The organism is Humibacillus sp. DSM 29435 (assembly GCF_001758225.1).
GTDB lineage: Bacteria > Actinomycetota > Actinomycetes > Actinomycetales > Dermatophilaceae > DSM-29435.
This window is the reverse complement of sequence record NZ_MAST01000011.1, coordinates 57672-108578: the sequence shown is the minus strand read 5'-3', so window position 1 is coordinate 108578 and position 50907 is coordinate 57672. Positions and strand designations below refer to the sequence as shown.

Below are 50907 nucleotides of genomic sequence, written 5' to 3'. Positions count from 1 at the left end.
GGTTGGCGAGGGCGACGAGGTGCCACTTGTCGACCGCGACCCGGGCGGTCGGTAGGGCGGTGCGGATCCCGGCCGCGTACGGCGCGGACGGGTCGATCACGACCAGCTCGATCCCGGCCCTGAACGCTGGTGTTTGTAGCGCGAGCCATGAGCTCACGCACGCACCGGAGCGTCCCGGCGTGAGCCCGAGCAGCCGGCCCGGCACGGCAGGGTCGGCGTTGACGAAGGAGGTCATCCACGGGTCGGAGCGTTTCCACCCGGCTTCTTCCAGGACCCACCGCACTGACCGGGCGCGGGTCTCATCGATGCCGAGCACGCGGGTGGGTTCCGGCTCGGGCAGCCACCGGGCAGCCAGCACGATCAGCGCCCGATGCGCCGTTGCCCATGCGATGCCGTACTCGCCCGCGACCTCGCTGACTGCGCGGTTGCCGGACGCGATCGCGGTGCCGATCTTCTCCCGCAGCCGGGTCGTGAGCCGCGACCGGGCGGGGACCGCGGTGGACTGCTGCGTGAACGTGCCCGTCGCGCAGGCCGGCTCGCGGCACACCAAGCGTCGCTTGAGCCACCACAGCTCAGTGCGTTGATCTGAGGCGGGTAAGTCCTTGAGCCGGACCAGCGGCCGCTCCTTGACCCTCGAGGTGAGTACCCCACAGGCCGGGCAAGCGCACTCCCGGTCGATCACCTCGATGACGATCTTCACCGTGTCCGGGTCGATTCGTTCGAGCTGTAAGACGGCGAACTCGCCCTCCAGCCCGAGCAGCACTGACGTACCCTCGTTCATGCTCGTGGCCTCGCTGTTGTCGCGTTGTGAGAGACCAACAGCATGTCGGGGCCACGAGCCCCATCAACTACCGGGCGCCCCGCTCAAGTACGAAGAGCCCAGTAAGGCTCCGGCGGACCTGGCCTCGCACTTCCGGTGGCACGGTGACGCGTTCACCGATGGGCAGTTCATCGACACGATCACACCGAGGGTGTCCACGGCCGCCGCGCGGGGCGTCAACGACGCGGCTAAGAAGGCTGAACCGGTGTGGGACCCGGGCGCGCACACCACCTGTTGGCGGGCGGTGTGGGCCTACTCGCGCAAACGCGCCGTCCGAGACGCCCGAACGTTGACGTTGCAAGAGAACCGCGCCAAGGCTGTCGTCGCCGGGGAGAAGGCCGCCCGCACACCACGATTCGTCAAGACCAGCAACGGGGCCGCATCCCTGGACGAGGCGTCGTTGGCGCGGGCGAGGCGTCTGGTCGGGCTCAAGGGCTATGTCACGAACATCCCCGCGGCGGTGATGCCCGCCAGTGAGGTCATCGGCGACTATCACGACCTGTGGCACGTCGAGGCCTCGTTCCGGATGAGTAAGACCGACCTACGAGCCCGGCCGATCTTCCACCACACCCGCGACGCGATCGAAGCTCACCTCACCATCGTGTTCGCGGCCCTGGCCGTAGCCCGTCACCTGCAGAACGAGACCGGGATGAGCATCAGAAAGATCGTCGCGACGCTACGCCCGTTGCAGCAAGTCGCCCTCACCATCGCCGGCCATCAACACACCGCAGCCGACCGCCTCACCGACACCGCCCGCGACATCCTCGCCGCGACCAACACCGAATGGCCGACACACTCAATTGGCGTGACTCGGGCCGAACGGGAGATCCACTTCCCGGTGGCCTCGTCACGGATCGCGTCGGTGTACTCGATCGTGGTCCACGCGCCCTCCTCGATGCTCGCGATCGCGGCCTTGTGCCGTGACTGCCCGCTGGCCGCCCGGTGCACCACGTCCAAGACCGGGCGGCACGAGCATGACGGCCCGCTACGCAGGCCCGCCGAGACTGGGCTGATGACCCTGACTTGCGGGAGAGGTACCGAAAGTTCCGGCCGAACGTGGAACGGGTCATCTCTCAAGTCGCCGGCCGCGGTAGCCGTCACCCGAAACTGCGTTACTTCGGCACCACCAAGAACCACGCCTGGCTGTCGAGACGCACCGCCGGACTCAACCTGCGCAATCTGGTCGGCCGGAGACCCACCTACAGGACAGGAATGTGGGCGCTGGCCCCCGAAACGGCCTGACAGGCAGGGTAATCGGGTGGAACTGGGCGGGTCCATACCCGCCAGAGACCCTCCGAGCGCCACCGACCAATCTGGTGAACGCCCAGTCCCGATATCCGCGCCCGACCCGACCACGACTCACGGCCGACCGGCGACGACTCAGGCCATGGCCCGTGTAGTGGCCAGCCCGAGAACAGCCTTGTTCAGCGCCCTCCTAGCCGACTGCGTCGGCGTGTGGGGCCAGAAACACAGTGCGCGGGACAGTTCCGTGGCACGCTTCAGTACGGCTGGAGTGGGCACGGTGCACCCGGCGCAACAGAACCCGGTCCCGAAGAAGAGGTGTGCGACGTGTTCGGTGAACCATGGCTGTAAGCCATTCGCGCCGAGCGTCTGTGCGTCATTCGTGACCAAGTTTTGGGCGCCGCGGCGTTTGCGCTGGTGAGCGTCTCGGGTGAACCGGACTGTAAATCCGTCGCGAGAGCTACGAAGGTTCGAATCCTTCACCTGCCACCACCTGCACAGAAGGGCCTCTGGCCAGCGGAAACGCCGGTCAGGGGCCCTTCGGCACGTCGTGGGCTCTCGACCGAACAGTCGGCTGCTCCGCGCGAGGATGCCGTGGAGCAGGCCGGCGCTCGCGGGCGCTGACCGTAGGTGGCGCGCCGACGACTGGTGGGTAAGCCGATGTGCGTCGTCGACCGGTCGCTAGGCGAACGCCCGTTCAGGGCCTGGGTTCGGGTGGCCCGGTGGCGAAGGTGGTGTGCCAGTGTTGCCAGGTGACGCCGGTGTCGGTGATGGTCGCGGTGAGGTGCTTCTCGTGGACGTACCCATGGTGTCGTCGGCACAACAGGGCCAGGTTGCCGAGACAGGTGGTTCCGCCGTCGATCCAATGCCGCACGTGGTGTGCGTCGGTCCATTGAGCGGGGGTGGAGCAGCCCGGGAAGGAGCAGCCGCCGTCTCTGAGCCAGAGGGCGGTGCGCATGGCTCGGGTGACGAGGCGTTCTTCCCGACAGAGGTCCAATGGTTGGGAGTCGGAGCCGAGCACGACGGGGATGATGGCGGCGTCGCACGCCAGCCGGCGCACGATGGCCGCGCTGAGCACGTCACCGCTCAGGCACGACCCGCTCCCGCCCTTGCCCGCCACGCCGTTCTTGCCCGCCGCGCCGTTCTTCCCGGCCGTGCCCTTGCCGCCGCCGCGGGTGGCCCAGTCGGGTGGGCAGCCTCGGGCCGCCCAGTCGCGTAAGGTCTCGAAGCCCATCGTGACGACGATCTTGGCCTTGTCCGTCGAGGGGACTGCCCCGGGGGCGGTGACACCGCGGGCGACGAGGTCGAGCAGGGCGTCCATCCGGCGCTGGTGCGGTGGTCGGGGGTCGTCCTCGATCTTGACCCCCTCTCCATCGGTGAGGGGGCGTGGCGCGGCGAGGGGGTCGATGGCGGCTTTGAGGGTCGCGGCGCCTTCGGGGTCGAGGGTGCCGGTCATTCCGACCATCCCGGCTGCGTTCGGGCCGGTGAACCACAGGCCGCGGCCGCCGCGTCGTTTCTGGTCGTGCTCGTCCGCGTCCTTCGGGGGCCTGACCTGGTCGGACAGCTCACGGGCGAGTTTCGCGAGCTGTTCCCACCGCAGGCCGGAAGCCTGTTCGGTCAGGTGGGTGACGGCCTGCTCGAGGTCGTCGGGGTCAGCCACGGGCTTGAGGTGGTGGAAGAAGTCGATGACCTGTGCGGCCTTACCGACGGTGACCCGCTCGGCCTGTCTGGCCCTAGCCGCGGTGCCGGTGTTGCCGGAGGTTCCGCCGGTGACGGCCTCGCGCAACTGGGCCCAGCGAGGTTCGTTGAACGCGTCCCCACACGTGACGACCGCTTTGGCAGCGCTGGCGGTCAGGGTGGGGTCGACCGTGCGCAACCAGTCGACCCGGCACAACCCGCCCGGGGAAGCCACCCCACGGGCCTCGAGCTGAGTGACCAGGCGCACGAGGTTGACCTCGCGGTGGTGTTCCACGGCGCCGAGCTGGGTCACCGACTCGAGCAGATCGCCCTCGCTCATCCGGGCCGGTTCCATCTGAGGCCGGTCCAGGCTCGCGGCCGCGAACGCGAACCCCGACGCGTACGCGCCACTCACGTTTGACCAGTTCGCCCAGTGGATCGTCAACGGCGCCGGGAACTCCCGTACCGGCTGCTCCTGGCCGGCCGAACCCGACGAGGCAGCCTCCAACGACATTGGGTCAGCGGCACAGGGGGCGGGCTCTGCGGCCCCAGGTGCGGGCTCCGCGGCATCCGACGGAGCCGGCTCTGCGGCATCCGGGATGGGGGTCGACCAGAACCCGGCTGTCGCCGTTCCGCCGTTTCGGCGCTGGCTCGACTGGTCGTCCAGCTGTTGCCGGAGCCTCTCGAGAAGCGAACCCTCGTTGTTCATGACTCAAACCCTAGAGGCCACCACTGACACTGCCCCAACCACGAAACCGACTCGTCCACAACCGAACTGGCCACTCAGCTGGGTACCGCTGGCGCGACGCTACGCGGTCGGCACCTGCCTAGTGCCAGAGGTGCCAACCGCACGCTGGGCTGTGCGTCTGGCACCTCTGAGCCCTCGAAGGTGCCAACCGCGCGGTACGAAAGTGGCCACTCGACTGTACGAAAGTGGCCACTCGACCTGGGGGTGGGGGAGCGGCGCGTGAACCCGTGCGGCTGGACCCGTACCGCTGGGCGCCATCGCGAGGCAGGGCCCGCAGGGTGGCCTCGTGACGATCTCGGTGTCGCGAGCTGATCGCCGCCAGATGGTTCGTGAGCGGCCGGTCGGGGTACTGACAGGTCACTCGTCGCCGCGGTGAGTGAGACGCGGACCCGTGCGTCGGCCGCCGGCGACACCGAGGAGAGACACCCATGACCGAAACGCAGGCCCAGGCGGGCCACCAGCCCGAGCCGTCCACCGGGCAGCTCGTGACGCAGCTGTCGAGCGAGCTGTCCGACCTCGTGCGCGGTGAGCTCGCGCTGGCCAAGGCCGAGGTCACCCAGAGTGCCAAGCACGCCGGCATCGGCGTCGGGCTGTTCGGTGGCGCCGGCGTCGTGGCCCTCTACGGGGTCGGTGCCCTCGTCGCTGCGGCGATTCTGGCGCTGACCCTCGTGGTCGAGGCATGGCTCGCGGCCCTGATCGTGGCCGTGGCGCTGTTCGTGGTGGCCGGCATCTTCGCCCTCGTCGGCAAGAAGCAGGTATCTGGCGCTACGCCCCCTGTCGAGAAGACCACCGCGAGCCTCAAGGCCGACGTAGAAACCCTGAAGGAGGGAACCCACCGTGACTCCCACTGAGCGCACTGAGCACCCCGCTGGCACTGCGGGCAAGAGCGTCGAGGAGATCCAGGCCGATCTGCAGCAGACGCGCGAGCAGATGGCCGAGACCGTCGACGCCCTGACCGCCAAGCTCGACGTCAAGGCACGAGCAGGCGACCAGCTGGCCGAGACCAAGGAGCGTGCGACGCAGGCCCTGCACGACTCGGCCGACAAGGCGAAGCTCGCCCTTGCGCAGGGCAAGGATGCCGCCACCGACGACGCCGGCAAGCCCACCGTCGAGGCCAGCGCGGTTGCCGCAGCGGTGGTGGCCGTGGCCCTGGTGGTGGCCGTGCTGCTCTGGCGCCGGCGCCGATGACCACGAAAACTGAGGCCTCCGCAGAGACGACGGCGGCCGAGGCCGACTCGAACTCCGCCAAGGCCCGAACCGAGGCCCCCGACCCCGACAGCAACGCCAAGCCGCAGTCGGTGGCCGACGTGAAACCGGCGTCGTGGAAGTTTGTGGCGCGCAAGACGGTTCGCGAGTTCAGCAAAGACGAGTGCACCGACCTGGCCGCCGCGCTGACCTACTACGGCGTGCTGGCGATCTTCCCGGCAGCGATCGCGTTGCTCTCCCTGGTCGGCCTGGTCGGCAAGAGTGACGAGACGGTCACGACCCTGACCGGCATCCTGCGTGAGCTCGGGGCTGGTTCGGCGGTCGACACGCTCGAACCCGTGCTGAAGTCGCTCAGCACGTCGTCCGGCGCAGGTTTCGCGCTCGTGATCGGAATCGCGACCGCGCTCTGGTCGGCCTCCGGGTACGTCGGCTCCTTCGGCAGGGCGCTCAACCGCATCTACGAGACCGGAGAGGGGCGCCCGTTCTGGAAGCTGCGCCCGGTGATGCTGCTGGTGACCCTCATCGTCGTGCTCCTGGTGGCGCTGGTCGCTCTGGCCCTGGTGGTGAGTGGGCCGGTCGCCCAGTCGGTCGGTGACGCGATCGGGCTCGGTTCAACCGTGGTGACGGTCTGGAACATCGCCAAGTGGCCGGTCATTCTCGTGGTGGTCGTCGTGATCGTCGCGCTGCTCTACTACGCCACTCCCAACGTGCAGCAGCCGAAGTTCCGGTGGGTCAGCCTCGGAGCGGTCGTCGCCATTCTCATCTGGGTGGTCGCCTCGGCCGGCTTCGGCTTCTACGTGACGAACTTCTCCAGCTACAACAAGACCTACGGCTCTCTCGCGGGCGTCATCGTCTTCCTGCTGTGGCTCTGGATCACCAACCTCGCTCTGCTGTTCGGCGCCGAGCTCGACGCCGAGCTCGAACGGGGCCGCGAGCTTCAGGCCGGGATTGTGGCTGAGGAGAGTGTGCAGCTGCCTCCGCGGGACACCACCAAGATCGACAAGGCCCGCGAGCAGCATCAGGACGACGTCGAGCGTGGCCGCAGGCTGCGCGAGTCCAACGGTGAAGACCAAGAAACGGAGGCAGATTCACGTGCCAAGTGAAACGAAGGCCAGCACCTCGGCGAAGATCCTCTACCGCCCTGTGGGGCTGGTCGGGAGCATCGCAGCCGGCGCCCTCTCGGGCGTGCTCGTCAAGGCGATCTACAAGCGGGCCACCCCGGGCGACCGAGCCGACCCCCCCGACCCGCTGGAGTCGGAGTACCGGCTGCGGGAGGTTCTCGTCGCCGCCGCCCTGCAGGGTCTCGTCTTCGCCACCGTGAAGGCCCTGGCCGACCGTGGCGGCGCGCGTCTCTTCCAGCGCTGGACGGGGGAGTGGCCCGGCAACTGACCGGAGACCAGGGGTTACCGGCCAGTAGCGGTTGCTCTTGACGCAGTCGGCAGGCGCACCGAGAGTTGAGTCAGCAACCTCCCCCGATGAGCCGCCCGGCCTTCAGCAGCGCCGCCGATGACCTCTGATCTCCCGCCCCAGGGAGTCGGCGGGAACCCCCACTCTTCAGGAGCATCCGCATGGAACTCGATCGTCGTCACTTTCTGACCGCAGCCGGGGCACTCACCCTCCCTGTCGTCCTGGCCGGATGCGGCTTCGCGCCGTCCTCCAGCGGACCGGCCGAGTCGGGCACCGATACCCTCACCTTCACCACGTGGGGCACCGACGCCGAGCTGGCCGGCTTCCGCACGGCCATCGCTGCCTTCGAGAAGGCCAACGCCGGCTCGAAGGTGGCTCTCAACTCGGTGCCCTACGCGCAGATGTTCACCAACATCGACGCCCAGCTGCAGGCGGGCAACCCGCCCGACATCTTTCGGGTGCCGTACTACACCTTCGGCAGCTACGCAGGGCGCGGGCAGCTGCTCGACCTCAGCGCGAGCATGCCGAGCGGCTTCAGCGACCGGTTCACGCCACAGGCGTGGGCAGCGGTGCAGAACAAGAACAAGCCGTTCGGGGTGCCGCACCACACCGACACCACCGTCATCCTCTACAACAAGGCCCTGCTCACCAAGGCCGGCGTCACCGACATTCCGACCTCCCTCGAGCAGGCTTGGACGTGGGAGCAGTTCGAGAAGGTGGCCCAGCAGCTGCGGAAGAGCCTGCCCGCTGACCGCTACCCCTTCGCCTACAACTGGCAGGGCAACGGTGTGACGCGCTGGCTCAGCTGGCTCTTCGAGGTCGACGGGCGATTCCTCGCCGACGACCTCGTCACGCCGGCGATCGACTCCGATGCGGGGCGCAAGGCCGTCGACTTCACCAAGAGCTTCTTCGCCAACAAGCTGGTTCCCCAGAACAGCTCGGTCAAGTCGACGAAGCTCGCTGCCGACCTCTGGTACGCCCAGACGACGGCGATGAACTTCGGTGGGGCGTTCCTGATCCCCGATGCCGCTACGAGCCTCGACTTCGAATGGGGAGCGACGTACTCACCACGCAACATTCGCTCGGCCGGTGACTTCGGCGGTAACGCGCTCGTCGCCACGGCGAAGACGAAGAACCCTGAGCTGGCAGCGAAGTTCCTGGCCTTCATGACCGACGCCGAGCAGATGAAGGGCTTCTGTGAGGGGGCGTCGCTGCTGCCCACCCGCCGCGACCTCAGCAAGGACGGCATCATGTTCAAGGTGCGCCCCGAGCTGTCACCCGTCTTCCTCGGCCAGGCGAGCACCGTGCTGCCCCGAGACTCGGGACAGGTGGCTTCCCCCTCCATGTCGAAGATCATCACCGTGCTCAAGGACCAGCTCGAGCAGGCGTTCGTCGGCGGTCAGGACACCGCTACCACGATCAAGAACATCTCCGACGGCATCGGCAAGGCCACCGCGTCGTGACCTCGCGTCGCTCGCGGCTGAACCGTGGGGAGTCACTGACGGGCTACGCCTTCATCGCGCCGAACATGGTGCTGCTGACGGTCTTCGTCCTGGTTCCCCTCGGCTGGGCCGTGGTCATCAGCTTCCAGCAGACCAACGGGTTCGGCGCCGGGCGGTTCGTCGGCTTCGACAACTACACCCGGCTGGCCACCGACCCGGTGTTCTGGCGTTCGACCGTGAACACGGTGCTGTTCACGGTGATCGTCACCCCGGTGTCGATGGCCATCGGGCTGGGGATCGCCGTGCTGCTCAACTCGGTGCTGCCGGCCCGAGGAGTGTTCCGCTCGATCATGATCGTGCCGATGGCGATCTCCGGCGTCGCGACCGCCCTCATCGGGGTGCTCGTCTTCGACCAGGACACCGGGATCCTCGACAAGCTGATCCGCTCGGTCGGGCTGCCGGCGGTCAACTGGCAGTCGGGGGGCACGGCAGCGTTCGCGTCGGTGCTGATCGTGACCCTGTGGTGGCGGGTCGGCTTCAACATGCTGATCTACCTGGCCGGTCTTCAGGGCATCAACCTCGAGCTCTACGAGGCGGCTCGGCTCGACGGCGCCTCGTGGTGGCAGCGTTTCCGTTATCTCACCGTGCCGCTCGTCGGCCCGTCGTCGTTCTTCCTGCTCATCCTCAACGTCGTCTACTCCTTCCAGGTCTTCGACCTGGTCTTCGTGATGACGGGGGGTGGCCCCGAGAACGCCACGTCGGTGCTGGTCACCTACGCCTACGACAACGGCTTCGTCACCGGTGACCAGGGCTACGCCGCCGCCATCGGCATGTTCCTGCTCGCCCTGAGCCTGCTCTTCACGCTCGTGCGCTGGCGTACGAGCCGCACCCGGGATCTGGTCGAATGAGCGCGTCTGCCAGCACCGCCGTCAAGCAGGATGCCGGTCCGCGCTCGACTCGTCGGCGCGGGCGGGCGGGCTACCTGGCCAGGCTCGCACTCGCGATCGTCATCGCGGCCGTCATCATCTTCCCGCTCTACTGGATGGTCGTCGTCGCCCTGTCGAGCCGGGCCGACCTGTTGAGTGGCGACCTGCGGTTGTGGCCTCGTGCGTTCACGACGGAGAACTTCGACCGGGTGCTTTCGTCGTTCCCGGTCGCCACCTGGTTCGGCAACTCGGTAGCGATCTCGCTGGTCGTCGCCCTCATCAGCGTCACGGTCAGCCTGCTCGCCGGGTACGCCTTCGCCCAGCTGCGCTTCCGGGGCTCGAACTGGCTGTTTCTGCTCGCCCTGTCGACCCTCATGCTGCCGGTGCAGGTGATCATGGTTCCGCTCTTCCGGCTCGTCTCCAACGCCCACCTGTACGGCACCTACTGGGCGGTGATCCTCCCTACGGCCGCCTCGGCGTTCGGGGTGTTCCTCTCGCGGCAGTTCATCCTCGCCATCCCGCGCGACCTCATCGACGCGGCTCGCATCGACGGGGCCGGTCAGCTGCAGGTGTTCACCAAGATCGTCCTGCCGCTGTCGAAGCCGCTGATCGCCGTGCTCTTCTTCATGAGCCTGCTGCAGACCTGGAACGACTTCGCCTGGCCGCTCATCGCGCTCAAGCAGAACGAGCTGTTCACGCTGCCCATCGGCCTGCTCTACCTGCAGGGCCAGTTCGGCTCCGACTACGGCGCCACCATGGCTTTCGCTCTGCTCAACGTCGGACCGATGGTGCTGCTCTTCCTGGTCTTCCAGCGCTACTTCGTGCAAGGCTTCGCGCGCAGCGGCATCCGGTGACACGGCGGGTCGCCTTCGGGCTCAGGGCTGCTCAGCCAGTGTGAGGGTGCTCGTCGCCTGCTGCTCACTGCGCTGGTACTCGACCCTCACCGTGGACCCGACCTTGGAGGTGAGTACCAGCCGAGCGGCGCCGGCGGTGACCGCCTGAACGAACATCCCGGTACGGTTCGAACCCTGCTGGGGAAGGTCGGCGGTGGCCATGCCGAACCACGGGTGGTCCGCGCGGCCGGAGGCGAGAATCTGGGATGGCGGCATCGGTCTGGACGGAGCCGATCAGCACCGTGGTGCGGCCGGCTCCGGTGGGCGCAGTGACCTCTCGACCCAGGGCGCTGACGATCCCGGCGGTGACCGTATTGGACAGTCCGAGCAGGCCCCCACCAGACCCGCCGCGAGCCGCGGCCCCGAGCGCCGGGGTCAGCCACGTCAGGGCGCCGCCTGGCCCATGACGTGGGCCGGTTGGGTGATGGAGTGGGTGGGGGTTCTGCCGACCCGCCGCCGGACGCGCTCATGTTCGAACGGTAGCCGCGCGCGTCACCGGGTCGGACGTCCAACCGTCACCCGTCCCGGGTGCGCTCGCTCTGTTCAGCACGGGTGCGGGAGGGCTACCTTGAGAAGAACGCGCGGGCACCACGTCGTGGCCGGTTCGGTTGGAAGTGACCCGAGCGAGTTCTCTGGGAGCTGCACATGGATACCGGAATGGTCGTTCTCGTCATCATGGTCATCCTGTTGGTCGGAGGTGGGGCCGTGTTCCTGTTGCCCAGCCGCCACTCGCGAGATGGCAACACCGGGCACGAGACGTTCAACGCGAACGCCGAGTCCCCCGAAGCCCTCACGGCGGTGACGGCCACTGCTGACCACCCGGTCTCCGAGCCGTCGTTCGACACCCTCGCCGCCGACGGGTCCAGCTCGGCGATCGCGGGTGCGGGTGCCGGGGGTTACACCGCCGACGGTCGGCGGCCGCTCATCGGCGGCGGCGGCGAGGCCGAGCCTCTGGCCGGGCACGCCTGAAGGGTCAGGTTCACCGGTCACGTCAACCGCCACCAGCGGCTGCCTCAAGGCCGCTGCCCGGGTGGTGGGCCTTGGTGTGTAGTGGTGGTGTCGCGCGGTGTGCGGGGACATGACCCTGGGTCGGCGCGAGGGCCTGCGCCGCCGGGAAAGGCAGGAACGGGGCGGCTGGGTATGTGCCCGACGAACCCTTCTTGCTAGGAGCTGTGATGAAACCCGGAGTCGTTGTCTTCGTGATCATGTTGGTCGTGCTGGTGGGGGGTGCCGCTTTGTTCCTCATGCAGGGCCGACGCTCCAAGGATGGCCAGCCCGGTCACGAGACGCTCAACGCCGATGCTGACGCACCCACTGCCACGTCATCGGTCGCGGCGACACCTGACCACCCGGTCACAGAACCGCCGTTCGACACCCTTTCGGCGGACGGGTCGGGCACGGCGGTCGCCGGCGCAGGCGCAGGTGGGTACACCCCCGACGCACGCCGACCGCTCACCGGCGCCGGGGGCGACGCTGAGAACTCACCCGACCAGGGTTGATCCCCTCGCCCCGACGGGCGCGCATTCGCTCCGACTGCACCCGGCCGGGCCCGACCGCGCCCGACCGCGCCCGGCCGAGCAGGACTGCGCCAGACCGCGCCCGGCCGAGCCGGACTGCGCCCGGCCGGGCCCGACTGACCGCCCGACCGACCCAGGTCGTCGTCAGTCGGTGCGCACCACCCGGCGCACGAGGTCGGTCCAGCCGGCCAGGATCTGGGCGGGGTCGACGCCCTGGTCGCTGACCTGGATGCTCACCACCGAGGCTTCCAACGGGGCCAGCAGCGCACTGGTCAGCAGGTTGGTGTCGCCCCCGATCTCCAGAGCGAGCAACAGCTGACGAACGTGGGCGGCGACGAACCTGAGCGCTCCGAGCGGTCGCCGCTGGTCGCTTCCCGCCGCGACGATGAGGTCGGCGCTGGCCAGGTTGCGTTCGAGCCGGGAGGCTCCGAAGGCCAGCAACCGGTCGAGTGGTGGGGCGCCAGGGCCCAGCGGTGGTGGCCCTGAGATGACGGCGGCCTGCCACCTCGCCTCCGAATGGTCGAGCAGGGCGGCCATCAGGCCCTCTCGGCTGCCGAACCGCCGGTAGACGGTGCCCTTGCCGACGCCGCCCTCGTCGGCCACCTGCGCCATGGTCAGGGCATCGGCCCCGCGCTGGGCCACCAGCCGGTGTGCGGCCTCGAGCAGTACTTCGCGGTTGCGTACGGCATCGGCGCGCGGGGGTCGAGCACCGAGAGAGATGTCACCTACAGAGCTGTCACCAACAGAGGTGCCACCAAGAGTGATGGCACCGAGAGAGATGAGGTCGCCGCCGGTGGACACGCGGCGATCCTAGCGCCAGGGAATACAAGCGGACCAGGGTCCGTTTGCGAATCTGTGACTATTTCTGAGCAGGCCTCGCAGACCACCGTTGCTGTTCTCGTCGGAAGCCTTCGGGCCGACTCGGTGAACCGGCAGATCGCCGAGCGGTTGCGCGACAGCGCGCCGGCCGACGTCAAGGTCGAGATCGTCGAGGGTCTGGGCGAGCTGCCTTTCTACAACGAGGAGATCGACGGCGACTCGGCTCCTGCCTCCGTGCGGGCCCTGCGTGACCGGGTGGCCGCGGCCGACCGGGTGCTCGCGGTGACGCCCGAGCACAACGGCACGATGCCCCCCGTGCTGGGCAACGCGATCGACTGGCTGTCTCGGCCCTACGGTGCGGGAGCCATCGTCGGCAAGCCGTTCGCCGTCGTGGGCGCCACCCCGACCCCGTACGGCGGCAAGTGGGCCCATGAGGCCGCCCGCCGCTCAGCCGGCATCGCCGGAGCCGTGGTCGTGTCTGACATCGCGGTATCGCAGTCGACGATCGAGGCCGACGTGACCGGAGACCCCGAGGTCTTCGTTCGGCTCAGCGACGCCCTTCGCGCCCTCGCCGACCACGAGACGGCCGTCGTCGCAGCCTGAGCCGCCCCGCCCCGCCCCGCCCCGCCCCGCCGCGTCCGCCCGTCAGGGGGAAGGGGTGAGCGCCGTGACGACGCCCGCCGCCGCCAAGGCGCCGAGCACGGCGTTGGCCAGGATGGCGTGACCCTTGGCGTCGAGGTGGTCGCCGTCGTCGAGCAGAGCCGAAGTGGGGTCGAGTGATCCGGTTCCCTTGAGGGGCGAGTAGGCGTCGACGTAGACCGAGTGGCTGCTGGTGGCGACCGCCGAGATGGTCGCGTTGACGGCTCGGGTGAGGGCATCGCTGCCGGCGACGAACGCCCCACCGCGTGCGGCGCCGACGTCACCGTCGAGCGTGACGTTCCAGTAGCCGATGAGAGCGATCCGTACGTCAGGGTTGGCGTCGAGGTCCCGGATCCCGGAGACGATGTCGGTCAGTCCGGTGCGCAGGCCGGTCAGCGTGTCGGCCCAGCACGGTGAGGTGACGACCGGCAGGCAGGCCGGGTCGTCGACCTGGTCGAGATCGAAGTCGTTGGCGCCGATCTCCACCGTCACGAGGTCGGCGTGCGAGAGGTCGGCCACGATCTGAGCGTCACGCAGGTTCTGCTCGACGTCCGAGGTGGTTGCGCCGCCCGCCGAGTCGTTGTGCACGACCACGGGGCGCCGCGTTGCACGATGGAGCGACTGCCCCAGCAGCTCGACGTAGCCTGTGCACCCGCAGGTCGAGGCGGCCGGCACGGAGTCACCGAGGCCGACCAGCGTCAGCGGTTCAGCGGCCCGTGGTCGGGTACCGGCATCCGTCGTGCTCGTTGTAGCCGTCGTGCTCGTTGGAGCTGTCCTGCTCGGTGTGCCCGTTGGGCTCGACACCGACGTCGTGGCGCCTCCTGAAGGGGCGGTCAGCAAGGATGCCGGGCCGCCCGGGCTGGCACCGACGGCCCAGAGTCCGCCCACCACGGCAACCACGACGAGGGCGAGCGCCGCCACGGTGCGTCGCCCCAGCGCCGGCCGGGGCACGCTCCCGCCCGCGTCAGGCATGAAAGCCGGGCAGCGTCTGGGCGAGCCAGATGGTCGCCTCCGGCACGAACGGCTCGAAGACCTGGTCTCGGTGCCCCCCGTGCTTGAGTACGACGGCGGTGACGTCGAGCGGGGCCCGGGCCACACTGAGGAACCTTGAGGTCGTGGGGTACGACAGGGGGTCCTCTCTCGAGCTGAGCACCCACATGGCGAGCGGGGGAGGGGAGGAGTGCGCGATCGCCACGAGGTCGTAGCGCTCCAGCGTGCTGGTCGAGAGGGGGTCGTACGTCGAGCTGAAGTCAGGGCGGAAGTAGCCCTCCATCACGACGGCCGCGCCGAAGACGTCGGGATGGCGCATTGCGAGCGTCGCCGCGCACCAGCCGCCGTAGGACGCGCCGACCACCGCCCAGCTCGTGCGTCGACTCTGCACCCGGAAGTGGTGGGCGACCCAGAGCGGGAGGTCGTGCGCGAGCCAGGTCTCGGTCTGCGGTTGCCCGGCCGGTCCGTTGATGCACTCGGTGTCGAGCGTCGACGGCGTGTCGATGCGGGGGACCACCACGATGGTTGGGGCCATCTTGTGCTCGGCGGTCAGCTTGTCGATGGTCGAGATGAAGGGCAGCCGCACGAAGCGCGCCGGCGAGCTCGGAAAGCCATGCAGCCCGATGACGACCGGGTAGGTCCGGGCAGCATGGGCGTCGTAGCCGGCCGGGAGGTGCACCAGCACCTGCCCGTTGTAGCCGACCCGGCGATCGACGACGGTGTAGGTCTGCAACGGGGACCCTGGTTCGGGCAGCTTCGGCAGGGCCGCGGGGGAGCTGATCCCCGCGAACCCGGGCCCGCGAACCGTGGCGGTCACGACGTCCTGGGCCGAGCCGCCGTGGTGCAGGTGCACCGAGCTGGAGCGAGAGCCGAAGAGGTCGCTCCAGCTCGAGTAGAAGAGGTACTGGTCGTTGAGGGCGGCACCACACAGGGCGACCACGAGCAGGTTCAGCATCACGACCTGGGCGCCCCGGGTCACCCCTCGGGCGACACCACCTCCCCAGCGGGGCCAGCCGATCACCACGAGGGCGAAAAATGCGAGGGCCAGCAGCGCCAGCGCCACCATCAGCGAGGTGTCGGTCAGTTCCATGGAGCGGCCTTCGGAAGGTCGCGGTCGGTGCTTTCCGGGCGGACGAACGGAAAGGTGAGAACCGAGCGGATCGAGGTGCCGGTGAGCAGCATCACGAGGCGGTCGACCCCGATACCCAGGCCGCCACTGGGCGGCATCCCCAGCTCGAGCGCCAGCAGGAAGTCCTCGTCGAGCTCCATGGCCTCACTGTCGCCGGCCGCTGCCCTGAGCGACTGCTCGGTGAGCCGTCGTCGCTGCAGCACGGGGTCGGTCAGCTCGCTGTAGGCCGTACCGACCTCCATCCCGGCGATCACGAGGTCCCAGCGTTCGGCGAGTCCGGGCTCGCACCGGTGCGGGTGGGTCAGGGGGGAGGTCTCGGCCGGGAAGTCGGTGTAGAACGTCGGGTAGAACGTGGTCGGCTCGACGAGTGCGGCGTAGAGAGCCTCGATGACGCCCCCGGCTCCCATGTCGGGGAGCACGGTCACGTGGTGCAGCCCGGCCAGCCCGACCAGCTCGTCCATGTCGGTGTCGATCGTGACGGTACGCCCGAGAGCCCGCGACACCGCGGTGAGCACCTTGACCACCGGCCACTCACCGCTGATGTCGACCAGCTCGGGGGCGGTTGGCTCGCTGCCGGTCGAACGGGTCTGAAGGGGAATCACTGGCGACCCGTGGATGCTGCGGGAAGCTTCTTTGACCAGATGCTCCGTGAGCCGGCGCATCGTGGTGTAGTCGCCGTGCGGCTGGTAGACCTCGAGCGAGGTGAACTCCGGGTTGTGCGTCGCGTCGGCGCCCTCGTTGCGAAAGCTGCGGCCCAGCTCGAAGATCGGGCCCATGCCGGCGACGAGCAGCCGCTTGAGGTAGAGCTCGGGTGCGATCCGCAACGACAGGTCGACACCGTAGGCGTTGATGTAGGTGCGGAAGGGGCGGGCGGTGGCGCCGCCGTGAACGCTCTGGAGTATTGGGGTCTCGACCTCCAGGTAGCCCTCGTCATTCAGGAGGCGGCGCAGGTCGGCCACCACCTGCGAACGAGTGCGGAGCAGCGCGAGCTCGCCCGGGTGCACGAGCAGATCGGTCGACCGCTGACGCGCTCGGGCCTTCGGGTCGCTGAAGGTGCCGAAGGGGATGGGATGCAGTGACTTCGCCTCCATGCGCCAGGTGCGCAGCAGCAGGCTCGGCGTGCCACGACGTGACGTGCCGGTGACGGCTTCGATGCGGATCAGGTCGCCGGAGTCGACGGTCGTGGTGAACTCATCGACCTGGCATTGAGTCAGCGTGGTGGCGTCGAGCACCACCTGCACGCTGTCGGCACCGTCGACGAGCGTCGCGAAGACCACGCCGCCGTGGTCGCGCACGGTGCGGACACGGCCGACGACGTCGAGAGCGGTCGGTGTGCTCCAGGCCTGCGCCGAGATCGACCCGATGTGCGCCGAGGGTGGCCCGGCCCCGGGTGGGTAGGCCTCCCGTCCCGAGCGACGCAACCGCTCCAGGGCTCCCAGGCGGTGCCGGAACCGTTCCGAGCGCTGCGGGCCGGTGTCCAGGGGGTCGCCGGCCGGTTGGTCGATCGTTCGGAGCTCCTGCAGGTGCTTGGCGTCGAGAGCTCCGCCGGTCGACCGACGAAAGGGCCACGGCAGAAAACCCTCTGCGGCACCAGCCGCCACCAGCACCTGGGGCAGCGCCACGGCGTCGTCGTGGCAGAGGAACCGGGGAGACCAGGTGGGTTCGTACTTCTGCGTGGCACGGTAGAGCCGCTCGATCTGCCAGAAGCGGTCGAAGAGGCCCAGCACGGAGGCGTTGAGCCGCGTGAGGGGCCGCGCCCCGAGACGGCTCGCATCGTCGAACACTCCACGGAACAGGCAGAAGTTGAGCGAGACCCGACGCACGCCGACCGAGGCTGCCCCCGTGAGAAGCGCGCTCACCATGAGCTCGGTGGTGCCGCCGGGGGCATCGGGCGACCGGCGCATGAGGTCGAGGGAGAGTCCGTGCCGGCCCCAGGGTGCGAAGGTGAGCAGCCCGACGAGCTCTTCGGCAGCGTTGCGGGCGGTGACGTGCACGACGAGGCCGTCAGCCGGATCGGCGGTTCGACCCAGTGCCATCGAGAACCCACGCTCGGTGTCGCCCGTGCGCCAGTCGTCGGCGTCCCGGCTGAGCTCGGCGAGCTCGTCGAGGCCGATGTCCTCCTGACGTCGAATCTGCACGACGACGCCCGCCCGAACCGCCCGTTTGACCGCGTGGCGAACGGGAGCCATCGACGCCCGACGAAGGTCGTGGCGTTCCGGGTCGAGGATGGCCTCGTCGCCCATCAGGAGCAGCTGCATGCCGGCTGCCGCATAGGCCCGCGCTCCGCCCTCACTGGCGCCGAGCACGGCGGGCACCCACCCGAGCTCGCGGGACTCGGCTCGCCAGGCGGCGATCGCGGCGACCCATGAGTCAGGGTCTCCGACCGGGTCACCGGAGGCGAGCGACACCCCACCGATGACGCGATAGGCGACCACCGCTCGGCCGTCGCCCGAGAAGGTCGTCGACTTGTCTCGACGGGTTGCGAAGTAGCCGAGGGAGTCGGCCCCACCGTGTGAGGCCAGCAGGCGTCGAAGCGCCAGCTCACGGTCGGGTGACCACCGGCTGCGGGGTCTGGCGGAGGCCACGAAGAGCAGCAGGGCCCCGAGGATCGTGATGGTGGCGAGTACCGCGACGAGGTCGATCACCCACGGCGGGATGGCCGGCAGGTCGTGGCGGCTGAGGCCGCCCAGCGCGGCGAGCACCGTGGCGACGACGGTGCGCACCTGCGACCGGGGCGCTCCGACAGCGCCGATGAGGAGCCAGGCGACACCGACCGTGAACAGGCTTCCCGCGACGAGCGCCGCGACGGCCAGCCACCACGATCCGGGCTGCAGCCGTCCGGTGAACTGGGCTCGGGTGCGCCACAGCCACCAGAGCACGACGAGGGCCACGCCCATCGCGGCGATGTCGAGACCGCGGCCGAGCGAGCCCCGGGTCTCCCACAGCTCATCGAGCGGGAGCTGGGACTTCAGCAGCTCGATGGCGCCGAGCGCCAGGCCCATCAGCTGGAAGACTGCGACCAGCCAGAGACCGATACGTTTGCGTCCCAGCAGGGCCCGGGTGGTCAGGCCCAGCATGGCGACCGAGAAGACGGTGGGCGCCACCGGCACGTTGAGCAGGCCGAAGAAGGCCTCCGCACCGCTGGGTCGGAAGCTACGGCGCACGCCGAGCGTCAGCACCAGGGCAACGAGCGTGGCCGCAGCGTAGGTTGCGGTGAGAAGCCGGGTGGAGCGGTGAGTCGCGGGTTCGGCCCGGCGAAAAGCTCCCATGGCCACGACGATGGACTCGTTGTCTGGGAGGCGGCTGCACGTCGGCTCCGAGCCTGCTGGGGGATCGACTGCTTCCGTTCAGGAGCGCACGGTCGGCCACGCTTTCCTCGGCAAGAGGCTGCGGCTGGTCGATCGCCCCGGCTCGACGTGCGACGTGCGCCGACAAGCCGCGAGCCGTCAGAAGTCGCCGGCCGTGCTTCGCAGCCGCGAGAGCACCTCGAACAGGTCTCGCAGGTCTGCATCGGTCAGGTCGGGACGTTCGAAGACCTCGGCGTTGAGCGCGGCGGTGGCTCGCTCGGCCAGCTCGCGACCGCCGCGGGTCAACGCCACGATGACTGCCCTGCGGTCGTCGGGATGTGTCGACCTCGTCACGAGACCGGCATCCTCCAGGCGGTCGACGGCATTGGTCACGCTCGTCGGATGCACCTGCAGGCGGGAGGCGATCACCTTCATCGGCAACGTGCCCCGGCTGCTGAACCAGAGCAGCATCAGCACCTCGTAGCGCGCGAACGTCACCCCGAGCGGGCGCAGGGTCGCCTCGACGCGGGCGAGCACGATCTGGTGGGCCCGCATGAGCGAGGTGATCACGGCCATGCCGTCAGCGGCCTCGGCCCAGCCGTTGTGGGCCCACTGCGCCCGGGCTGCGTCGATGGGGTCGAAGGCGAGCCGCTTCGCGTCCTCGCGTGGCTCAGCCGTCATGAGCACAGCGTAGAGGAGCGTCACGTTGACGTCCATTAATAGGAAGTCCTAGTATTTTGGGGTCGACATCAACTTCGGAGGCCTTGCGTGAGCCCACAGCCGTCAGCACCCCACCGCCCGCAGCAACCGCACGAGCCGAAGCACCACGTGCGACTGGTGACCGCATCGGCCCTCTTCGACGGGCACGACGCCTCGATCAACATCATGCGACGCATCATGCAGAGCCAAGGGGCCGAGGTCGTGCACCTCGGCCACAACCGTTCGGTGCAGGAGGTCGTCGACGCGGCCATCGAGGAAGACGTGCAGGGGGTGGCCGTCAGCTCCTACCAGGGCGGCCACGTCGAGTACTTCGAGTACCTGACCACCCTGCTGCGTGAGAACGGGGCCGGTCACATCAAGGTGGTCGGCGGCGGCGGTGGCGTCATCGTGCCCGACGAGATCGCGCGCCTGCGCGAGTCGGGTGTCACGATCTTCAGCCCCGAGGACGGCCAGCGTCTGGGCCTGGCGGGCATGATCAACGCGATCATCGCCGACTGCGACTTCGACCCCTGGGACATCAGCGCACCGACGATCGAGTCCATCCTGGCCGGCGAGCGAGCCGCCCTCGCGCGAGCCATCACCGGCGCCCAGGAAGGTGACATCGACGATGCCACCCTGAGCGGCATCCGCGAGGCCGCCGCCCGGCGAACGGTGCCGGTGCTCGGCATCACCGGCACGGGTGGCTCGGGCAAGAGCTCGCTCACCGATGAGCTGGTGCGACGGATGCGCCTCGACCAGCAGGACAAGCTGCGCATCGCAGTGCTGGCCGTCGACCCGACTCGCAGCCGCGGCGGTGGCGCCCTGCTCGGCGACCGCATCCGCATGAGCTCGCTCGACGGCGACCGGGTGTTCTTCCGCAGCCTGGCGACGCGCGGAGGCAACCAGGTGCCGACGAACCTGCCCGACGTGATCGACAGCGTCAAGGCGGCCGGCTATGACCTCATCGTGCTCGAGACGCCGGGAATCGGGCAGGGAGACGCTGCGATCGTCGACTTCGCCGACATCTCGCTCTACGTCATGACCCCCGAGTTCGGGGCCAGCAGCCAGCTGGAGAAGATCGACATGCTCGACCTGGCCGACGTCGTGGCCATCAACAAGTTCGAGCGCCGCGGGGCCGAAGACGCGCTGCGCGATGTCGGTCGCCAGATGGTGCGCAACCGCGAGGCCTTCGGTCAGGGCCCCGGCGACATGCCCGTCTACGGCACCTCGGCGGCGACCTTCAACGACGACGGGGTGACCGCTCTCTACCAAGAGCTGCGAAAGCTGCTGGCCGACAAGGGGATGCCGGTCGACGAGGGCGCCTTGCCGGTGGTCACCACGAAACAGTCGACGCGCTTCGCCACCGTGGTGCCGGGGTCTCGCGTTCGCTACCTGGCCGAGATCAGCGACACGGTGCGCGACTACCACGTGAAGACCGGTCAGTACGCCGTCGCGGCGACCCGGGTGCAGCGGCTCGAGGCGGTGCTCACCGAGCTCGACGACGCGGGCTCTGAGACCTCGGGCGTCGAGGGCCTGCTGGAAGCGGCCCGCACTGCGCTGCCGACCGAGGTCTCGGAGGCGCTCGCCGGTTGGCCCGCGGTCGTGGCGTCGTACTCCGGCGACGAGCACGTGACGCACGTTCGCGGCAAGGAGCTGCGCACCAAGCTGACCCGGATGTCACTGTCGGGCAACCCGATTCCTCGCGTCGTGCTCCCGCACTACTCCGACCACGGTGAGCTGGTGAAGTTCTGGCGACGCGAGAACCTGCCCGGCGTCTTCCCCTTCACGGCCGGCGTCTTTCCGTTCAAGCGTGAAGGTGAGGACCCCGCCCGGATGTTCGCGGGGGAGGGCGACCCCTTCCGCACCAACCGCCGGTTCAAGCTGCTCTCCGAGGGTCAGCCGGCCACCCGGCTCTCGACCGCGTTCGACTCGGTCACCCTGTACGGGCGCGACCCCGACCCGCGCCCCGACGTCTACGGCAAGGTCGGCACCTCAGGCGTGTCCATCGCGACCCTCGACGACATGAAGGTGCTCTACGACGGGTTCGACCTCGTCAGCCCGACAACGTCGGTGTCGATGACGATCAACGGACCGGCCCCGACCATCCTGGCCTTCTTCCTCAACACCGCCATCGACCAGCAGCTGGAGCGCTTCCAGCAGAAGGAGGGGCGCGAGCCGACCGCGGAGGAGGCGGACGGCATCCGGGCGACGACCCTGGCGAACGTGCGGGGCACGGTGCAGGCCGACATCCTCAAGGAGGACCAGGGCCAGAACACCTGCATCTTCAGCACCGAGTTCTCGCTGCGGATGATGGCCGACGTGCAGGAGTGGTTCATCTCCCACCAGGTGCGTAACTTCTACTCCGTCTCGATCTCGGGCTACCACATCGCCGAGGCCGGGGCCAACCCCATCAGCCAGCTCGCGTTCACCCTGTCCAACGGGTTCACCTACGTCGAGAGCTACCTCGCTCGAGGCATGGCCATCGACGACTTCGCCCCCAACCTCAGCTTCTTCTTCAGCAACGGGATGGACCCCGAGTACTCCGTGCTCGGCCGGGTCGCCCGACGCATCTGGGCGGTCGCGATGCGCGACAAGTACGGCGCCAACGAGCGGTCGCAGAAGCTGAAGTACCACGTGCAGACCTCGGGTCGCAGCCTGCACGCGCAGGAGATGGACTTCAACGACATCCGCACCACGTTGCAGGCCCTCATCGCGATCTACGACAACGCGAACTCCTTGCACACCAACGCGTTCGATGAGGCGGTGACCACCCCGTCGGAGGAGTCGGTGCGCCGTGCGCTCGCGATCCAGCTCATCATCAACCGGGAGTGGGGCCTGGCGATGAACGAGAACCCCCTGCAGGGCTCGTTCGTCATCGACGAGCTCACCGACCTCGTCGAGGCAGCCGTGCTCAAGGAGTTCGACCGCATCACCGACCGCGGCGGCGTGCTCGGGGCCATGGAGACCGGCTACCAGCGTGGCCGCATCCAGGACGAGTCGATGCTCTACGAGCACCGCAAGCACGATGGCAGCCTGCCGATCGTGGGTGTCAACACCTTCCGCAACCCGCACGAGGGCGAGACACCTCGCAAGGTCGTGCTGGCGCGCGGCACCGAGGAGGAGAAGCAGGGGCAGCTGGGAAGGGTGCGGGCCTTCCGGGCCGGCCATGAGGCCGAGGCAGAGGCGGCCCTCACCGAGCTGAAGGCGGCAGCGGTGGGTGACGACAACGTCTTCGAGGTGCTCATGCGCGCAGCCCGGGTGTGCTCCCTGCAGCAGGTGACCGAGGCGTTCTTCGAGGTCGGCGGCCAGTACCGCCGCAACGTCTGACGTGCCCACCCCAGCGGGCTCGTCGCCACCAGCAGGCCCTACCGACTCCCGAGAGCGCGGCGGTCGACCGGGCCGAGACGACCTCGGGGATGCCGCCCCGCTGGCTCACGAGGTGCGGCGCATCGTGTCACTCGTCCCGTCCATCACCGAGGCCATCGCCGCCACGTGCCGTGAGCGGCTGGTGGGCGCGACCGACTGGTGCACCCATCCGCCCGACCTTGACCTCGGGCGGGTGCGGGGCACGAAGAACCCTGACCTCAAAGCGATCGCGGCGCTGGCGCCAGACCTTGTCGTCGCCAACAAGGAGGAGAACCGCGAGCTCGACGTCCGACGGTTGCGCGAACGCGGCATCCCGGTTTGGGTGACCGACATCGAGACGGTGCCCCAGGGGCTCGACTCCATCGAGCGCCTCTTCACCGACGCACTCCGGGTCGAGACGCCCCAGTGGCTGGTCGAGGCCCGCGAGGAATGGGCCGGCCCGCTGCCCGAAGCGACCCTGCGAGTGGCGGTGGCGATCTGGCGTGACCCGTGGATGGTGGTCGGACCTTCGACCTTCACCGGTGACCTCGTGGCCCGGCTGGGTTGGCACAACGTGTTCGCCGGCAGCCCCGCAACCGATCCTGCAACCGGTCACGCGGTCACCGGGCGCTATCCGAGCGTCGAGCTGGCGCAGCTCGACCGCGACGACGTCGAGGTCGTGCTGCTGCCCGACGAGCCCTACGTGTTCACCGCCGACGACGGGCCCGAGGCGTTCAGCCGGGCTCGCACCGCACTCGTCAGCGGACGGCTGCTGACTTGGTACGGCCCCAGCCTGGTCGGGGCCAAGGCCGCCCTGACGGCGGCCGTGACGGCCTGACCGCCGGTGCAGGTGGGGGTCTGCCCCGGGGCGGAGGGCAGCCTGTGTTCAGTCGCGAACGGCGATGCCGGCCAGTACCAGCCGTCGGGAGAGCTCGAGACCGAGCTCGGTGACGGCGGCCGAGCCTTGCGACAGCAACGAGGAGACAGCCTCCACCTCCGCGGAGCTCAGCCGGAAGTCGGCCACCCGGCTACGCACGACCGCCCCCTCGGAGACTGCGGTCAGGGTGGCGGCGAGATGTGCTCGCAGACGGATGCCGTCGCGCTCGCCCAGCTGTGCGGCATCCAGCGTCTGGGCCACGGGCGCGACGGGAGCGGCGCGCTGCGAACGTCTCACCCTCGTCGCCATGGCGCGCGCCACGTCGGCCACGTCGAGGTCGGCCAGCGCCCGCACCAGGGCGGCGCGGGCGATCTCGACGTCGTCATTGATCACGGAGGCGTCGGACGCGTCCGCGAGGGCCGGCAGGGACGTGCGGAGGGACTCGTCACGGCTGGCCCTGGTGATGGCGAGGGCCAACAGCTCGTCGGCCAGGTGGCGGCGCGTCCAGACGTGAACCCCGAGGGTCAGGTGGGTGCTGACCCCGCCGAGAGCCGTTGCGGAGTGCAGGAACCCGCGCGGCAGATAGAGACAGTCGCCGGGGCGCAGAGTGAACTCGAGCAGCGGCGGCTCCGTGGCAGCCCGCTCGACGGCGACGCGGTGATTGCTCCACGGGTCATCGCGGAGGGGAGCGGTCTGCACCGGCGGGCGCACCCGCCAGGTCTTCTCGCCCGACACCTGGATGACGAACACGTCGTGCACGTCGTAGTGGTCGCTGAAGCCGGTGTTCTGGGCCGGGGTCACGTAGGCGTTGGCCTGCACGGGATGCCCGAGCTCGCCGGCCAGCTGCTGGCTGAAGGCGATCAACGCGGGCCAGGTGCGGTGCAGGCCCTGCAGCACGAGGGTCGCTCCGCCCGCGAAGAGGTTCAGCAGCTTGTCGTCGCTGACCTGGTCGGCCACGGCGGCGCCCACGCCGCCGCTGTCGGTGAAGTCGCGGTCACCGTAGGTGGTGCCGTTCTTGGCCACGCGCAGGAAGGGCGCACGCAAGCCGCGCTGGGAGACGAGCTCGTCGACAGCAGCGACCCCGAAGAGGTCGGCCACCGACCCCGGCAGGTCATCGGCCCGCGACACCAGCGGCTCGCGGCCCCAGTAGCGGTCAGCGAAGTCATCGGCTTCGACGGCGATGACACGGGAGAGAGCCGAGTGCCCGCGCACCGGCGCGGACACTCGGCTCCCGATGATGCTGTCGGTCACGGTGGGTTCAGCCTTCGCCGCAGCTCACGCGCCGCCGTCGGCTCCGCCGTCGTGGGTGCCGACGTTCGCCCCGCCATCAGCCGGGCCTTCGGCTCCGCCGTCTGCACCGCCGTCTGCACCGCCGTCGTGGGTGCCGGCGTCAGCTCCGCCGTCAGCGGGGCCCTCGGTGTCTGCACCGCTGTCGGCGCCGCCGTCTGCTCCGCCGTCGTGGGTGCCGGCGTCAGCGCCGCCGTCAGCGGTGCCCTCGGCTCCGCCGTCTGCTCCGCCGTCGTGGGTGCCGGCGTCAGCGCCGCCGTCAGCCGGGCCTTCGGTGCTCGGGTCCATCGGGGTGTCGCTCATGTCTGTTCCTCCTTGAAGAGAGTGACACGGCACCAGATGGTGTCGCTGCCTCGTTCCTACCCTGTACCGGCCCCGAGCGCACCCTCTGGGTCGAGCCGTGGCGCCCGGTCGGCTTCCGTGTTGCAATCAGCCGATGAGCATCAGCACGGGAGACACCGTTCACTGGAACACCTCGCAGGGCCGCACCATCGGCACCGCCGTCGAGAAACGGGTCAAGCCCTTCACCCACGACGGCCAGAAGTTCAACGCCTCCGACGACGAGCCCTACTGGATCGTGGAGTCGAAGAAGTCGGGGGCGCGGGCCGCGCACAAGGCGTCGTCGCTCGACCTCTCCTGACCCACGAAGGTGCAGCGCCGTGACGGTGTCAGGTGAGGTGGTCGAAGTCTCCGCGGGTCCAGGCTGCGTGGCGATCGGCCGAGAACCGTACGACCGCTTGTGCACGTCGCGGAACGACAGCACCGAAGTTGTTGTAGAGACGGTCGAAGTGCAGGGCCTCCACCTGGTCGGCAATCCGTTGAACGACGTTGCCCGACAGGGGGATCCGGTTCGGGTAGCTGCGCAGGAAGCTCACCGACTTTCGGTCGGGGTTCGGGAAGATCGCGTCTCCCGCGAACAGCACCCCTCGGCCCTCATTGCCGGTCGACCACTCGAGCACTGCCTGCCCGCTGAAGTGGCCCCCGACCCGGTGCAGGGTGAGCCCGGCGGTGATCTCGTGCTGCTGGTCGTAGAAGGTGACCAGCGGGTCGGAACGGCGCACCCACTCGCGGTCGCGGTCGGCCACGAGGATCGGCACGTCACCGAGGGCTCTCGCCCATTCGGTCTGCACCCCGTACATGTGGGGATGGCTCGCAGCGACGGCGATCGTGGGGCCAAGAGTGCGCACGAAGGAGACGGTGGCGTCATCGAGATAGCCGAGGCAGTCGAAGAGCACGACGCCCTCGGGGGTGCGAACCACCATCGTCTGCTGGCCGATCCCCACCCCGGGGTCGGCCTTCAGCCCCCAGAGCTCGGGCTCGACGTCGATCACCTCGATGCGGGTACCGGCCGATCCCAGCTCGTCGATCGTGGTCCACTTTTGGCCCGTCTCGGGCACCCACTGCCGGTCATCGGTGCACACGGCACACGAGTCGGGCGCCGCGGTCAGGTCAGCCGTCTCAACGGCACAGGTCGCACAGATCCAGATCACGCCACCACCTTCTCGCTCCCGTCCGCGACGCGCCACCACGACTGCGGGAGGATGCTGTCGTGATCCTGCACCTGCGCGCCGCGGTCGAGCAGCTCTACGCCGCCCCTCTGGCCAGGTTCACCCCGCTGCGCACCGAGCTGGTGGTGCAGTCTCGCGCCGCGGGCGACAAGGCGCTCGCGGCCTCCGTCTCTCGCCTCCGCAAGCCGACCGTGGCAGCGTGGGCGGTCAACCAGTACGTTCGGGGTGACGGTGACGGCGTCGCCGACCTGCGGGAGTTCGCGCAGCTGCTGCGAACCGCGCAGCGAACGCTTGACGCCGACCAGCTGCGCGTCCTGGGCCGCGAGCGGGCCGGCCGGGTGGACGCGCTCGCCGACGCCATCGCCGGAGCCGCCCGCACGAGCGGGCAGGCGCTGGGCGCGACCGTGCAGCAGGAGGTGCGTGACACCCTCACGGCGCTGATCGCGGACGAGCAGGCCGAGGCCTCCGTCATGACCGGGTCGCTCGTGCGTGCCCTTTCGTACTCGGGGTTCGGGTCGGTCGACATCGACGACGTCGTGGCGGTGAACGACCTGCCCGAGGCCGGCGGAGTCGACGAGACCTCCCCGACCGATGGTCGACCCGATCTCGAGGTGCTCCAGGGTGGCGGCGCTGCGGTCGACCTCGCCGACCGGCGGGTGGCCCGCCGGGCCGAGCGGCGATCTCGTCTGACCGGCACGCTCGACACGGCTCGAGCATCCCTGCGCGCCGCCGACCGTCAGGTCGCGGTGCTGACGGCGCGGCACGAGGAGGTCACCGAGGGCATCGCCGACCTCGAACGCCGCCTCGCCACGGCCCGGTCCCGCCTCGAGAAGGTGGCCGGTGAGCTCGCCGAGGCGACCGGCATCCGGGATGCCGCCGAGCGGGCCGAGGGTGAGGCGCAGCGTTCGCTCGACTCCCACGACGAGTCGTCGTGACCGCTGCGGGTCGGCATCGGGTTTGAGGTCGACTTCCGATTTCGTATCGACGACGACGACCGTGTAGTCTCGCCGCTGCACAACCGGTCGCTCGCGACGCCTCGGCGAGGCGGGCACCGTGCCCCAATAGCTCAGACGGCAGAGCGTTTCCATGGTAAGGAAAAGGTCTAGGGTTCGATTCCCTATTGGGGCTCTGGTCGGAACGTCGCTCGGTAGCGAGCGGCATCCGCCCGGGGCGGGGTAGCTCAGCTGGTTAGAGCGCACGACTCATAATCGTGAGGTCGGGAGATCGAGCCTCCCTCCCGCTACCATCGGCGCGCCGGAGCGTCTCGAGACGACGATCTGGTCGATTTCTCGAAACGCCCCGGCGTCCCGTAGCCTTGACCGTCGCGCCTCCTGCGCGCGCCCAGCGAGGTTCCACCGATTCATCCAGCACGTTCCCGAAAGAGCAGGTTGCCGTGGCCAGCAAGAGCAGCGACGTCCGTCCGAAGATCACGATGGCGTGTGTGGACTGCAAGGACCGCAACTACATCACCAAGAAGAACCGTCGGAACAACCCCGACCGCCTCGCGATGAACAAGTTCTGCCCGAAGTGCGGCAAGCACACGGAGCACCGCGAGACCCGCTGAACCCAGCACGACCATCGTCCACCGCTCCCTCGGCCACCGGCCGGGGGAGCGGTGTCGTCTGACCCTGCATCGCGCCCTGACTCCCAGTGGCTAGGCTGGCGCCATGCCGGTCAACTCCGAGTTCCAAGGGCGCAGCTACCCGCCCACCGCGCCCTACGGCGTCAGCGCAGCGAAGATCCGTGAGTTCGCCGAGGCGGTCGGGGCGACCGACCCGGTGCACGTCGACGCCGACCTCGCCCGGTCGCGCGGCTACTCCGACGTCATCGCCCCGCCGACGTTCGCGGTGCTCATCGCCCAGCAGTGTGACGCCCAGCTCGTGGCCGACCCCGAGGCCGGCATCGACTACTCGCGCGTGGTGCACGGCGAGCAGAAGTTCGCCCACCATCGCCCCCTGACGGCCGGTGACGCCGTCGTCGGCACGCTGCACGTCGACACCGTGCGCGAGGCCGGCGGCCACGCCATGGTGACGACGCGCACCGAGCTCGCCACGGTCGACGGCGAACCGCTCTGCACGGCCATGTCGACGATCGTCATCCGAGGAGGAGAGTGATGGACACCGCGCCGACCACCCCCCGAGAAGCCACCGACGTGCTGCGCGCCGAGGCCGTGAGCGTCGGCGAGACGCTCGGCCCGGTCACCATCCACATCGACCGGGCGCGCCTCGTGCAGTATGCCGGCGCCTCGCTCGACCACAACCGCATCCACTGGGACGAACGGTTCGCCAAGGGCGTCGGCCTGCCCGATGTCATCGCCCACGGGATGTTCACGATGGGGGCGGCCGTCACGGTCGTCACCGACTGGGCCGGTGACGCCGGTCGGGTGCTCGACTACGGGGTGCGCTTCACCAAGCCGGTCGTCGTGAGCTACGACGAGGGCGCCGACCTCGAGGTCTCGGGGGTCGTCAAGACGCTCGACGCCGACACCCGGCGGGCCACCGTCGAGCTGACCGCCATGGCCGCCGGGCAGAAGGTGCTCGGCCGCGCCCTCGCCGTCGTTCAGCTCGACTGACGCCGGGCGACCGGGGCTCACGAGTGCACGAACAGACAGCCGTACCGCTCGCCGACCTGACCACCATGCGCGTGGGAGGCCCGGCCGACCGGGTCGTCACGGTGACGACCACCGACGAGCTGGTCGATGCCGTCAGGGAGGTCGACGACGCCGACGAGCCCCTGCTCGTGGTGTCGGGTGGGTCGAACCTGATCGCCCCGGATGCCGGCTTCCGGGGCACGGTGGTGCACATCGCCACCACCGGCATCACGAGGGAGTCGGCTGAGTCCTGCAGTGGGGCGATGGTTCGCGTCGCGGCCGGTGAGAGCTGGGACGAGCTGGTCGCCCTGGCGGTCACCGAGGGCTGGGCCGGGGTCGAGGCACTCAGCGGCATCCCTGGGCTCACCGGGGCGACGCCGATCCAGAACGTGGGGGCCTACGGCCAGGACGTCTCGCAGACGATCGCCCAGGTACGCACCTGGGACCGTCAGGAGCAGTCCGTTCGCACCTTCTTCAACACCGGCTGCGGCTTCACCTACCGCAGCTCACGGTTCAAGGGAGACAGCCGCTACGTCGTGCTCGACGTGCTCTTCCAGCTCGAGCTCGCCGACCTGTCGACGCCGGTGGGCTACGCGGCTCTGGCCGACGGGCTCGGGGTCGAGCTCGGCGCCAGGGCGCCGCTCGGCGACGTGCGCGAGGCCGTTCTCGACCAGCGTCGACAGCGCGGCATGGTGCTCGACGCCGACGACCACGACACGTGGTCGTGCGGTTCGTTCTTCACCAACCCCATCCTGCCCGCGACCGAGTTCGACGCGTTGGTCGCACGAGCCGCCACGGTTCTCGGCGAGGAGGCGGCGCGGCCTCCTCGCTACGACGAGCCCGACGGCCGGGTGAAGACGAGCGCGGCCTGGCTCATCGAGAAGGCCGGCTTCGGCAGGGGCTTCGGCCTCCCGGCGCCGGCCGCCCTCTCGACGAAGCACACCCTGGCCCTGACCAACCGCGGCGGCGCGACGGCATCCGATGTGGTGGCTCTCGCGCGGCAGCTGCGTGACGGCGTGCTCGACCGCTTCGGCGTGCGGCTCGTCAACGAGCCCGTGCTGGTCGGCGACCAGCTCTGAGGGCCGCTGAGTGCCTGGTCAGCCGATCGGCTTGGAGAACGCGGCGGCCTTGATCGCCTTGCCGGTGGTCTTCACCGTGTAGGCGGGGCGGTTGAAGGTCAGCTGCAGCGCGCCGGACGAGCCACGGTCGACCTTGAAGAAGAGCCAGCCGGTCTTCTTCTGAGCGCGCTTCGTGGTGTCCAACGGGGCGCCGAGAGTCTTGCCGAACTCGGTGGTGGGCGTGACCGGAGCCGCTGCGCCGGGTTTCAGGGTGAACATCGACGGTTTGACGTCGGCGGAGTAGCGGTCACCGGCGTCGACGGTGAGCTGCACCCCGACGATCTCGAACGACGCCGCCGCGACAGGGTTGCCGGCGGGCCAGGGGATGTTGCGCGAGAGCTTGGTGGCCGTCATGACGTGCCCGAGGATGTCGTCCTTGAGCTGCACCTTGACCGTCTTGTCGGCCCGGGCCGGGGTGGTGGTCGTGGCTGCCGGGCTCGTGGGCACCGAGGTGCCGGGGGCAGGGCTCGTCGCGCCGGGGGTGGCCGACGCGGAGGGGCTGGTGTCGGAGGCGTCAGAGCTGCAGGCGCCGAGGGCAGCCAGCGACAGCACGATGCCGGCGACGGCCAGCTGGCGCAGCGGGCGCGACGGGCGCGACGAGCGCACTGCGAGAGCAGCGGGTTTCCGCGTCGCGGGGGTCGGCACCGTGCCCTGCGAGCGTGAGGGGGCGGTCGTGGTCTGCGGCGTCAGTGTCTTCATCTCGGGTCAAGCATGACCGTCGACCGGTGGGATCAGCAAACTCACGGCCCGGCGCTCGACCTCTCAGCCGGCCGCTCGGGCGTCCTCGAGCCAGGCGTCGACGTCGGCCAGGGCGGCCTGCCTCACCTGGTCGGGGGCCCGGCTGGCCACGAGCGACTGGCGGGCGAGATCGGCCAGCTCGTGGTCGTCGAAGCCGAGGCGGCGGGCCGCCTCGTACTGGTCGGACAGCCGCTGGCCGAAGAGCAGTGGGTCGTCGGCGCCCAGGGCGACCGGGATGCCGCTCTCGACGATGGTGCGCAGGGGGACTTCGGCTGGGGAGGCGTAGACCCCCAGGGCCACGTTGCTGCCGGGGCAGACCTCGAGCGTGGCGCCCGACTCGGCGACGGCGCTCAGCACCCGAGGGTCTTCCACCGACCGGACCCCGTGCCCGATGCGGTCGGGCCGCAGATGCTCGAGCGTCTCCATCACCGCCTGCGACCCGAGCAGCTCTCCGCCGTGCGGAACCAGGGTCAGGCCGGCCCGGCGGGCGATCGCGAAGGCCGGTGCGAACTCGGCGGTGTCGCCTCTCCGCTCGTCGTTCGAGAGGCCGAACCCGACGACCTGCCCCGGTCCGTCGCCGACGTAGCGGGCTGCCAGTCGCGCCAGGGTGCGAGCCTCGAGCGGATGCCGCATCCGGCTGGCCGCGACGACGACCGCCACTCCGGTGCGTCCGCTCTGCGACACCGCCCGGGCCTCGTCGAGCACGATCTCCAGGGCCGGGGTGATCCCGCCGACGAACGGGGCGTACGACGTGGGGTCGACCTGCAGCTCGAGCCAACGCGACCCCTCGCTGTGGTCGTCGTGCGCGGCCTCGCGCACGATGCGGCGCATGTCGCTCTCGCCGCGAACGCAGGCTCGCGCTGCGTCATAGAGCCGTTGGAAGCGGAACCAGCCACGCTCGTCCGTGGCACGCGCGAGCTGTGGTGGCCAGTTCGTGGTGAGGGCGTCGGGGAGGGAGATTCCGTGCTGACGCGCCAGGTCACGAACGGTCTCGACGCGCATCGACCCGGTGAAGTGCAGGTGCAGATGGGCCTTGGGGAGATCGGTCACGCTGCGCGGCACGACGCTCAGTCTGCCAGCCACCGGTGGGGCTGAGCGGCGGGGGTGAGCAGGAGAGGTGAGCAGTAGAGGTGAGCGATGGGGTCAGCGGTCGTCGGGCTCGTCGGCGATCTCGTCGACGATGTGCATCGCCGCCTCCTCGGCCGAAGCGGCGGCCCCGTCGACGCCGACGTCGCTGGCCCACACCTGCTTCTCGGAGTCTTCACCCGACCCTTCGTCATCGGCCACCAGACGGCCGGCCCGGGCGTCACCGACCTCGTTGTCGCCGAGCCAGTCGTCCTCGGCGTCGATCGCGTCGGGGTCATCGCCGCCCACCCGCTCGGTGTCGAGGCCGCTCTCGTTGTCGGGGGCACCGTAGGCCGAGTTCGGGTCGGGCACCTCCTGCAGGATGCGCTGGTCGATCGTCTCCTCCTGCGACTCCTCGTAGGCCGTGGTGCCGAACGCGTCGGTGCCCCGCTCGGTCTCGGCGGGGGAGTAGCCGCGGTCGAGCACGTCGTCGACGTCCTCCTGCTCGAGGGTGTCCTCGGGCTGGAGCTGGTCGCTCTCATCGGTGCTGTAGACGGTCAGGTCCTCGTCGATGCTGTCGTTCTGGTCGCTCATCGGGGCTCTCCCTCGGGGTCGGTGACTCGGTGACTCAGTGACTCAGTGACTCGGTGACTCGGTCACTCGGTGGGTCATTCGGGGTCGGGCAGGGCGGCATCCGTACCCGGTCGCTGGGCCGTCAGCTGCTCCGCGGCCGCCAGCGCGACACAGGTCGCGACCCCCGCCATGGCGGCTCGTACCTCCTCGAGCACGGGGAAGGTCGGGGCGAGACGGATGTTGCGGTCGCGGGGGTCATGACCGTGGGGAAAGGACGACCCGGCCGGGGTCAGCGCGATACCGGCCTCCTTGGCCAGCGCCACGACGTGAGCCGCCGTGCCGTCGAGCACGTCGAGGTTGACGAAGTAGCCCCCGGTCGGATTGCTCCAGGTCGCGATGCCGAGGCCGTCCAGGCCCGCGGTGAGGGCGTCGTGCACCGCCTGGAACTTCGGCGCGATGATCTGACGGTGCCCGTGCATGTGGGCCCGCACCCCGTCGGCGTTCGTGAACAGCTCGACGTGACGCAGCTGGTTGACCTTGTCGGGCCCGATGGAGCCCATCGACAGGTGCCGCAGGTACCAGGCGACGTTGTCGGGGCTCGCGGCGAGCACGGCCACGCCGGCGCCGGCGTAGGTGATCTTCGAGGTCGAGGCGAACATGATCGGCCGGTTCGGGTGCCCGGATGCCGCCGCCAGCGTGATGATGTCGGCGCTCTTGGCCTCGTGGTCGGTGAGGTGGTGAAAGGCGTAGGCGTTGTCCCAGAAGATGGTGAAGTCGGGGGCGGCGGCCGGCATGGCAGCGAGGCGGGCGGCGACCTCCTGGCTCACCACGACGCCGGAGGGGTTGGCGTAGGTGGGCACGACCCAGATCCCCTTGACCGACGCGTCGTCGCGCACGAGGGCCTCGACGGCGTCCATGTCGGGCCCGTCGTCGTTCATCGCCACCGTCACCATCTCGATGCCGAACGAGGCGAGCATCGAGAAGTGGCGGTCGTAGCCCGGTACCGGGCAGACGAACTTCACCGTCTCTTCCTGCGACCAGGGGCGCGGCGACTCGACACCGCCCTGGATGATGAAGTCGACGATCGTCGAGTACATCATCGACAGGCTCGAGTTGCCCCCGGCGACGACCTGCTCGGCGGAGGTCGAGAGCAGCTCGGCGAAGATCTCGCGCAGCTCAACCAGCCCTGCCAGCCCGCCGTAGTTGCGCACATCGACGCCGGCCCGGTCCTTGGTGGTGGTCGGCAGGGTCAGCAACGCGTTCGACAGGTCGAGCTGGGCCGCCGACGGCTTGCCCCGGGTGAGGTCGAGTCTCAGGCCGCCGGCCCGCAGCTCGGCGTAGGCTCTCTGCTGGTCGGAGAGGAACGAGGCGAGCTCGTCGGCCGACAGGGACGCGAGGGCTGCGTGGGTGGTCACCCCCCGATCCTGCCACTGTCGCCGACGTCGGGCCGGAACGGGTCCGGATGCGGGTGAGCAGCTCGGGTTCGCCATTGGTCAGCGCCGTCCCGTATGATCGACGCTCGGACGGCTTCGCTGGCCATGCTGACGCATGCCGTCCAGCCGGGGCCACCTCGTGGCCGACGGTGAAGGGCAATAGCTCAATTGGTAGAGCACTGGTCTCCAAAACCAGCGGTTGTGGGTTCGAGTCCCTCTTGCCCTGCGCAACAGATGTGGTTCTCGTGCGCGCGGGCCTACGGTTGGCGACCTGCCAGAGCAGGTGGGCTCTCCGGGGCCGGGCACCCAGGTAGAAAGTAGGAATCGTGACGGAGACGAGCGCCAAGCGCGAGTCCGGGCGGGCCGACAAGTCCCGCGACGGCAACGTCGTGTCACGGCTCTTCGGTGCCCTCAGCCTGTTCGTGCGCCAGATCCTCGACGAGATGCGCAAGGTCGTTCGCCCCACGGGGCCCGAGCTGGTGCGTTACACGACCGTCGTCGTCGTCTTCGTGATGGTCATGATGGCCATGGTGTCGGGCTTCGACCTCGGCTTCAGCAAGCTCATCTCCTGGGCGTTCACGGGCACCGTCATCTGAGTTTCGCGCTGACCTGACTCGACCGTCCCGGTCGTCAGGCCGCATCAGCAACCAGCCGGCCCCGGGCCGGTCCACCAGCAAGGAAGTAGGTCAACGCGTGTCCGAGCAGTTTGCCTCGAACGACGCCCACCGCACCGAGACCCCCGACAGCGCCGAGGGCGTTGTGCCGGGAACTCCCGACGACGTGGAGCCCATCGACGCCGCGGCATCCGAGGTCCTCACGCAGACTGACCCCGCCAGCGACAGCCCGTACGCGGTGCACACCACGGTGATGCCCGAGACCGAAGACAATGACGTCGTCGCAGTCGGCGACGAGATCGACGCCCTTGACGAGGACGCCGCCGCTGATGAAGCCGCCGCCGACGAGGCAGCCGACGACAAGGCAGCCGACGACGAGGCAGCTGACGACGAGGCAGCCGACGACGAGGCAGCCGGTGACGCGCTGGCCGAGGCCGCCGAGCCGACCGGCAGCGGCGACCCGGTGGCCGACTACAAGGCCGAGCTGCGGTCGCGCTTCGGCGACTGGTTCGTGATCCACTCCTACGCCGGTTACGAGAACCGCGTGAAGGCGAACCTCGAGACGCGCATCCAGACGCTCAACATGGAGGACTTCATCTTCGAGATCGAGGTTCCCATGGAGGAGGTCACCGAGATCAAGAACGGGCAGAAGAAGAACGTCCGGCGCGTGCGGATGCCCGGGTACGTCCTCGTGCGCATGGACCTCACCGACGAGAGCTGGGGCGCCGTGCGCCACACGCCCGGCGTGACCGGGTTCGTCGGCAACGCCCACCAGCCAGTGCCTCTGTCGATCGACGAGGTCTTCACGATGCTCGCTCCGACCTTCGACCTGCCGGCCGGCGAGGGTGAAGCGGGTTCCGGCTCCGGCGGGTCGGCCAAGGACATCCGGGTCGTCGACTTCGAGGTCGGCGAGTCCGTCACCGTCATGGAAGGGCCCTTCGAGACCCTGCCGGCCACCATCTCCGAGATCAGCCCCGACACCCAGAAGCTCAAGGTTCTGGTCTCGATCTTCGGCCGGGAGACCCCGGTCGAGCTGTCTTTCGGTCAGGTCGCCAAGATCTGACCGGATCTCGCCCGCGCGAGCGGGCGGTCCCTGCAACCGGGTCATCGCCCAGCCAGCACCTCAGGCGTAGGCCCAACACCCAAGGAAAGTAGAAAAGCATGCCTCCCAAGAAGAAGAAGGTCTCCGGCTTCATCAAGCTGCAGATCCAGGCGGGTGCCGCCACGCCCGCGCCGCCCGTCGGCCCGGCCCTCGGCCAGCACGGCGTCAACATCATGGAGTTCGTCAAGGCCTACAACGCCGCGACGGAGAGCCAGCGTGGCAACGTCATCCCGGTCGAGATCACGGTCTACGAAGACCGCTCGTTCACCTTCATCACCAAGACGCCCCCGGCGGCTGAGCTGATCAAGAAGGCAGCCGGCGTCGCCAAGGGCTCCGGCGAGCCGCACAAGACCAAGGTCGCCAAGCTCTCGCGCGACCAGGTGCTCGAGATCGCCCGGATGAAGATGGAAGACCTCAACGCCCACGACGAGGAGATGGCGGCCCGCATCATCGCCGGCACCGCCCGTTCGATGGGCATCGAAACGTCGCTCTGACGACCACCGCCTGAACGGCATCCGACGTGGATGCCGTTCGGCCCCGTGGGAGGACCGCGCTGGTCCGTCACCACGACTCCACCAGCAGAACTGAACCAGGAGCAGAACATGAAGCGCAGCAAGAACTACCGCGCCGCCGCCGAGGCCATCACGCCCGGCAAGATCTACACGCCGCTCGAGGCAGTGCGCACCGCCAAGCAGGTCGCCCGAGCCAAGTACGACGAGACCGTCGAGGTCGCGATGCGCCTCGGCGTCGACCCCCGCAAGGCCGACCAGGCCGTGCGCGGCACGGTCAACCTGCCGCACGGTACGGGCAAGACCGCCCGCGTGCTCGTGTTCGCGAACGGCGACAAGGCCGAGGCGGCCCGTGAGGCCGGGGCCGACTTCGTCGGGTCTGACGACATGCTCGAGAAGGTGCAGGGCGGCTGGCTCGACTTCGACTCCGTGGTCGCCACCCCCGACATGATGGGCAAGGTCGGTCGGCTGGGCAAGGTGCTCGGCCCGCGTGGCCTGATGCCGAACCCCAAGACCGGCACCGTCACGATGGACGTCGCCAAGGCCGTCACCGACATCAAGGGCGGCAAGATCGAGTTCCGCGTCGACAAGCACGCCAACCTGCACTTCATCATCGGCAAGGTGAGCTTCGACGAGAAGTCGCTGGTCGAGAACTACGCCGCCGCGCTCGAGGAGATCCTGCGTCTCAAGCCGTCGTCGTCGAAGGGCCGCTACATCGAGAAGGCCACCGTCAGCACGACGATGGGCCCCGGCATCCCGCTCGACTTCACCAAGACCCGCAACCTGCTCGAAGAGGACGCGACCGTCTGACGCACACAGCACACAGCACTCGGGGAGGTTCCTCGGCACCAGATGCCGGCGAACCTCCCCCATTGCGTCTCGTGGGCCGCGGAGTCCGGGTGAGAACTTGGGTCGTCTCTGGGGTGGCAGCCGCGCCGAGGCACCGCTACGGTCCGAGGATGAGCGGACACAGCACTTTCCCAGCAGCACGACCCAGACGCACCGGCTTGGCCCTGCGAGTGGCCGCGGGGGTCGCCACCGTCGCCCTCCCGGTGGCCCTGGTCAACCCGGCGGCTCAGGCCCGCCCCACGGCGGCCGGCGCGGTCGTGGCCTCCGACGCGGCCCGTGGCGCAACCCAGCAGATGCCCAAGGAACCGGTCATGACCGGTTGGGGTGGCGCAGTGTCGTCCGTCGACCGGGATGCCTCCCAGGTCGGCATCGACGTGCTGCGTGACGGAGGCACCGCGGCCGATGCCGCGGTCGCCACCGCGGCGGCCCTCGGCGTCACCGAGCCCTACAGCGCCGGCATCGGCGGCGGTGGCTTCCTCGTCTACTACGACGCCAAGACCAAGAAGGTCTCGACCATCGATGGTCGAGAGACGGCCCCGAAGACCTTCACCGACAAGACCTTCACCAACCCTGACGGCACCCCGATGAGCTTCGGAACCGTCGTCAGCTCGGGCCTGTCGATCGGGGTGCCCGGCACGCCGGCCCTCTGGGCCAACGCGGTGCGCCAGCACGGGAAGATGTCGTTCAAGCAGGTGCTCGCCCCCGCCGAGAAGCTGGCCCGCACCGGCTTCGTCGTCGACCAGACCTTCGCCGACCAGACGACGGCCAACGCGGAGCGGTTCTCGATGTTCCCGGCGACAGCACGTGTCTTCCTGCGCAACGGGGATGCGCCGGCGGTCGGCAGCGTGTTCCGCAACCCCGACCTCTCGAGGGCTTACCAGGTGCTGGCGAACCAGGGTGTCACGTCGGTCTACGACGGCCGGCTCGGCAACGCGATCGTCGCCGAGGCCCGCAAGCCGCACACGGCTCCCGGCGTCACCGTCATGGGCGGTCAGGTCACCCGCGCCGACCTGCGCAAGTACACGGCCCCGAACCGGGCGCCGATCGCCTCGAGCTACAAGGGCCTCGACGTCTACGGGATGCCGGTGCCGAGCTCGGGTGGCATCGCCATCGCCGAGATCCTCAACCTGATGAAGGCCTACGAGAACAAGACCGGGGTCGCCACCAGCAAGCTGAGCGAGGTCGACTACCTGCACCGCTTCTCGGAGGCCTCCGCCACCGCGTTCGCCGACCGCAACCGCTATGTCGGCGACGTCGAGGGCGTGCCGGTCAAGGCGCTGACCAACCCGAAGTTCGCCAAGCAGCGGGCCTGCGGCTTCAGCCCCACCTCAACTCAGGCCAGGCCGATCGCGTTCGGATCCCCTGACGGCACATACGGCGGTTGCGACGCGACGGGCGTCGGTCAGCGGGAGCCCTACGAAGGCAAGTCCACCACCCACCTGACGACGGCCGACAAGTGGGGCAACGTCGCCTCCTACACCCTGACCATCGAGCAGACCGGTGGGTCGGGCATCACGGTTCCCGGCTACGGCTTCCTGCTCAACAACGAGCTCACCGACTTCAACTTCACCCCGTTGACGCCCGGCGTGCCCGACCCGAACCTCCCGGGCTCGGGCAAGCGACCGCGCTCGTCGATGAGCCCGACGATCATCCTGAAGAACGGCAAGCCCTACCTCGCGGTGGGTTCGCCCGGTGGCTCGACGATCATCACCTCGGTGAGCCAGACCATCCTCGGCTATGTCGACCGCGACCTGGCCCTGGTCGACGCGATCGCGGCGCCGCGGCTGTCGTCACGCAACGGCTCGAGTGAGAGCGCCGAGCCCGAGATCCTCGGTACCGCGGTCGGCGCGGGGCTGACCGCTCTCGGGCACCAGCTGGCCTCGGCCGGCACCCCCAACGAGATCGGGGCCGTCACGGCGATCCGCAGCTACGGCAAGGTGCTGCTGGCTGCTGCAGAGACGACCCGTCGGGGTGGCGGTTCGGCGATGGTGGTGCGGCCCTTCCGCTGACCGGGCCTGACACCGTCCTCGAGTCGAGGCACCAGGATGCCGCTGGACGGGCCATCGAGCCCGCCCAGCGGCATCCTTGTGTGCGGTTCTAGGCTCGGAGCGCACGCCGGCCGGCCCTGAGGCAGGAGACACCCCATGCATGAAGCGTTCGTCTACGACGGCATCCGCACACCCTTCGGACGGTTCGGCGGCGCCCTCGCCGGGGTGCGGCCCGACGACCTGGCCGCCCACGTGGTGCGGGCCATCGTCGCCCGGGCACCGGGACTCGCGGCAGAGGCGGGCGCCGGTATCGACGAGGTCGTGTTCGGCAACGCCAACGGCGCCGGTGAGGAGAACCGCAACGTCGCGCGGATGGCCACCCTGCTGGCCGGGCTGCCGACCTCGGTGCCGGGCAGCACGGTGAACCGGCTCTGCGGGTCGAGCCTCGACGCCGTCATGGTTGGCTCTCGACAGATCGCGACCGGAGACGCCGACGTCGTGCTGGCCGGCGGAGTGGAGTCGATGTCGAGGGCCCCGTGGGTGCTGCCCAAGACCGAGCGCCCCTACCCTGCAGTCGACCTGACGCTCGTGTCGACGACCCTCGGTTGGCGCCTCGTCAACCCGGCGATGCCGCAGGAGTGGACCGTCTCGCTCGGTGAGGCGACCGAACAGCTGCGAGAGCGCCACGGCATCACCCGTGAGAGCCAGGACGCCTTCGCGGCCCGGTCGCACGTGCTCGCCGACCGGGCCTGGGCCGATGGCTTCTACGACGATCTTGTGGTCGCTGTGCCGGGGGTCGATCTCGCGCGCGACGAGTCGATCCGCCCCGACACCACGCCCGAACGGCTGGCCGGGTTGAAGGCCGTCTTCCGGGCGGCGGAGTCCGGCGGCACGGTCACAGCCGGGAACGCCTCGCCCCTCAACGACGGTGCGTCTGCGGTGCTGCTCGGCAGCGCAGCTGCGGGTGATCGGATCGGTCGGGAACCCTTGGCACGCATCGCCGGAAGGGGGGCCAGCGCCCTCGACCCGCAGCACTTCGGCTACGCCCCGGTCGAGGCGGCGAACCGCGCTCTCGAGCGGGCCGGCATCCGGTGGAGTGATGTCTCGGCCGTCGAGCTCAACGAGGCCTTCGCGGCCCAGTCGCTGGCGTGCCTCGGCGCGTGGCCCGTGGACCCCGACATCGTCAACCGGCACGGGGGAGCCATCGCGATCGGTCACCCGCTCGGCGCCTCGGGTGGGCGCGTCATCGCCACCCTCACCCGCAGCCTCGAGCGCAGCGGCGGGCGGTGGGGGGTGGCCGCCATCTGCATCGGGGTCGGGCAGGGCCTGGCGGTGGTGCTCGAGAACGTCACGTCGGGCGCGGGTTCGAGGTAAGGGGCCGCACCGCGCCGCGAGGAAACACCTCGAACCGGTGGGGCAGGGGAGTGCTCCCCATGGCCATCGGGATACGCCGCATCTAGTCTGGCCGTTCCGGCATCGAGGGGAGGGGTTCGGCTTGGCCATCTACCGCAAGGGCGCCGATCCCGTGGCGTTGCTGGCGAGCGCCGAGCGGATCAGTGGCTACTCGCGCGAGCTCGATGCTGTGCGGAGCCACGCAAGCCAGGCGGTGCGAGACCTGCGGGGCCAGTGGGGAGGCGGTGACCTCGACGCCTTCGTCGGCTCGTGGCCGAACGCCGACGCCGGGCTGGCGGGCTGTCTGAGCACCTTCGACTCCATGGCGCTCGCGCTGCGGCGCAACGCCCGGGCTCAGCATGAGACCAGCCAGGGCGGCGGCTCCCCGTTCGAGGCCAACCCGGGAAGCGGTGCCGGGAACGGCTCCGGCCACGGCGGCGACCGCAACCCGGTCAACCCCACCGGCGACAGCGACCTCGGCCCGTACGAGAAGATCGGCGCCATCTCGATGGCCGATGGCGACCTCGAGATGACCGACATCGAGCAGGGCCAGATCGGCGACTGCTGGCTGCTGGCCGCCCTCGGTCCGATCGCCCGCGACGACCCGCAGTTCATCCGCGACCACGTGACCTACGACGACTCGGCCGGCACCTACACCGTGACCCTCTACGACGACGGAGAAGCCGTGCAGGTCACGGTCGACGCCTCCGTCATCGAGAACGGAGCCCGCGATCCCGACGGTCAGCCCAACTACGCCTCGATCTACGAGAAGGCGATGGCCTCGTTGCGGGGCGGAGAGTACAGCGACATCGACGGCGGCAACTCCGACGACGCGTTCGCGGCCATCACCGGCCGGGAGACCCACAGCGGCGGTGAGTCGAGCTTCGACGACATCGAGAGCAACCTCAAGGACGGCCGGCTGATGGCGGTGGGCACCGAGGACGACGACGCCTTCTGGTTCTGGGAGGACGAGGTCGATGACCACCGCATCGTGCCGAACCACGCCTACATGGTCGACCAGGTGGCCGAGCACGACGGGCAGCGGATGATCCACCTCGTCAACCCGTGGGGGCCCGACGGCGGCTATCTCAAGGACGACGACACCCAGAAGGTGGGCGACATCTGGCTCACCGAGAAGCAGTACAAGGAAAACTTCGACAGCACCTACAGCGTGTCGGGAAAGGACGGCTGATGGAGAACCTCACCGCCGGCCAGGGGAGCCAGCCACACTTCGGGAGGGTTCGCGTCGGGGTCATGCGCGCGGGCGTCAAGAAGGGCGTGCTGACCGTTCGGCTGTCGCTGCGCAGCCCCGACCACCAGCAGATCGTCGACCTGGCCCAGGGCCAGACGGTGGTCGTGCCCGGGGAAGGGTCGATCACCGTCACCGGCGTGCATCGGCGGTCGTCTGCTGACGGGCGCGAGTCGGTCGACCTGGCGTGGGAGCCGGTCGGTCCGGCCGACTGAGCGCGCGAGGGCCCGGCGCCGAAGACCCGCGGGCTCAGGGTGAGGTCAGCACCCGTCGCTGACCGGCACGGTGATGCGCAGCGTCGTGCTGCCCTTGGCCGAGATGGTCAGCCGCGCGCCCCGCTCGTCGCCGGACTCGACCCCGGTGTAGCCGCCCTTGAGCTCGGAGGAGGTGGCCGACGCGAACCCGTGCTTGCGCAGGGCCTCTTCGGTGGCGGAGACGACGGGGCCCCACTGGGGCGGGTTGGACAGGTCGGTCTGCGAGGTGAGCGTTCGCGAGAACCAGGTGCAACCGTCGCCGACGGCCTGGACACCTCCGGCCGACGACTCGACCCACTGCGCCTTCGTGGCCGTCGTCGCGGCGTCGGCGACCTCGCGCAGCACCGGCTCGTACGCGGTGCTCGCCTCGGCGGCGCGCAGCGACGGGGAGGAACAGCCGGCCGCCAGCGCGATCACGACACCTGTCGTCGCGGCCGTCAGGCACCGGGTGGTCATGCTGCGCCGCTGATCGCTCACGGGCCGACTCAGGCCGGCTTGGTGGTGGGCCAGGGCCACGCAGTGCACCCGTCGAGCCCGTAGGTCTGTTGCATCATCACCGGGGCGGGCTTGCCCTTGCCGGCGCACTGCAGGTGGCCGTGCCCGATCCCGTGACCGACCTCGTGGTTGACGAGGTAGATGCGGTAGGACGCGACGTCCTTGCCGTAGGCGTCGGCGCCGAGCAACCAGCGGCGCGCGTTGAGCACCACCCGGATGCCGTTGTGGCAGCTCACCTGGCCGCGCGTCTCGAGGGGGGCACAGAGCCGGTCGGTGGTGTCGGGGCTGGCCAGGGTGATGCGCAGGTCAGGCTTGGTGCCGGCGGCGGCCTGCGCGGGCGAGACGTTGACGAAGCGGACCTTGTCGCGGCTCTGCCAGCCGCGGGGGTCGGTGAGGTTGGCCACGACGGCCGAGGCGTAGTCAGTGGCATCGACGCCGAGGCCACCCTCGGTCTCCACCGTGTAGCTGACCTCTCGACCCTTGGTGGGAACCTGCTTGACCGCTCCGGTCGGCACCGCCACCACGGTGAAGGTGCCGGTGCCGCGCTGGACGACCTTGGGAGCGCTCGCGGGGGCCGGTGCAGGGGTCGGTTTCTTCGCGGGCCTCGAGACCGTCTCGCCGCCGTCGGCCGAGCTCTCGGAGGCAGCGCCGTCGACCGAAGCCGGGGAAGCCGAGGAGCTCGGGGAGGCAGTACCCGCGTTGAAGGCGACTGCCGCGATGGAGGTGAAGACACCTGCGCTCGCTCCGTCGTCGCGGTTGGCCGCGGCAGCGACGCCGATCACGTCGGCCGCCAGGCAGGCAGCCACGGCGGCCACGGCCAGGGCTCGTCGCCGCGCCAGCACGGTCGTGGAACCCACGGGGGCGTGGCGGTGCTCTGCTCCGGGCATGGCCCCTACGCTAGGGGAGTGGGTGGGCGAACGCGAGCACCACACCGCAGCGGGTCCGGCTCGATTTGGTGGCGTGCCGCACCACCGCGTACTGTCACACCTGACCAATGACCGCCGGTTGGAGGACGTGGGCTCCACGCCCCTCCCGAAGGTCCCGCCTCGAGCGGGCAGCCAGCGCAGGACACTCAAGCTTCTACGGCATCCGATCGGATGCCGCCGAGCCCCGAGCGCCCTGCGCCGGGGCTCTTCTCGTGGAGGACCCTCACCCGGCGGCGCCAAGCAGGGAAGGAGGCCCAGATGGCCAACTCTGAGAAGACGGCAGCCATTGCCGAGATCACGGACAAGTTCCGTGAGTCCGGTGCGGCCGTTCTCACCGAGTACCGCGGTCTGACCGTGGCCCAGCTCTCGCAGCTGCGCAGCACGCTCCGGGAACACGCCACCTACGCCGTGGTCAAGAACACGCTCACCGAGATCGCGGCCAGGGAAGCGGGCGTCACGGCGTTCGACGGCCATCTCCAGGGCCCGACCGCGATCGCCTTCGTCACCGGTGACCCGGTCGAGGCGGCCAAGGGCCTGCGTGACTTCGCCAAGGCAAACCCCCTCCTCGTGATCAAGGCTGGCGTCCTCGACGGCAACCCGCTGACCGCCGAGGAGATCACCAAGCTCGCGGACCTCGAGTCCCGCGAGGTTCTGCTGGCCAAGCTGGCGGGCGCCATGAAGGGCTCCCTCACCAAGGCCGTCTACCTCTTCGCCGCACCCCTCGCGCAGACGGCCCGTGTGGTCGACGCTCTGCGCGCGAAGGTCGAGGCGCAGGGTGGAAACACCACCGCCGAGCCGGAGGCAGCCGCCGCCGACGAGACGCCCGCTTCTGACGACACCGTCGACGCAGCCCCGGCTGCCGAGGCAGCTTCTGTGTCGTCAGCTGCACCCACCGACGTCGCCGAGGGTGGCGACGAGAGCTGACGCCCACCGGCGTTCGTTCGATTCATCAACCAGCCACTCACGGCAAGTAACAGGAAGGAAGCCATCATGGCCAAGCTCAGCACCGTAGAGCTCCTTGACGCTTTCAAGGAGATGACCCTGATCGAGCTCTCTGAGTTCGTGAAGCAGTTCGAGGAGACCTTCGAGGTCACCGCCGCCGCGCCCGTCGCGGTCGCCGCTGCCGGTGGCGCCGGCGCTGCCGCCGAAGAGGTCGAGGAGCAGACCGAGTTCGACGTCGTGCTGCTCGCCGCGGGCGAGAAGAAGATCCAGGTCATCAAGGAGGTCCGGTCCCTCACGAGCCTGGGTCTCAAGGAGGCCAAGGACCTCGTCGACGGCGCCCCCAAGCCCGTTCTCGAGAAGGTCGACAAGGCTGCGGCCGACAAGGCCAAGGACCAGCTCGAGGCCGCCGGCGCCTCCGTCGAGCTCAAGTGAACGGTCCCGGCTGAGCCGGGACCTTCAGCAGCACCCAGCACCACCGCGCACCACCGCGAAGGCGGGGTCGACCATCGGTCGGCCTCGCCTTCGGCGTTCTGCCCAGCGTGTGCGGTGATCCGGGTGCTGGCACGGTCAGACGCACACGGGCCCGACCCGGTGGCCGGGTCGGGTCAGAAGCCGGCTCCGGGGTTGAGGATGCCCTGCGGGTCGAGGGCCGCCTTGATGCGATGGGTCAGCGCCATCACCTCGGGCCCGAGCTGGGCGGGCAGGGCGGCCCGTTTGAGCCGGCCGATCCCGTGCTCGCCAGTGATCGTGCCCCCGAGCCGGATCGCGATCGCCATCACCTCGTCGAAGGCCAGGGCGGCCCGGGCCTGGGCCTCGGCGTCGCCGGCCGGGTAGATCACGATCGGGTGCGTGTTGCCGTCGCCCGCGTGTGCCACGACGGGGATCTCGACGCGGTGCCGTGCGGCGATGTCGGCGATACCGCCCAGCAGCTGCGGCAGCAGCGGCACCGGCACCCCGACGTCCTCGAGCATCATTGCTCCGCGTCGTTCGATGGCCGGGAACGCCGCTCGACGAGCGGCCGCGAACTGCTCGCCCTCCGCCGGGTCGTCGGTGACGAAGCACTCTTTGGCGCCGTGGGCCTCGCACTCACGCTGCATCAGGGCGATCTCCTCGCTTCGAGCGGCGCCGGGGGCATCGGACTGGGCGATCAGCATCGCCCCAGCGCTGCGGTCGAGCCCCATCGTGACGTAGTCCTCGACGGCGTTGATCGCCGCGGCGTCCATCAGCTCCATCATTGAAGCGCGCAGCACCGCTCCGATGGCGACCACGGAGTTCGCGGCCGCCTCGACCGTGGGGAAGGTCGCGACGAGGGTCGCTGCGGGCGGTTGGGGCGGCACGAGCCGCAGCACCGCTCGCGTGACGATGCCGAGGGTGCCTTCGCTGCCGACGAAGAGCTTGAGCAGGGAGAGCCCGGCGACGTCCTTGATGCGTTGTCCGCCGAGCCGAACGAAGGTTCCGTCGGCGAGCACCACGTCGAGGCCGAGCACGTAGTCGGTCGTCACGCCGTACTTCACGCAGCAGAGGCCACCGGCGTTGGTCGCGACGTTTCCGCCGATCGAGCAGATCTCGAACGACGACGGGTCGGGCGGGTACCAGAGACCGTGCTCTGCTGCGGCCTTCTTCACCTCCACGTTGAGGGCGCCGGGCTCCACCACAGCGGTGCGGGTGCCGCGGTCGATCTCGACCGTTCGCATTCGCTCCAGGCTGAGCACGATGCACCCGTCGACGGCGCACGAGCCGCCCGACAGACCGCTGCCGGCACCGCGCGGCACGATCGGGATGCCGTGTGCGGCCGCCCAGCGCATGGTCACCTGCACGTCGGCCACGTCACGGGCCCGGACCACGCCCAGCGGAACCCCCGCAGCCTCAGACGCGGTCCAGTCCCGGCGGTACTTCTCCACGACGTCGGGGTCGGTGGCCAAGGCGCCGGGGGAGAGGTCGCCCTCGAGGGTGGCCAGGTCGGGAGCGGTCGTGCTCGTTGTCGTCACGTCACCACCGTAACCACGTCGCCGCGACTGCGGCGGTGGTCGGGCAGCGGGTGGGGCAGCCGACCGCGCAGTGGGGCAAGGACTGGGTCGAGCAGTGGGTCGAGCAGTGGACGCGCAGGATGGTCAGGGGGACGGGGTGGCGGTCAGGGTCACCGTCGTGGTGGGAACCGGCCCGCCGGTGCCGGCTGCGGCGCCCGGTGCGACGACGCTGTCGGTGAACGTCTCGGACCCGGATGTCGCCAGGATCGACGTCGTCACAGTCGGCAGCGCCGTGGGCGCCGAGGTCTCGCCGTCGAGGAACGGTGGCACGACCGAGACGACGATCGAGGCGACCGCAGTGTCTGGGGCTGCGCAGCCGTCACCGCCGGGGCAGGTCAGTCTGACGTCGATGCGTGCGCGGGCCTTCGTGGCCGAGGCCGAGACCAGCAGGCCGATGCCCTCCTCGTCGTTGAACCGCTGGCCGACGGTGCCGTTCGCGCCCTGCAGGCCCGACGGCCCGTCGAGGCTCACGATGTCGTAGGAGAGCCGGTCGACGCACGGGCCCTCGGCGTGGAGGTAGCGCAGGTCGTTGCCGTCGACGGTGAGCCGGTTGTCTGCCCCGGGGCGCACCCAGGTCACCAGCGGGTTCGCGCCGCCGGCCGCGCCGCCGGGTTGCTCGACCTGCAGAGCCAGCCCGGCACACCGGCCGGAGCCGACGAGGTCGACCCTGGACGTGAGGGGGGACACCGAGGTGGCCTCGGCCGATACCGAGCCCCCAGCCGGTAGCAGGCCAGACGCCGCCCGACCCAAGAGCAGCGCAACGCCGACCACGACCGCTGCGAGCGCAAACACTGCCGCGGCAAGCACCAGGGGACGCCGCAGACCGGGCGACCGGAGCCAGAACCGGCGGCGACCCGACCCGTCGGTGCGCTCGGAGACGGCGTCGACGAGCCGCGACCCCAGCGGTGCCCGCGAGGCCTCGTGCTCGAGCGCGTCGCGAACGAGTCGCTCGAGGTCGCTCACATCGCCTGGTTCGCCGGGAGGGGTGGATGCGGTCATGGCGATGGCTCCGCTCTGCTGGCTCGGTCGACGGATGCTGCGTCGCGCAGCTCGGGGTGCGCTCGCAGCGTCGCGAAGGCCCGGGCGGCCAGGCTGCGCACGCTGCCTTCGGCCAGGCCGAGCAGGTCGGCGATCTCACGGTCGGGGAGGGCCTCGTAGTAACGGAGCACGATGACCACCCGCTGGCGACGGGGGAGGCCCGCAAGCACGCGCCATACGGCATCCCGCTCGGCGATCGCGTCGGTGTGGCTGCGCGTCGCGGGCTCGGGCAGCTGCGTCGGAACCTCGCGGTTGGTCAGTCGTCGTCGCCAGCTCAGGTACTCGTTCGTGATGGCGCGACGGGTGTAGGCCGAGGGTGCTGCGATGTCGGGTCCCCAGCGTCGGTAGACCTTGACGAGCGCGTCCTGCACGAGGTCCTCCGCCCGACCGGCGTCACCGCAGAGCAGGTGGGCGTAGCGCAGCAACGCGGGGCCTCGAGCCCGGACGAACGCCTCGAACGTCGCCTCCACACCTCACCCCCTGTCACCACCATGACGCATCGGGCGGCGCGATCCGCTGCAGTTCGGCCGAGCGGGTTTGGGTACGTTGGGGCAATGGCATGGTTGTCGCGCAACAAGAAGCCCTCGTCAGGCGATCCGCAGCTGGCAGTACCGGCGTTGCCCGAGAACGAGGAGACGAGCGACCTCGGTGAGGGTGCTGCCCTCCCCGAGATGGGCCGGTACGGCCCGAAGGTCGCGATCACGGGCCTCGATGGGGCCCCTCCCGAGCTCGAGTGGCAGCTGCCGATCAACGGCGAGCTCTACAAGCTGCTTCCCGGGCCCGACCGCCCCGACTACTCGGTCATGGTGCTCGAGCGGCCGCTGCACTTCTACCCGGGGGAGTCGTTCGACATGGGGCGGCTGGAGGCGGACCAGCGCACCGAGGACCGTCGCGGACGACCCATGGTGCGCGTGCACGCGTTGCTGCTCTGCGCTCGGTTCGTCGGGCAGCAGCTGCATCCCGGGATGAGCGACCTGCCGGTGAACCTGGCCTACGTCATCGACAACTCGCTGGCGCGTGACGAGGTGGTCGAGTTCACGAAGATCGAGTTCGCCGCGGTGGGCTCGGTCAGCGAGGGGCACCGCGTCACCGCACCGGCCGACACGGCCGGCCGTCCTGATGGCGTCACCCCCGAGGAGGCAAGCAGTGCGTTCGGCACGGGTGACGTAGGCGTGAGCAACGCCGCAGGCACCGGAACCGGGCCCGCCGACGCGGGCGCGGCCGGTCCCGCAGGCACCGGAACCGGGCCCGCCGACGCGGCCGGTACCGCTACCGGCTCCGACAGCCCGTCGACCGAGATCGGTGACGGCGGCATCGAGCCGGGTGAGCTCGCCGAAGACGGGCCACCGCCCATGATCGTGATGGGACAGGTGTCGCAGGAGGCGGCGCGAACGCTGCGAGACGGCATCGCCGAGCAGCGCGGAGCCCATGTCGAGAACATCACGGCCACGCTGACCCTCGACGAGCAGCACCGGGTGACCGGGCTGTCGGGCAACGCCGACGGGCAGCCGCCCGTGCCCACCCCCGACACCTTCGAACGCCTGAACGGGGTGCTTGCGGCGCTGAACGAGCTACCCGCGAACCACGCCGTCAAGGCGCTCACCCTGCGGGTCGAGGGCAGCGCCGTCAACACCGACGTCGACTACCGCCACTAGCGTCGGGCAGCAGCGGCCCCCTCGTGCGAGGCGGGCCGGGTCCGGCATACTGCGGGCTGTGGAACTCATCCAGTCCCAGGCCGTCCCCCCGTCGCTGGCGCGCGTCGCGCAGGCCCAAGCCGCCCCGGTGCGCGTCGCCCTCGTGCAGCACGCCTGGGACGAGGATGCTGCCGTCCTCGTGACGACCCTGCGCGACGGCATCCGCCAGGCGGCCGAGGCGGGGGCCTCGATCGTGTTCCTGCCCGAGCTGACCCTGTCGCGCTACCCGGCCGACACCCTCCCCGACGGAGTCCCCAGCGAGCTGGCCGAAGACCTCGACTCTGGCCCGACGGTGGCCTTCGCGCGCGCCGCGGCCCGCGACTTCGGGGTGTTCGTGCACGCCTCGCTCTACGAGGCGGCCGAGGAGGGCGACGGGCTCGGTTTCAACACTGCGGTCGTCATCGCCCCGACGGGTGAGATCGTCGCTCGCACGCGCAAGACCCACATCCCTGTGACGGAGGGCTACTTCGAAGACAAGTACTTTCGCCCCGGCCCCGCAGATGACGCGTATCCCGTTGTCACGCTTGACGACCCGACCATCCGCTTGGGGCTGCCGACCTGCTGGGACGAGTGGTTCCCCGAGGTGGCCCGTCTCTACTCACTCGGCGGGGCTCAGGTGCTCTGCTACCCGACGGCCATCGGCTCCGAACCCGACCACCCCGACTTCGACACGCAGCCGCTCTGGCAGCAGGTGATCGTCGGCAACGGCATCGCCAACGGGCTGTTCATGGTGGTACCGAACCGCTACGGCACTGAGGGCCTGATCACCTTCTACGGCAGCTCTTTCATCGCCGACCCCTACGGTCGCATCCTCGTTCAGGCCCCGCGCGACGCCTCCGCGGTGCTCGTCGCCGACCTCGACCTGGCGCAGCGCGACGACTGGCTGACGCTCTTTCCGTTCCTCTCGACACGTCGGCCCGACTCGTACGCCGCGCTTGCCGACCCGATCCGAGACGAGCACCGCCGCCAGGTCTCGCCGTGACCGGTCCGACCACTGATCCGACCAGTCGTCCGAAGGCGGACCCGGCCACGGCCACGGCATGGCGGATGCCGGCCGAGACCGAGCCGCACGAGTGCACCTGGATGGCCTGGCCGACCACCGGCTACACGCTCGGAGACACGACGGAGGAGGCCGACCAGGCCCGCACCACCTGGGCGGCCGTGGCGAAAGCTGTCGCACAGTTCGAGCCGGTGCGCATGGTCGTGTCCGCGGGAGACCTCGCGATGGCCCGGTCGTGGCTGGGCTCCGACATCGAGCTGGTGGTGGCCCCGCTCGATGATGCCTGGATGCGAGACATCGGCCCGACCTTCGTGGTGAGCAGCGATCCGGGTGAGCGAAGGCTCGGCGCCGTCGACTGGGTGTTCAACGGCTGGGGGGCCCAGTCCTGGGCCAGCTGGGAGCACGATGCGCGCATCGGCTCTTTCGTCGCGGGGGTGGCCGGGGCCGAGAGGGTCTCCTCACCCCTGGTGAACGAGGGCGGCGGCATCCACGTCGACGGGATCGGCACGGTGCTGCTCACCGAGACGGTGCAGCTCGACCCGGGTCGCAACCCAGGCCTGTCCCGGGCCGACGTCGAGGCCGAGCTGACGCGCACCATCGGTGCGACTGCGTTCGTGTGGCTGCCGCGTGGTCTCACCCGCGACTACGACCAGTTCGGCACCCGAGGGCACGTCGACATCGTGGCGACGCTCCCGGCGCCGGGGGTTCTGCTGCTGCACGACCAGCGCGATCCGGCCCACCCCGACCATGCCGTGTCGCGGCAGCTGCGTGAGCTGCTCGAGCAGGCCCGCGACGCCCGAGGCGCGCGGTTCGAGGTGATCGGGGTGCCGGCGCCGCGCACCGTGACCGACGC

At 69.8% G+C, this 50907-nt stretch carries 52 protein-coding genes, 3 tRNA genes and 1 pseudogene (1 of these 56 cut by a window edge); 36 read left to right on the top strand and 20 right to left on the bottom strand.

The annotated features are described in order from the left end of the window. On the bottom strand, nt 1–781 hold a 781-nt coding region (locus BA895_RS09190), incomplete at its 3' end, for a transposase (RefSeq protein ID WP_175442283.1). A gap of 100 nt (nt 782–881) precedes the next feature. On the opposite strand from BA895_RS09190, the pseudogene BA895_RS23070 reads away from it, so the two are divergent. Together BA895_RS23070 and BA895_RS24895 are read left to right on the top strand one after the other, a co-directional pair. Continuing rightward, nucleotides 882–1586 (top strand): annotated as a pseudogene (locus tag BA895_RS23070) (IS1634 family transposase); the annotation flags it as partial. A 257-nt stretch (nt 1587–1843) separates the two neighbouring features. Next, complete coding sequence (locus tag BA895_RS24895) at nt 1844–2062, top strand: hypothetical protein (RefSeq protein WP_139142585.1); 219 nt, start codon at nt 1844–1846, stop codon at nt 2060–2062. Nucleotides 2063–2759: 697 nt separating this feature from the next. On the opposite strand, the gene BA895_RS09180 is transcribed toward BA895_RS24895, so the two are convergent. Beyond that, entirely contained in the window at nt 2760–4448 is a 1689-nt protein-coding gene (locus tag BA895_RS09180; protein ID WP_070191588.1) for an HNH endonuclease signature motif containing protein, read from the bottom strand. Between the two features lie 467 nt (nt 4449–4915). Between BA895_RS09180 and BA895_RS09175 the strand changes: the two genes are divergently transcribed. The 7 genes from BA895_RS09175 to BA895_RS09145 all read left to right on the top strand — a co-directional run bounded on the left by BA895_RS09175 (nt 4916) and on the right by BA895_RS09145 (nt 10322). Then, nucleotides 4916–5338, top strand: a complete 423-nt coding sequence (locus tag BA895_RS09175; protein WP_070191587.1) for a phage holin family protein — start codon at nt 4916–4918, stop codon at nt 5336–5338. Continuing rightward, nucleotides 5325–5675, top strand: a complete 351-nt coding sequence (locus BA895_RS09170; protein WP_070191586.1) for a DUF3618 domain-containing protein — start codon at nt 5325–5327, stop codon at nt 5673–5675. Before BA895_RS09175 ends, BA895_RS09170 begins: the two co-directional genes overlap by 14 nt. Continuing rightward, entirely contained in the window at nt 5672–6796 is a 1125-nt protein-coding gene (locus tag BA895_RS09165) for a YihY/virulence factor BrkB family protein (protein ID WP_070191585.1), read from the top strand. The genes BA895_RS09170 and BA895_RS09165 overlap by 4 nt, the downstream gene beginning before the upstream one ends. Then, nucleotides 6786–7082, top strand: a complete 297-nt coding sequence (locus BA895_RS09160; protein WP_070191584.1) for a DUF4235 domain-containing protein — start codon at nt 6786–6788, stop codon at nt 7080–7082. The genes BA895_RS09165 and BA895_RS09160 overlap by 11 nt, the downstream gene beginning before the upstream one ends. Nucleotides 7083–7261: 179 nt before the next feature. Beyond that, on the top strand, nt 7262–8563 hold the full coding sequence (locus tag BA895_RS09155) for an ABC transporter substrate-binding protein (protein WP_070191583.1): 1302 nt from the start codon (nt 7262–7264) through the stop codon (nt 8561–8563). Beyond that, a complete protein-coding gene (locus tag BA895_RS09150; RefSeq protein WP_070191582.1) occupies nt 8560–9450 on the top strand; it encodes a carbohydrate ABC transporter permease in 891 nt (296 codons plus the stop codon). Before BA895_RS09155 ends, BA895_RS09150 begins: the two co-directional genes overlap by 4 nt. Beyond that, nucleotides 9447–10322 carry a carbohydrate ABC transporter permease gene (locus tag BA895_RS09145; RefSeq protein ID WP_083283153.1) on the top strand — a complete coding sequence of 292 codons (876 nt, stop codon included), beginning with the start codon at nt 9447–9449 and terminating at the stop codon, nt 10320–10322. The genes BA895_RS09150 and BA895_RS09145 overlap by 4 nt, the downstream gene beginning before the upstream one ends. Before the next feature lie 21 nt (nt 10323–10343). Here BA895_RS09145 and BA895_RS09140 read toward each other — a convergent pair whose 3' ends face one another. After that, nucleotides 10344–10577 (bottom strand): hypothetical protein, encoded by a 234-nt coding sequence (locus BA895_RS09140; protein ID WP_070191581.1) that lies wholly within the window; start codon nt 10575–10577, stop codon nt 10344–10346. Nucleotides 10578–11006: 429 nt separating this feature from the next. On the opposite strand from BA895_RS09140, the gene BA895_RS09135 reads away from it, so the two are divergent. Together BA895_RS09135 and BA895_RS09130 are read left to right on the top strand one after the other, a co-directional pair. After that, entirely contained in the window at nt 11007–11330 is a 324-nt protein-coding gene (locus BA895_RS09135; RefSeq protein WP_139142584.1) for a hypothetical protein, read from the top strand. Nucleotides 11331–11536: 206 nt separating this feature from the next. Beyond that, nucleotides 11537–11860: a hypothetical protein gene (locus BA895_RS09130; protein ID WP_070191579.1), complete on the top strand. Its 324-nt coding sequence runs from the start codon at nt 11537–11539 to the stop codon at nt 11858–11860. A gap of 162 nt (nt 11861–12022) precedes the next feature. Here the strand turns inward: BA895_RS09130 and BA895_RS09125 are convergent, their stop codons facing one another. Further along, nucleotides 12023–12679 (bottom strand): TetR/AcrR family transcriptional regulator, encoded by a 657-nt coding sequence (locus BA895_RS09125; protein ID WP_254666401.1) that lies wholly within the window; start codon nt 12677–12679, stop codon nt 12023–12025. A 54-nt stretch (nt 12680–12733) separates the two neighbouring features. Between BA895_RS09125 and BA895_RS09120 the strand changes: the two genes are divergently transcribed. Beyond that, on the top strand, nt 12734–13300 hold the full coding sequence (locus BA895_RS09120) for an NADPH-dependent FMN reductase (RefSeq protein ID WP_254666400.1): 567 nt from the start codon (nt 12734–12736) through the stop codon (nt 13298–13300). A 42-nt stretch (nt 13301–13342) separates the two neighbouring features. Here BA895_RS09120 and BA895_RS09115 read toward each other — a convergent pair whose 3' ends face one another. The 4 genes from BA895_RS09115 to BA895_RS09100 form a co-directional block, all read right to left on the bottom strand. Continuing rightward, complete coding sequence (locus tag BA895_RS09115) at nt 13343–14308, bottom strand: SGNH/GDSL hydrolase family protein (RefSeq protein ID WP_070191578.1); 966 nt, start codon at nt 14306–14308, stop codon at nt 13343–13345. After that, complete coding sequence (locus BA895_RS09110) at nt 14301–15416, bottom strand: esterase family protein (RefSeq protein ID WP_070191577.1); 1116 nt, start codon at nt 15414–15416, stop codon at nt 14301–14303. Before BA895_RS09110 ends, BA895_RS09115 begins: the two co-directional genes overlap by 8 nt. After that, the gene (lysX, locus tag BA895_RS09105; protein WP_070191576.1) at nt 15407–18724 is read right to left on the bottom strand and encodes a bifunctional lysylphosphatidylglycerol synthetase/lysine--tRNA ligase LysX; all 3318 of its coding nucleotides are present in this window, start codon (nt 18722–18724) and stop codon (nt 15407–15409) included. Before lysX ends, BA895_RS09110 begins: the two co-directional genes overlap by 10 nt. Nucleotides 18725–18901: 177 nt before the next feature. Continuing rightward, complete coding sequence (locus tag BA895_RS09100; RefSeq protein WP_070191604.1) at nt 18902–19423, bottom strand: MarR family winged helix-turn-helix transcriptional regulator; 522 nt, start codon at nt 19421–19423, stop codon at nt 18902–18904. Nucleotides 19424–19579: 156 nt separating this feature from the next. On the opposite strand from BA895_RS09100, the gene icmF reads away from it, so the two are divergent. Both icmF and BA895_RS09090 read left to right on the top strand, forming a co-directional pair. Beyond that, nucleotides 19580–22768 carry a fused isobutyryl-CoA mutase/GTPase IcmF gene (gene icmF, locus BA895_RS09095; protein ID WP_371327703.1) on the top strand — a complete coding sequence of 1063 codons (3189 nt, stop codon included), beginning with the start codon at nt 19580–19582 and terminating at the stop codon, nt 22766–22768. 1 nt (nt 22769) lies between these two features. Next, nucleotides 22770–23624 carry a helical backbone metal receptor gene (locus BA895_RS09090; RefSeq protein WP_217493869.1) on the top strand — a complete coding sequence of 285 codons (855 nt, stop codon included), beginning with the start codon at nt 22770–22772 and terminating at the stop codon, nt 23622–23624. A 48-nt stretch (nt 23625–23672) separates the two neighbouring features. Here the strand turns inward: BA895_RS09090 and BA895_RS09085 are convergent, their stop codons facing one another. Beyond that, a complete protein-coding gene (locus BA895_RS09085) occupies nt 23673–24914 on the bottom strand; it encodes a cupin domain-containing protein (RefSeq protein WP_254666399.1) in 1242 nt (413 codons plus the stop codon). Between the two features lie 24 nt (nt 24915–24938). Continuing rightward, the gene (locus BA895_RS09080) at nt 24939–25253 is read right to left on the bottom strand and encodes a hypothetical protein (protein ID WP_070191574.1); all 315 of its coding nucleotides are present in this window, start codon (nt 25251–25253) and stop codon (nt 24939–24941) included. A 133-nt stretch (nt 25254–25386) separates the two neighbouring features. On the opposite strand from BA895_RS09080, the gene BA895_RS09075 reads away from it, so the two are divergent. After that, complete coding sequence (locus tag BA895_RS09075) at nt 25387–25590, top strand: DUF2945 domain-containing protein (RefSeq protein ID WP_070191573.1); 204 nt, start codon at nt 25387–25389, stop codon at nt 25588–25590. Between the two features lie 28 nt (nt 25591–25618). Here the strand turns inward: BA895_RS09075 and BA895_RS09070 are convergent, their stop codons facing one another. Next, entirely contained in the window at nt 25619–26440 is an 822-nt protein-coding gene (locus BA895_RS09070; protein ID WP_070191572.1) for a hydrolase, read from the bottom strand. A 59-nt stretch (nt 26441–26499) separates the two neighbouring features. Between BA895_RS09070 and BA895_RS09065 the strand changes: the two genes are divergently transcribed. The 7 genes from BA895_RS09065 (at nt 26500) to BA895_RS09035 (ending at nt 30127) form a co-directional block, all read left to right on the top strand. Then, nucleotides 26500–27393, top strand: coding sequence for a hypothetical protein (locus BA895_RS09065; RefSeq protein WP_070191571.1), 894 nt, complete (start codon nt 26500–26502; stop codon nt 27391–27393). A gap of 120 nt (nt 27394–27513) precedes the next feature. After that, nucleotides 27514–27586 (top strand) — tRNA-Thr (locus tag BA895_RS09060). A gap of 41 nt (nt 27587–27627) precedes the next feature. Continuing rightward, nucleotides 27628–27704: transfer RNA gene (locus tag BA895_RS09055), tRNA-Met, on the top strand. Between the two features lie 147 nt (nt 27705–27851). Beyond that, a complete protein-coding gene (rpmG, locus tag BA895_RS09050) occupies nt 27852–28022 on the top strand; it encodes a 50S ribosomal protein L33 (RefSeq protein ID WP_020143294.1) in 171 nt (56 codons plus the stop codon). A 103-nt stretch (nt 28023–28125) separates the two neighbouring features. Further along, nucleotides 28126–28572 (top strand): MaoC family dehydratase N-terminal domain-containing protein, encoded by a 447-nt coding sequence (locus BA895_RS09045; protein WP_070191570.1) that lies wholly within the window; start codon nt 28126–28128, stop codon nt 28570–28572. Further along, a complete protein-coding gene (locus BA895_RS09040; RefSeq protein WP_070191569.1) occupies nt 28572–29030 on the top strand; it encodes a MaoC family dehydratase in 459 nt (152 codons plus the stop codon). The genes BA895_RS09045 and BA895_RS09040 overlap by 1 nt, the downstream gene beginning before the upstream one ends. Before the next feature lie 23 nt (nt 29031–29053). Further along, nucleotides 29054–30127, top strand: a complete 1074-nt coding sequence (locus BA895_RS09035; protein WP_070191568.1) for a UDP-N-acetylmuramate dehydrogenase — start codon at nt 29054–29056, stop codon at nt 30125–30127. Between the two features lie 18 nt (nt 30128–30145). On the opposite strand, the gene BA895_RS09030 is transcribed toward BA895_RS09035, so the two are convergent. The 4 genes from BA895_RS09030 to BA895_RS09015 all read right to left on the bottom strand — a co-directional run bounded on the left by BA895_RS09030 (nt 30146) and on the right by BA895_RS09015 (nt 33957). Continuing rightward, nucleotides 30146–30865, bottom strand: coding sequence for a hypothetical protein (locus BA895_RS09030; protein ID WP_070191567.1), 720 nt, complete (start codon nt 30863–30865; stop codon nt 30146–30148). Between the two features lie 63 nt (nt 30866–30928). Beyond that, on the bottom strand, nt 30929–31966 hold the full coding sequence (locus BA895_RS09025; protein WP_070191566.1) for an adenosine deaminase: 1038 nt from the start codon (nt 31964–31966) through the stop codon (nt 30929–30931). Between the two features lie 81 nt (nt 31967–32047). Continuing rightward, a complete protein-coding gene (locus BA895_RS09020; RefSeq protein WP_070191565.1) occupies nt 32048–32563 on the bottom strand; it encodes a DUF5709 domain-containing protein in 516 nt (171 codons plus the stop codon). 74 nt (nt 32564–32637) lie between these two features. Beyond that, nucleotides 32638–33957 (bottom strand): aminotransferase class I/II-fold pyridoxal phosphate-dependent enzyme, encoded by a 1320-nt coding sequence (locus BA895_RS09015; RefSeq protein WP_070191564.1) that lies wholly within the window; start codon nt 33955–33957, stop codon nt 32638–32640. A 171-nt stretch (nt 33958–34128) separates the two neighbouring features. Here BA895_RS09015 and BA895_RS09010 point away from each other — a divergent pair. The 9 genes from BA895_RS09010 (at nt 34129) to BA895_RS08970 (ending at nt 41893) form a co-directional block, all read left to right on the top strand. Continuing rightward, nucleotides 34129–34201: transfer RNA gene (locus tag BA895_RS09010), tRNA-Trp, on the top strand. A gap of 100 nt (nt 34202–34301) precedes the next feature. Next, nucleotides 34302–34571, top strand: coding sequence for a preprotein translocase subunit SecE (secE, locus tag BA895_RS09005; RefSeq protein WP_070191563.1), 270 nt, complete (start codon nt 34302–34304; stop codon nt 34569–34571). 271 nt (nt 34572–34842) lie between these two features. After that, the gene (gene nusG, locus BA895_RS09000) at nt 34843–35652 is read left to right on the top strand and encodes a transcription termination/antitermination protein NusG (protein WP_070191601.1); all 810 of its coding nucleotides are present in this window, start codon (nt 34843–34845) and stop codon (nt 35650–35652) included. 98 nt (nt 35653–35750) lie between these two features. Continuing rightward, on the top strand, nt 35751–36185 hold the full coding sequence (gene rplK / locus BA895_RS08995) for a 50S ribosomal protein L11 (RefSeq protein ID WP_070191562.1): 435 nt from the start codon (nt 35751–35753) through the stop codon (nt 36183–36185). 108 nt (nt 36186–36293) lie between these two features. Then, nucleotides 36294–37010, top strand: coding sequence for a 50S ribosomal protein L1 (gene rplA, locus BA895_RS08990; protein WP_070191600.1), 717 nt, complete (start codon nt 36294–36296; stop codon nt 37008–37010). Between the two features lie 149 nt (nt 37011–37159). Continuing rightward, nucleotides 37160–39058: a gamma-glutamyltransferase gene (gene ggt, locus BA895_RS08985; protein ID WP_254666398.1), complete on the top strand. Its 1899-nt coding sequence runs from the start codon at nt 37160–37162 to the stop codon at nt 39056–39058. Between the two features lie 135 nt (nt 39059–39193). Beyond that, nucleotides 39194–40411: a thiolase family protein gene (locus BA895_RS08980; protein WP_070191561.1), complete on the top strand. Its 1218-nt coding sequence runs from the start codon at nt 39194–39196 to the stop codon at nt 40409–40411. A gap of 121 nt (nt 40412–40532) precedes the next feature. After that, nucleotides 40533–41621, top strand: coding sequence for a C2 family cysteine protease (locus BA895_RS08975; protein WP_070191560.1), 1089 nt, complete (start codon nt 40533–40535; stop codon nt 41619–41621). Then, nucleotides 41621–41893 (top strand): hypothetical protein, encoded by a 273-nt coding sequence (locus BA895_RS08970; protein ID WP_070191559.1) that lies wholly within the window; start codon nt 41621–41623, stop codon nt 41891–41893. Before BA895_RS08975 ends, BA895_RS08970 begins: the two co-directional genes overlap by 1 nt. 45 nt (nt 41894–41938) lie before the next feature. Here BA895_RS08970 and BA895_RS08965 read toward each other — a convergent pair whose 3' ends face one another. Next, a complete protein-coding gene (locus tag BA895_RS08965) occupies nt 41939–42409 on the bottom strand; it encodes a hypothetical protein (RefSeq protein WP_139142582.1) in 471 nt (156 codons plus the stop codon). An 8-nt stretch (nt 42410–42417) separates the two neighbouring features. Continuing rightward, nucleotides 42418–43314, bottom strand: a complete 897-nt coding sequence (locus BA895_RS08960) for a DUF3152 domain-containing protein (protein ID WP_070191557.1) — start codon at nt 43312–43314, stop codon at nt 42418–42420. Nucleotides 43315–43611: 297 nt separating this feature from the next. Here BA895_RS08960 and rplJ point away from each other — a divergent pair, with 297 nt between their 5' ends. Both rplJ and rplL read left to right on the top strand, forming a co-directional pair. Further along, entirely contained in the window at nt 43612–44277 is a 666-nt protein-coding gene (gene rplJ, locus BA895_RS08955; RefSeq protein WP_070191556.1) for a 50S ribosomal protein L10, read from the top strand. A gap of 66 nt (nt 44278–44343) precedes the next feature. Further along, nucleotides 44344–44727, top strand: a complete 384-nt coding sequence (rplL, locus tag BA895_RS08950) for a 50S ribosomal protein L7/L12 (RefSeq protein ID WP_070191555.1) — start codon at nt 44344–44346, stop codon at nt 44725–44727. 173 nt (nt 44728–44900) lie between these two features. On the opposite strand, the gene BA895_RS08945 is transcribed toward rplL, so the two are convergent. The 3 genes from BA895_RS08945 to BA895_RS08935 all read right to left on the bottom strand — a co-directional run bounded on the left by BA895_RS08945 (nt 44901) and on the right by BA895_RS08935 (nt 47830). Next, nucleotides 44901–46283 (bottom strand): FAD-binding oxidoreductase, encoded by a 1383-nt coding sequence (locus BA895_RS08945; protein ID WP_070191554.1) that lies wholly within the window; start codon nt 46281–46283, stop codon nt 44901–44903. Nucleotides 46284–46406: 123 nt separating this feature from the next. Then, on the bottom strand, nt 46407–47321 hold the full coding sequence (locus BA895_RS08940; protein WP_070191553.1) for a hypothetical protein: 915 nt from the start codon (nt 47319–47321) through the stop codon (nt 46407–46409). Then, complete coding sequence (locus BA895_RS08935) at nt 47318–47830, bottom strand: SigE family RNA polymerase sigma factor (protein WP_070191552.1); 513 nt, start codon at nt 47828–47830, stop codon at nt 47318–47320. The genes BA895_RS08940 and BA895_RS08935 overlap by 4 nt, the downstream gene beginning before the upstream one ends. Nucleotides 47831–47914: 84 nt before the next feature. Between BA895_RS08935 and BA895_RS08930 the strand changes: the two genes are divergently transcribed. From BA895_RS08930 to BA895_RS08920, 3 genes are all read left to right on the top strand, one after another. After that, a complete protein-coding gene (locus tag BA895_RS08930; RefSeq protein ID WP_070191551.1) occupies nt 47915–49015 on the top strand; it encodes a hypothetical protein in 1101 nt (366 codons plus the stop codon). Between the two features lie 58 nt (nt 49016–49073). After that, nucleotides 49074–50036, top strand: coding sequence for a nitrilase-related carbon-nitrogen hydrolase (locus BA895_RS08925; protein WP_083283150.1), 963 nt, complete (start codon nt 49074–49076; stop codon nt 50034–50036). Between the two features lie 65 nt (nt 50037–50101). Next, nucleotides 50102–50907: the 5' portion of an agmatine/peptidylarginine deiminase gene (locus BA895_RS08920; RefSeq protein ID WP_070191597.1), read on the top strand. 211 nt of this gene lie beyond the right edge of the window; 806 of the gene's 1017 nt are visible here — the first part of the coding sequence; the start codon lies at nt 50102–50104; its stop codon lies beyond the right edge, outside the window.

What these genes read in the sequence shown, in the direction of transcription:
- BA895_RS09180 (WP_070191588.1), bottom strand. Translation starts at nt 4,448, where the DNA reads ATGAACAACGAGGGTTCGCTTCTCGAGAGGCTCCGGCAACAGCTGGAC.
- BA895_RS09175 (WP_070191587.1), top strand. Translation starts at nt 4,916, where the DNA reads ATGACCGAAACGCAGGCCCAGGCGGGCCACCAGCCCGAGCCGTCCACC.
- BA895_RS09165 (WP_070191585.1), top strand. Translation starts at nt 5,672, where the DNA reads ATGACCACGAAAACTGAGGCCTCCGCAGAGACGACGGCGGCCGAGGCC.
- BA895_RS09155 (WP_070191583.1), top strand. Translation starts at nt 7,262, where the DNA reads ATGGAACTCGATCGTCGTCACTTTCTGACCGCAGCCGGGGCACTCACC.
- BA895_RS09145 (WP_083283153.1), top strand. Translation starts at nt 9,447, where the DNA reads ATGAGCGCGTCTGCCAGCACCGCCGTCAAGCAGGATGCCGGTCCGCGC.
- BA895_RS09140 (WP_070191581.1), bottom strand. Translation starts at nt 10,577, where the DNA reads ATGCCGCCATCCCAGATTCTCGCCTCCGGCCGCGCGGACCACCCGTGG.
- BA895_RS09135 (WP_139142584.1), top strand. Translation starts at nt 11,007, where the DNA reads ATGGATACCGGAATGGTCGTTCTCGTCATCATGGTCATCCTGTTGGTC.
- BA895_RS09130 (WP_070191579.1), top strand. Translation starts at nt 11,537, where the DNA reads ATGAAACCCGGAGTCGTTGTCTTCGTGATCATGTTGGTCGTGCTGGTG.
- BA895_RS09115 (WP_070191578.1), bottom strand. Translation starts at nt 14,308, where the DNA reads ATGCCTGACGCGGGCGGGAGCGTGCCCCGGCCGGCGCTGGGGCGACGC.
- BA895_RS09110 (WP_070191577.1), bottom strand. Translation starts at nt 15,416, where the DNA reads ATGGAACTGACCGACACCTCGCTGATGGTGGCGCTGGCGCTGCTGGCC.
- lysX (WP_070191576.1), bottom strand. Translation starts at nt 18,724, where the DNA reads ATGGGAGCTTTTCGCCGGGCCGAACCCGCGACTCACCGCTCCACCCGG.
- BA895_RS09100 (WP_070191604.1), bottom strand. Translation starts at nt 19,423, where the DNA reads ATGACGGCTGAGCCACGCGAGGACGCGAAGCGGCTCGCCTTCGACCCC.
- BA895_RS09080 (WP_070191574.1), bottom strand. Translation starts at nt 25,253, where the DNA reads ATGAGCGACACCCCGATGGACCCGAGCACCGAAGGCCCGGCTGACGGC.
- BA895_RS09075 (WP_070191573.1), top strand. Translation starts at nt 25,387, where the DNA reads ATGAGCATCAGCACGGGAGACACCGTTCACTGGAACACCTCGCAGGGC.
- BA895_RS09045 (WP_070191570.1), top strand. Translation starts at nt 28,126, where the DNA reads ATGCCGGTCAACTCCGAGTTCCAAGGGCGCAGCTACCCGCCCACCGCG.
- BA895_RS09040 (WP_070191569.1), top strand. Translation starts at nt 28,572, where the DNA reads ATGGACACCGCGCCGACCACCCCCCGAGAAGCCACCGACGTGCTGCGC.
- BA895_RS09030 (WP_070191567.1), bottom strand. Translation starts at nt 30,865, where the DNA reads ATGAAGACACTGACGCCGCAGACCACGACCGCCCCCTCACGCTCGCAG.
- BA895_RS09020 (WP_070191565.1), bottom strand. Translation starts at nt 32,563, where the DNA reads ATGAGCGACCAGAACGACAGCATCGACGAGGACCTGACCGTCTACAGC.
- nusG (WP_070191601.1), top strand. Translation starts at nt 34,843, where the DNA reads ATGCCCGAGACCGAAGACAATGACGTCGTCGCAGTCGGCGACGAGATC.
- rplK (WP_070191562.1), top strand. Translation starts at nt 35,751, where the DNA reads ATGCCTCCCAAGAAGAAGAAGGTCTCCGGCTTCATCAAGCTGCAGATC.
- rplA (WP_070191600.1), top strand. Translation starts at nt 36,294, where the DNA reads ATGAAGCGCAGCAAGAACTACCGCGCCGCCGCCGAGGCCATCACGCCC.
- ggt (WP_254666398.1), top strand. Translation starts at nt 37,160, where the DNA reads ATGAGCGGACACAGCACTTTCCCAGCAGCACGACCCAGACGCACCGGC.
- BA895_RS08980 (WP_070191561.1), top strand. Translation starts at nt 39,194, where the DNA reads ATGCATGAAGCGTTCGTCTACGACGGCATCCGCACACCCTTCGGACGG.
- BA895_RS08970 (WP_070191559.1), top strand. Translation starts at nt 41,621, where the DNA reads ATGGAGAACCTCACCGCCGGCCAGGGGAGCCAGCCACACTTCGGGAGG.
- BA895_RS08960 (WP_070191557.1), bottom strand. Translation starts at nt 43,314, where the DNA reads ATGCCCGGAGCAGAGCACCGCCACGCCCCCGTGGGTTCCACGACCGTG.
- rplJ (WP_070191556.1), top strand. Translation starts at nt 43,612, where the DNA reads ATGGCCAACTCTGAGAAGACGGCAGCCATTGCCGAGATCACGGACAAG.
- rplL (WP_070191555.1), top strand. Translation starts at nt 44,344, where the DNA reads ATGGCCAAGCTCAGCACCGTAGAGCTCCTTGACGCTTTCAAGGAGATG.
- BA895_RS08940 (WP_070191553.1), bottom strand. Translation starts at nt 47,321, where the DNA reads ATGACCGCATCCACCCCTCCCGGCGAACCAGGCGATGTGAGCGACCTC.
- BA895_RS08930 (WP_070191551.1), top strand. Translation starts at nt 47,915, where the DNA reads ATGGCATGGTTGTCGCGCAACAAGAAGCCCTCGTCAGGCGATCCGCAG.